We start from the raw sequence: 57,671 nt of genomic DNA, 5'->3' as shown, positions 1-57,671 counted from the left end.
CGCCGATACCGATCTCGCTCATTCCCGAAGCCGTCGTCATCCGTAAGGCGCTGGAAGGCGCCACGGTCGAAAAGGCCGCGCAATGCGCAAACGGCAACGATGTGGGAAAGCTCGACGACATATTGGCGCGGCAGCGGTTCCTTGCCGAACGACAGGACATGAACGGCTTTCACGAGGCCGACGAGGCCTTTCACGAGGCGATTGCCCGAATAGCCAGCTATTCCGGCATCTGGAACTATCTGAAGCCGGTCAAGGTGCAGATCGACCGGGCGCGACGCATGACGCTGCCCGCGCTCGGCCGCATGGACCATGTGATTGGCGAGCATACGGTCATCCGCAACGCTATAGGGGCGCATGACGTGAAGGCTGCCTGCGAGGCCATGCGAATCCACCTGGGCGCTGTCATTCCCGATGTCGAGCAACTGCGCGACGCCTACCCCGACTGGTTTATTTGAGCCGACCAGCCCTGAAATAGTTGGAGAAATGACGAATGCGCGAGGCATGGAGATGGTTTGGGCCGGATGCGGGGGTTCCGCTCGATGCCGTGCGTCAGGCCGGCGCCACCGATATCGTATCGGCGTTGCACGAAGTCCCGATCGGGCGTGCCTGGACGAAGGCGGAGGTGGCGACGCGCAAGGCGATGATCGAGGATACGCCGTCCGACCGCTCGCCGCTTGTCTGGTCGGTCGTTGAAAGCATACCGGTCCCCGACGCTGTCAAGCGTCACGGCGGCGAGGCGAAAGCCGAGATCGAGGCCTGGATCGCCAGCATGGAAGCGGTTGCGGCCAACGGCATCCATATCATCTGTTTCAATTTCATGCCCCTGGTGGACTGGACCCGCACCGATCTCGATTACGAACTGCCAAGCGGCGCGACCGCGATGCGTTTCGACCAGGACCGGTTTGCAGCCTTCGACCTCCACATCCTGCAGCGCAGGGGAGCCGAAGCCGATTATTCGAACGAAGACCGCGAGCGGGCGAAAGCTGTTTTCGAGGCGATGGGCGAAGAGGAGGCCGCGACCCTCGTCGCCAACATCGCCAGTGCGCTGCCGGGCTCGACCACGGAGCCGTTGACGGTCCCGCAGTTTCGCGACCGGCTGGAGCGTTATGCGGGCATTGATGCCGCCCGGCTGCGCCACCATCTCACCGAATTCCTGGCGGCGATCGCGCCCGCCGCAGAGAGCAGCGGCGTCCGGCTTGCGCTGCATCCGGACGATCCGCCCCGCTCGCTCTTTGGTCTGCCGCGGGTGGCCTCGACCGCCGCCGACTACAACGCGCTCTTCGAGGCAGTTCCGTCGCCGGCCGTCGGCATGTGCTTTTGCACCGGAAGCCTTGGCGTGCGCGCCGACAACGATCTTCCGGCGATGGCGAAGCACTTCGCGTCGCGCATCCCCTTCGCACATTTGCGGGCGACCAAGCGCGAAGGCGATGGCCGCACCTTCCATGAAGCGGCGCATCTGGACGGCGACGTGGACATGGTTGCGGTACTGCGCGAATTGTTGGCCGAAGACGGCAAACGGGAACCGCACGACACCATCGTCTTCCGCTCCGACCACGGCCACCGCATGCTGGATGATCTCACAAAAACGGTGAATCCCGGCTATCCGGCGATAGGTCGCCTGCGCGGTCTGGCGGAACTGCGCGGCGTGATCCACGCGCTCCAGTCGAAGGGTTGACCACACGGCAAGGTCTACCCTGATCGGCGCGGCCTTCGGTCCGCCTGCGCCGATCCTGACCTATGTCTGACGTCGATCGGCATTAGGTAGTTCCCCTGTGGAGGACTGTCCTCGCGGGACAGGCCGGCTATCCGACCTGTTCCAGGCCAATCAATCCTTGACACGACTTCGTGCAAGCGCTTTCATGCAAGCGCTTGCACAGGGGCGCGCATGCCTGACCGAAAGCGGAACAATTCATCTTCAACACCGACGCTGAGCGAGGTGGCGGACGCTGCCAACGTCTCTTCGGCTACCGTTTCGCGTGCTTTCAGCCGGCCGGAACTTCTCAGTCGCGAGACGGTCGCGCGGGTTCACTCGGTCGCCGCGCGGCTCGGCTATGTCCCCAATCATGCCGCGCGCGCACTAAGCACCGGCCGGATGGGCAACATCGCGCTGATCGTGCCCGATATCACCAACCCGTTCTTCGCGGCGATGATGCGTGGGGGGCAGGCGACGGCCCGCGAATGTGGCTATGCGACGTTTATCGGCGATTCTGACGAGACGCCGGAAGTGGAAGACATTCTCCTGACCAAGCTGTCAGCGCAGGTAGAAGGTTTCATCATCGCCTCTTCGCGCCTGCACACGAAACAGATCCTTGAACATGCGCGGAGGCGGCCTTGCGTCCTCGTCAACCGCGACATTCCCGGCATGGTACGGCTTCTGGTCGATAGCGGGCCAAGCTATGGGCAGGCGCTGGAGCATCTGGTTTCGCTGGGCCATAGATCGATCGCCTATGTTGCCGGGCCGGCATTCTCCTGGTCGAACAGCCAGCGCTACGGCACCGTGACCAGGAGGGCCGCCGAGCTTGGGGTTGAGATCGTACGGGTTCCGACCTCGCGGCCAAGCTTCGAGGCCGGCCAGGCCTGCGTCGATGAACTCGTCCTGACGGGCGCGACCGCCGTACTCGCATTCGACGATGTCATGGCGCAAGGCATCATGGCCGGGCTTGCCGCGCGCGGCCTGTCGGTGCCGGGCGACTACAGCGTGATCGGCTGCGACGGCATACTGGCGCCGACCCTTTTCCCGCCCCTGACGTCCATCGCAACCCATTGCGCGGAGGCCGGCAGGCAGGCGGTCGAGCTTCTCGTCGCTATGCTGCAAGGCAAGCCGCTCGCTCACAAGCGCATCAATCTCGTCACCGAATTCGTCATCAGGGCGACAACCCAGGCCCCGTGCTCGCAGCGAGCCACGGCGGGGCTCGATCGACTTACAACCACGGAGTGATCATGCGAATTTACGTGAAACCGGACAAAAAGCTGCTGGGCGCCGCTGCCGCTGAACTGGGGGCGCAGTCGATCCGCGCCGCGATCGAGGCGCGCGGCGCGGCCAATATCGTCGTCGCCACCGGAGCCAGCCAGTTCGAGGTACTTGCCGCGCTGGTGGAGCGGGATGACATCGACTGGTCGCGCGTCACCGGCTTTCACCTCGATGAATATGTCGCCATGCCGGATACGCATCCGGCCAGTTTTCGGCGCTATCTCAAGGAGCGCTTCACCGCGTTGCTGCCGTCGTTCGGGGCCTTTCATTTCATCGACGGGGACGTGCCGGATCCAGGTGCCGAGGTGGCGCGCATCAATGCGTTGATTGCGCGTCACCCCATCGATGTGACCTTCGCGGGCATCGGCGAGAACGGCCACCTCGCCTTCAACGATCCGCCCGCGGACTTCGAGACGACCGCACCGTTCCACCTGGTAACGCTGGACGACCGCTGCCGCCGCCAGCAGTTCGGCGAAGGCTGGTTTCCGACGCTGGAAGACGTCCCGCACAGGGCGATCTCCATGACCGTCAACCAGATCATGAAAAGCGGTCTGATCGTGCTGGCGGTGCCGGACCGCCGCAAGGCCGAGGCGGTGCGCGACACGGTCGAAGCGCCGATCTCGCCGATGGTGCCGGCCGGTATCTTGCGCAGGCATGCCGACTGCCACCTGTTTCTCGATCCGCAATCGGCTGCTCTGCTTCGCGAAGTGCCGGACACCGTGGGCGAATAACCGTCCACGCAACCTAGAAAGGGAGGAGACACCAATGACAACCCGACGCAATGCCCTTCTAACGATCCTGGGTGCTGGCGTTGCCGCGGCGGCAAGGCCGGTTTTCGTGCTTGCCAAGGAGTTCCCGAAGCCGAAGGAACCGCTGGTCATCAATGTGGTCGACGTTGCCGGCGACCTGCAACTCAGCCAGCGGGCGCTTGAAAAGTTCGCCGAGACCCATCCGGAACTGATTTCGAAGTTCGTTTACACGCAGGCGCCCGCGCCCGAACTTGCCGCCAAGCTCAAGGCCCAGCAGGCGGCAGGCCGGTTGGACATCGATTTCGTGCTCACCGGTAACGACGCCCTTGCCGCGGGCATCGACCAGGGATTGTGGACCCAGATCCTGCCCGACTACGCCGATATGTTCCCCAAGCTCGACGAGCGCTACCTACCGGGCGCCTATGCCATGCAGCAGATGGCGAAGGGCCAAGCCTTCGTCGATAGCTGGTATCCGTCAGGCCCGCTCCTGGAATATGCGCCGGATCGGGTCAAGGACCTTCCTGGGACCGCTGAAGAGTTGCTTGCCTGGTGCAAGGCGCATCCGGGAAAGTTCATGTATGCGCGCCCGGCGAATTCCGGCCCCGGCCGAACCTTCGTCATGGGCCTTCCCTACCTGCTCGGCGACAAGGATCCGCTGGATCCTATCGACGGCTGGGAGAAGACCTGGGCCTATCTCAAGGAACTGAACGACTGCATCGACTATTATCCCTCCGGCACGACCGTCACCATGAAGGAACTGGGTGACGGCACGCGCGACATCATCGTCACGACCACCGGATGGGACATCAATCCGCGCTATCTCGGCATCGTTCCCGAAGACTACAAGATTGCGACCCTGAAGGGCTTCCACTGGGTCAGCGACGCCAACTATGTGGCTATCCCAAAGGGCGTTTCCGACGAAAAGCTCGGCGTTCTCCTGCAACTGATCGCCTTCATCCTTGAGCCCGAGCAGCAGGCATTCATGTACGATCACGGCTACATGTACCCCGGCCCGTCGATCAGGGACGTGCCGATAGAGATGGCGCCGCAGGACAGCCAGGACACGATCAAGCGTTTCGGCCGGCCCGAATATGCCGCGATGATCGCCGACAACCCGATCGAACCGCCGCTCGACGCCAAACCGCTGGTTGCCATGTTCGAGAAGTGGGACAAGGAGATCGGCGGGGCCAAAAACGGCAAATAGGGTATCTCCGCGCACCGCCATTCGACAGCGGTTTGTCCCCGCCGCCATGATGGCTAGGCCGCCTTAAACAATACCCCTGGTGGTCCGGGGAAGCCGCCGGTCCACCCGAGATCGCGGTCGACTGGCCAGGCCTTGGCCGGTCAAGGAATGGATGACTCGTCTGGCTATATGGCGGCCGCGATGCCATCCACCCTGATGCGAATGCGGCATCCGTTGCGGTACGGTGCCACATTCGACGCTCGCCCGCCTGCGCCGCCGACAGCGAGGATGCCTCCAATTGCGCTTGGTGCCGCCATTGGCCGGCACCTTGGAAATCGTCGAGGACGAGGGAAGCTTTCATCTGTCCCGAACGTTTATGAGAGTGTTTACCACCTCTCAGGGGCTGGTCCCGACCCGGTCGGGTTCGTAGTCACCGTCCGCGGTACACCAGCCTAAAGCTGTAGGCCGAGGAAAAGATGCCCGCTCAAGCTTTCATCAACCGGATTGCGGCAGCCGTTCCGGAGAATGGCGTTCACCGCTTCTTTCTTCAATTTGCCGGTTCCCAGTTGACGGCAGATCCCCGTCGCCGGGCGATCTTTGATCGCATGGCGGACAGATGCGGAATAGAGCATCGTTATTCGTGCTTTGCGCCCGCCGATGATCCTGAAGGCCCAAGTGTCGATTTGGAGGGTGTTTTCAAACGCGGCGCGTTTCCAGGCACGGCAAAGCGCATGGAGATGTTCGCGGCCACAGCGCCCGCTCTGGCTGAACAGGCCGTGGAGAAGCTCCTTCATGGTCAGGACAGGAGCCGTATCACACATTTGATCGTCACCACCTGCACGGGGTTTTCCGCCCCCGGCCTGGATCTGGAAATAATTGCCCGGTGCAACCTGCCGACCTCCATCGAGCGCACAATCCTCGGCTTCATGGGTTGCTATGCAGCGATCAACGCACTCAAGCAGGCACGACACATCATCCGGTCGGAACCCGAGGCCCGGGTTCTGGTGGTCAGCATCGAACTCTGTACGCTTCACCTCAAGGAGACCTCCGATCTTGAAAAGCTGCTCTCGTTCTGCCTGTGGGGCGATGGCTGCTCGGCTGCGTCGGTAAGCGCCAGTCCTTTTGGCATAGGACTGGATAGTTTTCACGCGCTCGTCGATGGCGGCAGCCGCGACCTCATGACCTGGAACATACATGACGACGGTTTCGACATGGTGTTGTCGGGAGAGGTTCCCGCCGCAATCCACCATGCACTCGGCACAGACATAGGCAGCATTCTGGGAAACAGGAGCGTTTCAGACGTCGACCTTTGGGCCGTCCACCCGGGCGGCCGCTCCGTTCTCGACGCAGTGGAGCGAGCGCTGAATCTCCGTTCCGATGCGTTGTCGACCTCCCGCGAGGTCCTTCGTGAAAACGGAAATATGTCCTCTGCTACCGTCATGTTCGTACTCGAGCGAATGTTGCGCGAGGCCACAAAGGAAGACCGTGTGGGTTGTGCCATGGCATTCGGACCTGGCCTGACGACCGAGACGATGATGTTCCACACAGCCGGCGATACCTGAATGGCCAATGATCTCGACCATCGTCGGATCGAGCGGGAACTGCTCGACAATTTGCCTCCCGACGATCCAAGGGCCGTCGGTTCGCGGCGTGATCTCGCCTGGATAAACGCACTGATGTTTCAGAGCGCGATCATGGCCAGCCTGTTGAAGGCAAGCGTGCGCAAAAGCCCGACCAGATTTTTGGAAATTGGTTCCGGCGATGGAGCATTCATGCTTTCCGTCGCAAAGCGCCTCGCCCGGCGCTGGACAGATGTCGACCTGGTCATGCTTGACCAGTTCAACCTCATTTCAGACAGGCGGTTCGCTGATTTCTACGCACTTGGTTGGCGGGTCGAAACCATCATCGATGATGTCTTCGAATGGATCGAAAGCCCCCGAGCAGGCGCCTTCGATGTGGTATCGGCCAACTTGTTTCTGCACCATTTTCCGGACGCAGCCCTGAAACGCCTGTTTTTGGCGATTCGCCCTCTGGCGCCAGTGTTTCTCGCCACCGAGCCGAGCCGAAACGCCATTGCCTTAAGAGCCTGTTCGCTTCTGCATGTCATCGGCGCGAACGAGGTGACTTTGCACGATGCGGCGGCAAGCGTCCGCGCGGGTTTTGCGGGTCATGAGCTTTCCAGCCTATGGCCCCCGGATTTCAGACGCCAGTGTGCAGAACGCAGAATTGGACCGTTTACCCACGCCTTCCTTGCCGTCGACCGCGCTTCGGAAGGTTTGCCATGATGTACGACGCCATCGTCATAGGCGCCGGGCCAAGTGGTTCTTCGGTGGCCTTGGCTTTGAGCGGCCAGGGGCGCGCTGTTGCCATCGTCGAGCGAAGTGAATTCCCGCGCCGCAAAGTTTGCGGGGAATTCATGTCCGCGGTCAATCTGGATCTGTTGGATAGATTGGGCGGAGGCGCCGCGGTTCGCGCCAAAGCCGGTCCGGAGGTCAAGCGGGTTGCACTTTTTGCATCGGGTCCCGGCACGGATGCGGGCATGCCGCGGGCCGCGGGAGATGCATTTGGACGCGCGCTCGGGCGCGACGTTCTGGATGGCATACTTTTGGATGCGGCTCGCGATGCCGGGGCCGACGTGTTCCAGCCTTGGCGGGCGGCGGAGATCAGCACCGATGGTGACAACGCTACGGTTCGGATCGAAAGCAAGCACGATCAGGGAGTTCTCGTTGCGCCGGTCGTGATTGCCGCGCATGGCTCATGGGAACAAGGAAAGCTTTCGACGAACCTGCCGAAAACCAACGCGCCGCACGATCTTTTCGGATTCAAGGCTCATTTCACCGGCGCTGAGCTCGACCGCGACCTCATGCCCCTGCTGGCATTTCCCGGCGGCTATGGCGGCATGGTCTGGGCCGACCGGAACAGGATGTCGCTGTCGTGCTGCATGCGCCGCGACGTCTTGATCAGGCTACGCGAAAAAGGCAACGTCTCGTCGGCAGCCCAAGCTGTTCATGCCCATATCCTTGCTTCGTGTCCCCGTGTCGCCTCCACGATCGTGAATGCCACGCTCGATGGCGAATGGCTCGCCGCAGGGCCCATACGGCCTGGCATTCGTTCACGTTTTGCCGACGACATATTTCGGGTGGGCAACCTCGCCGGTGAGTCCCATCCCATCATCGCTGAAGGCATTTCGATGGCCCTGCAGTCAGGCTGGTTGCTAGCCAACGAACTGGCCAGGTTCGGCCGTTGGGACCGGGCGGCGAGGATTGCTGTTGGCCGCCGCTATTCGAAGGTCTGGAACAGCCAATTTGCAACCCGCATTCGCGTGGCTGCCTTGTTGGCACGCCTTGCCTCCCATCCCATGTCCGCTGCCGCGATGAACACGTTCGTGAGCGGCTTCCCGAACAGCCTGACGCTGGGAGCCAGATTGACCGGCAAAACGAAACCGCTGCCGATCGGGTGCGACTGAGAGGCTCAAGACTTTGTGCTCCAAGACGCTATAGCGGTCATGCACTCCGTCTTTCGATAGCCCCAGCCTTGCGATTCGACATGATGTCTCAGGCCCGTCATCGCCAGGCCTGAGCTGAATTCTGCTGGCGGAACTATTTGTTACAATTTTGGGACGGCGAGGTGGCAGTGCCGCTGGCGGTATTGGTGTCGACGTCATTGCCCGCAGTGTCCTTGCAACGGTCATTCATGCCGTTTGGTGTTGTCGTGGTCGAGTTCGTCGCATTCGGATCAGTTGTGACGGTCCCCGTGGTGCTGCCGGAGCCGTTGACGCTCGTGCCGCTGTTGTTCATGCCGCCGCCTGCGGTACCGCCGGCATTGCCCGAGCCGCTCGTTTGGGCCAGGGCGGATGTGGCAAGCGCTAAGGACAGGGCGGATGCGACCAAGATCGTTTTCATCATAAGTGCCTCCATTGGTTAAATCGCTTGTTGCGATCACTTTCCCAACGGAGCGCCGTCCTTGTTGTTCCTGTAACGGAAAATCGTGATCGATCTTCATTCTTGTCCGGCTTTGATGCTGAGCGAAGCATATCCAGAACTGTATAAAGGACGACTGCCGGTCAGTGGCGACGGGCCACGCTCAGCCTGATCGACGGTTGTGCTTGCTGAGCAGGATCGGCAGGGAAACCGGCCGGAAATTCCACACGTCAACGCCGACATCACGCTGGCGAGTAAGCGGCTTCAGCTTGCCATGCGAATGGCCGTGCAAATTCACCGATCCCTTGCCCATCTGATTCCAGGTCCGAAACGGATAATGGCACAGGACGAGGAGGGTACCGTCCACCACCAGTTCCGCATAGTGCTGGATGCTGGCCCAGCCAGATGCGAGCGTTGCATCGCTTCCGTCATTGTTGCCGATGATCAGGTGCTTGCGCCCATTGAGCTGCGACAGGATGTTTTCGATGCCGGCCTTCGGGCGGGCAAAATCACCCAGATGCCAGATCTCGTCGTCCGAGCCGACGGTCTCGTTCCAGAGGCTCATCAGCGCCGCGTCATGCGTTGCCAGCGAGCCGAACGGCCGCCGGTCAATTCGCAGGATGCGTGGATCGTTGAAATGAGTATCGCTCGTGAAGAAGATCATCCTGTGCGCGACTTCCCTCGCTGATCGACCCAGCCCGATACGCCGGACTAACGATCCGGTATTCGGCTGTACGCGCTCGTCAGCTTCCTTCCTTACGGCCATCACCGGCGGCAGACGCTGAGTGTTCAGGCTCCGCAGCCTCAAGACCTTCGATAATCGGCGTAAGCGAGCCATCTTCCTCCGGAACTGGTTGCCGGCCGTTGGTTGCGTTCGCCTTGTCGAGGGCCTGCTGGATGGCGTCCTCTATGTTGCCGATATCTTCTTCGCGAACCTCGCGCCCGTATCCTGCGGCGTCTGCATCCTGCTCGAATTGCTGGGCCAACACCGCGACGCTGACTTGCGTGTCGGCGGCCAGGTTTCCGACATTCTCCTGCAGCCAGGTTCGAAAGAACTCGATCGTCGCGCTCATATTGCCTCCTGAACCGGACAACTGCTGCTGAGAGCGGTTGTTCCATGTTCCTGGCCACACTTTGCGGACTCTTGTGACGTTGACCTTGGGTGCCGGGGATCCGACGAACGCGCCGGTTGAGCATGGCCATTGCCACTGCCATCGGTGCCGCGGCCCTTGCCGTCGGCAACACACGGTATCCGAACGGAGTAGCCCCAAACTGTCAGCTTACAATTTGCAGTCATAGGTTACAGACTTCCCGTGTTCTATAAAGGGAGGTGGGAAGTACCTGGGCCTAACAATACTCTAGTGCGCGGTTGACGGTTCGCCTTCGAATCGCGAAATGCCCAGGTGGTTCACAACTCCCAAAACAATGGGAGGTGTCAGCCAAACAGGATGAAAATCGGGTTTCGGACCCTAGTCCCCTCGGTCCGATCCACCGGTTCAAGGGCAACGTTAACACAGCTCAAAGCCGACAGGAAAAATGCAGTCCGGCAAGTCTCGGCCTCACATCGGGAAACCAGAGCCAGGCACCGACTTCCGCGCAGCACGACGTGTCCTCTCCGGCGATTGAGGAAAAATTGCGAGGTGATTGTCGCGTCTGTCGCCTGTCTTGACGCAGTCCCCCCGTTCATGGACAGAAGCGCTCCCGCAACTGCACCGAGCACAGTCGGCAGTGCCTGGCACAACGCCGACCACCTCTCCCTAGCTGGCCAGGGCGCGATATCGTGCGGCTCGGCCAGCTAGCTTCCCGCAAACCTTCTTTCAAAATAGATGGATCATTCCGGATCAAGGTCCGGAGATTGAATCGCAAAGCCCGGGAGGATCCAACTCTGGCTCTCTACCCACGCGCAGTGATTCATGTTAGATATCCACATATGCTCATATGATCGCCGAAATTGCAGCAACGCTTCCAGTTCCGGCTTTCCGCGCTCATAGGCGGATTGCGGATCGCCGAGCGTGAGCTTGCTGGCCGCTCGCGAGCACAGCTTCGCATGCTGCAATCCCAGCTCAAGAAACTTCACCCGCATCGAGGCTTCCGGATCTTGGATTGCGGAGGCTGCCGCCCTGTCAAGCAAAGCTTCCGCCGGCGCGAAACTCTCCTCTGGATAGACAGCGTGCGCCGCCTTCGCCCAGCTTCGCCAACGAGATGCTCCAAGAGCCTCGAACCCCTCCCGCAGCTGGGCGCGAGCGTTCGAAGTATACGCCTGCCAATAATCAAAATAGCTTTTGACGTCGTCGGCCGCAGGTCCGAAGGCTGAATAATATTCCGACAACAATGACTCCACGGCAGTCTCAGGATGTGTCTGCAGGCGCATCAACAAATAGAGATTTGGACCTTGCGTCGCCCAATGGCCTGTCAGCGAGTCAAAATCGGTTCCGACCATCCCGTTTCGCGCCGCGTTCTGAAACTCGTCGGCGAACTGGCCGGCGAATATGTGCGGCATGCAGTAGCCATCCAGGAAATAGTTGGTGCGCATGAACACCTGGGCAGTCGTTGCCGCCCATCCGCGCCACTGGTCTTTTATCCAGTCCTGCTCTTCGCCGCTGCGTGGATAGTACCAGGCCGATGGGCAAAACCCGATCAGGATATTCGGGTTCAACTTGATTCCCGATGTCGGTGCCGCGAAGTAATTCATATAGGCGTATCCCACCACGACCGCGTTAGGGTCGTCTTTCGCGGCTATCCGCTGAATGGCTTGCCATGAACGCGCATAGCGGTCCGATACGAAAGGCTTGCTGGCGATCTTCGACTTCGACGGAATGAACTTTCGATAGTCAGGCGGCTCTGGGCCATCCAGCGCTTTGCATATTTCGCACTCGCACTGCCCCGGGATGTCGTTCTCGACCGCATTGACGAAAGTTGGCTGTCCCGCAGAGGCGCTCCGATGCTCACGCCATTGCGAGACGATCTCTTCTCGCAAGCCCGGATTGGAAATGCACATCGAGAAGCGAGCGCCCAGCCTCACCGGGCCCCGTTTGCCTCTGACCAATTGAAACCATTCAGGATGCTCGGTGCCATACCGCTGCCACCAGTCGACGAAAGCGTGACCGTAGTTCGTGGGTACTCTGCGGCCCATTCGGTGGCGACGCAGGAACGTGGCCTGGGCTTTCATATATTCTTTCGCCGCTGCTGCGGTGAAACCCATTTCGGGATGTTCTTCGCTCGTGAAGCCAGCCCCAGCGCGCACGCGACGCTGCATGAACCGGGGCGTAACGACGTAATCAAGCGCGGGGATCACCAAGGACTGTGCCTTTGGGACAAACGTTCCCAGTTCACCTGGCCATAGCCATCGGACACCGAAATAGCGATCAAGGAGCTCGTACACGCCGAAGAGGGTGCCCGCGGACGTGTTTTGGTCGAGTGCACTGCCGGGATGATCGAGGCCGGCGATGCACAGATGGTTGCCGACGGTTCGGATGATACAGGTTTCACGCGCCAATGCGCCGAATGTGATTCCGGCTGCCCGGGCGAACCGGGTGTCGCCCAGAAAAATATGGGCGGCGTTACGCAGGCCAGCCGGCGAGACATGGTTTTCAGTTGTGATGGCAGGTTGGATGCCGGTCGCTTTTTTTATGTGCCAGCCGAGTTCCGTGGCGGCGTAGTGAACAGAGCCACTCGGCTGATCCGAAGTAACGAGCGTTGCCGCAGGTCTGCCGCGGGCGATAAGCGTTACGCCAGCTGAAGATTGAGTGGCCGCTTTGCCAGGGTTGGTAAAGCCAAGCCAGTGTAACAGGCCCAGAACCGTTCCCTGTGCAAACGTCCTTCGCGATAACGGCCCCATGCCAAAGACCTCACCTATGCGCGCGCATCCAAGAATGTAGACCCATTTTAGGAGGACGGGCGTTCACAACAATTTGTATCACGTAAGCTTTGCATGCTTCAGCCGTTACGTTTCCCTTACCCGCATGCCGATCCATTGATGGCCAGTCTGCAGTTCGGGGCCAAGACGAAGATCAGCGTGTGAGGGTTCTCTTTGTATAATAGGTACATACACGCAGAGTCCCATATCATTTAAAGAGTGCAAAGAATTAATCGAGATATACGCGATATTTTTCGGGAAAAACTATCCATCTCCACGGGATAAGCAATGCCCTCTTTTGGAGGCTTATCACGATCAAACACATTCTTTTGACAATCTCACTGAGTGCTTCAGTGGCTTCTTTCATCTCGCCGTTTTGCCGATTCCGGACAAAGACCGGGTCGTCCGAGGTCCTCACGATCTGGGAACTCTCATCCGCCATGTTCGTTACTGCTCCACATTATGGAGAGATGGGGGTCGGATGGATTTTTCGAGACGCAGGGACTGGGAAGCTCTAGCCAGCGCCCTCGACATCAACATCTATCAGCGTTCAAAGACAGTGTGGATTGCGGCTGGAAAGTACCGCGGCAAAGACATTGAAGTGAAAGGCCGCTCGCCAAGCATCGCACTCGCATTGTGGAAGGAAGCTGCGGGCTATACCGGCTCGGAGTGGTAGAAAGAGCGGTTCGTCAAGCCGCGCCGCTCAGGTCCAAGCGCCCATGCACAGTACAAGGCGCAAGCATTGTTCAAGGCTTACGGGCCTGGACATGTCTTGCGCCGGCCGCGTGGACAATCGTGACTTCAAGCGCGCCATGAAGCTCCAGACACGACAGCCTTGAACAAGTCGAGCCGTCGCGAATAAGTCGAGCCGTCGCAGCGAGGCGGCGCTGGATATCGATTTGACGGTCGATACCGGTACGCGACATGTGCGCACCGGCATCGGATCAGTGAGGTCTTGCCGGCTTAGCTGTGCCGCCGGTGTTGCCGGTTTCGCCGCTGCCATCACGGGATCGGGATTGGCAAGCGGTACCACTTTTGGATGGATCGACTGCCGCCAAGGGACAATTGACACAAACGGCACCTGGGGATGGCATTGGGCCATGCAAGGAGCGGGGCATCAGGAGCATTCTCCTGTGACGGTGGGCAATCCTTCAATGAGCGATGCAGAACGTGCTCCGCGCCTCGGCCACGGAAGATAGCCTTCTTCAGGCAATGAGCGGACTCATGGACTCTGACCCCGCCGACCACATTGAGCTAACCGCTGATATTGTTTCGGCCTATGTCAGGAAAAACCGGACGTCGCCTTCCGATCTGGTTGACCTGATCCAGAATGTCGGCCGTGCTTTGCAAAAGCTTGCCGTGGGCGATCACCAGCCCGAACCGAAACCTGTTCCAGCCGTGCCGATCCGCAAGTCGGTGACCCCTGACTTCATCGTCAACCTGGAGGACGGGCGCCGCATGAAATCCTTGAAGCGGTATCTGACATCCATCGGCATGACGCCAGCGCAATATCGCCAGAAATGGGGCTTGCCGCCGGATTATCCGATTGTGGCGCCAAATTTAACTGCGTTGCGCTCGGAGGCAGCCAAGAGGATCAGGCTTGGACAACGGAATGCCAGTGGCCGAACTTCCAGAGGCTAACCGAATGGAGCACAGGGCGAGGCTCCGGCAGTCCTCGCGCCGTTGCTCGTATCGTGACATTTGTTTTCTTCGGATCACAAGTTTGACGTGCCCGCCCGATGCCAGCGGGACCAACAGCCAAATGGGGCTGGGGGCAAGGCGCAAATGGCCACGCTCTCACAGGCGTGCAATTGCTGGTCCCGATCGACACCATGCCCGATCGACGCCATGATTGAAGATTGCAACGCCTTTCCGCAAGGCATGCGCCTGGAGGCGGATGTGTGCATCGTGGGAGCGGGTGCCGCCGGCCTGGCGATAGCATCACAACTAGAAGGCACGCGGCATCGCATATGCGTCATCGAAAGCGGTGGCATGACGTACGAGCACTGGCGCCAACGGCTGTCGCGCGGGCTGTCCGTGGGTCAACCTTACGAAGCTCTTGATCTTTGCCGCCTTCGTCAGTTCGGCGGGAGCACAGGCAAGGCTGGTTGGGGCGGATGGTGCAAGATGTTGGACCATGGCGATTTCGAGCACCGGCCCTGGATACCCCTGAGTGGTTGGCCCGTCGCCCATAAATCATTACTACCCCATTATGAGACCGCAGCCCGCCTGCTCGGAATCGACGACCTGCTGACCGATTGGCCGACTTCCGCGGTCATGCCTGAAAACGGGCCGCTCTTTTCGGAACGCTGCTTTCTCAGTCCCACTCCGGATCTCGGAGCAACGCTTCGCAAGAAGCTTCAGGACGCAAAAAACGTCCAGGTCGTGCTGCATGCCACGGCGCTGCGGCTCGACACCGACGACTGCGGAAGGCGGGTTCGCTCCATCGAGGTAGCGAGAACGCCGAACAAACGATTCCAGATTGCTGCGCGATTTTTCGTGCTGGCCTGCGGCGGTATCGAAAACGCGCGCCTGCTCCTTGTTTCAAACCGACAGGCGCCGAATGGCATAGGAAACCAGTATGACCTGGTTGGCCGCTATTTCATGGAGCATCCCCGGGTAAAATGGGGAAGCTTGCAAGTCAGCCAGCCCGACAACATGATAGACCTCCACGTGCCTTGGACCCGCACGACCGGATTGTCGCCTGAAAACCGCGGCACCAATGATGCATTCGGACTGGCGCTGCGGCCCGAAATACGTGCAAGCGAGCGCCTCCTCGATTCCCGCACATGGATCAAGCCTGGGCCTTGCGTCAATCATATGGATGGTTCCGAAGCTTTGCAGTATCTTACCTTCTGGCTGCGGAGAGGCCGGCTGCATCGCGACCTTATCAAATGCGGCCGAACTATCCTGATGCATCCGGCGGGAGCAATATCGGCAGGTTTCGAACGGATCTGGCACTCACGTCGGCGTGCAAGGCATTTTCATTTTGACACGATACTGGAACAAGAACCGGATCCGGCAAGCCGCGTCACGCTCGATACAAGGCTCGACGAGTTCAGTCTGCCCCGTGTGAAGCTGCAATGGAACGTGGGGCCTCTCGTCCGACGGACGCTTGAGCGTGTCCAGGCGATCATCACTGAAGAGATGAAGCGGCTGGGGCATAGAAGCGCCATTCATCCAGGCCAGGACAAAAACCCGGCGGGGGAGCGAGACATTCCATATCACTGGGTTCGACACCACATGGGCACGACGAGGATGAGCGACGACCCGCGAACCGGCGTGGTTGATAGTTCGTGCCAGGTGCACGGCCTCGCAAATCTGTTCGTCGCCGGCAGCTCGGTCTTCCCGACCGGAGGCAACGACATGCCCACCCTCACCATTGTCGCGCTCGCTATCAGACTGGGCCAGCACTTGCGGCAAAGCCTCGAATAAGCTCGCCTCCACCTTCGCCAAAGCGGTCAATCGACGAGGAAAGGGAGCAGGCTGCGACGTCTCATGCCGCAGGTCCGCCATATGGAATATGCCGGCTCCTGAATGTAATTTTACGCTTTGCCGAGAAAGTGTGCGCGTTTTGAGCGAAGGTCTGACCAACGGCTCACATAGCCACCCCTGTTCAGCTCTTTGTCGTAACGATTCTGGATGACCGCTACTTCCGTAGCTACCCCCTATTGGTAAGCGCATGGACTTCGAAGCCAACTATAATACTGCAATCACGACTTTTTCACTTTGATTGCTTGAGGAAACCGAAATTTTGGCCGCGCTGTGCGTTTTGTCACACCACCACCTCCGGTCCACAAGCTATTACTAAAGTGTTAAGGTATGGGTTTAAAAGCGAAATCTCCGTTGGGGCGAGATTTGCGCGGGGGTGAGTCATGACAAGTTTTTTGCCTGCGAATGATCGGACGGACAAAGCTGATCTTGATCAATATCCATCTATTCTCGACGTCAATCGTCTCTCACCGTCCTCGGGAGAGGGAATCGAGATTGCAATCATCGATGGCCGGCCTTTGATGTGTGACTGCTTCAGCAGAAGCCTCGAAATCATTGAGCCATCATTTCATATCCAGCATTACGCGTCGGTCGAAGCGTTCGACATGGCGGATCCCGAAGAAACGCAGAGAGTTTCGACGGTCCTGATGTGTGTGATGTGGTCGAACTCCCAGGCGGACTATCATCTTTCCCAGATAGGCCATCTGAAAGCGACCAGGCCCGAGGTAGGGGTGGTCATCCTATCGGATATCGAGAACTTTGAGGACATTCTCAAAGTGGTCGAAAACGGCGCGCGTGGCTATATTCCTACCAGCGTCAGGTTGCAGGTGGCCGCCAAGGCCATCCAGCTTGTCGCGGCGGGCGGAACTTTCGTCCCGCCCAGTGTTCTCTTTCATTCAGGACGCGCCGTCACCGACGGTCAGTCCGCGACCAAGCAGCAGCCGCACGGAGACAACACTTTTACCTCGCGTCAGATGTCTGTCATCGAGGCATTGCGTCGAGGAAAGGCGAACAAGGTCATCGCGTACGAGCTCAACATGTGTGAAAGTACGGTCAAGGTACACATTCGGAATGTCATGAAAAAACTTCGTGCGAGAAACCGTACCGAAGTCGCCTACATACTCAACACAACGCCGTATGAAGGGATTGCCATACGGAATTGAAATATGGGTGCCGCCTCACTCAACGAGTAATGGTTCTTGACGGACCGTTTTAGTAGATGTGATTTGCTTGAGTTTGGGGAGCAGCCGCAACGGAAGCGGCTGCGAACCTTTGCAAGGGGGCGCTACCCAGGATGAAACAACCGCCCGTTCGATATCCAGGCCCGCAGACTGACGGGGAGATCACCTCGGTAGCTGATGCCAACCATATGCACGGGCCGGATTTGAAAAATATCGAGCATTTCAGCAATGTTAAGTCGTCCACGCTGATCGAGATAGACCGCCGCTGTCGTTGGTTGCATCTCAATGAAGGGGACGTCCTGGTCCCGGCCGGCGAAAGTGTCGACCGGCTTTTTTTTCTGCTCGAGGGCGAGCTTCGAGCGCTCGTTTATACCCGCAATGGCAAGATTGTGTCGCTCCCCCCTGCGCATCGTGGCTCGCTTGTTAACGGAATTGCCTTGAGCGGCGACATCCAGATGCCATATTCGGTCGAAGCGGCGGGACCATGCACTATCGCTTCGATCGGCAGTCGTGCCTTTCTGGACATAGTCAAGCAGGATCCTGAAGCCCTGCATGCGGTTGTACAATTGTTGGTGGAACGTCAGCAGGTGCTTGTCGAGCACATCGTTGAGCTTTCGACGCTCAACGTTCGGTCCCGGGTGCATAAGGAGTTGCTGCGCTTATGCGCTGAAGACATCGGAGCCGACGGTTCGGCGAGGATTTCTCCTATCCCGACCCATACGGATCTGGCCCACCGCATTGGCACCCACCGCGAGGCGGTGGCACGCGAGTTGAGCTACCTGCAAAACATCGGACTCGTGCTGCGCCACGCCAAAGAGCTTTACGTGCCTGATGTATCCCGTATCGCCGATCTTGTGGCAAAGTCGGACGACTAAATCGTAGGCGATGCGTCGGGGCACCTTTCGAGAGTGGTCGGGACGTCGGTTGTGTTTGGGCTTGATCTACGCTGGCCCTGAGCGGCAGCCGCGGTGCTCCAAGGTGACTGATAGGCAGCTTCGCCTGCTCATTCGGCTATTTCAAGACGACCGTGAACTCGCTCTGCGACCGACTTCAGGAATTGGTCGGACGTCGATGTCCATCCAAAGAGTATCTGAACGAGCGTGATCGAGGCATCATGATTGCTCCTTGGGGCGTCCCAAGCGATGGGCTCGCTGGTGCAATCCGTCAGCAGTATGCAGCGATAGTCCCTGAAGAAGGCATCCCGAATTGTCGATTCCACACACACGCTGGTCGTGCATCCTGTCACGATGAGGTGTTTGACGCCTGCGGATTTCAGAACAGAATCGAGTTCGGTTTCGTAGAAACCGCTGAATCGCGTTTTATAGAGGACGACATCCCCTGCCTGTGGCTTGAGGCCGTTGACGACCTCTGTTCCCCAGGTGTCGCGGATCAGAATCCGGCTCTCGCTGCCATCCGGGGCTGTCATGTTCGCGCCCACCCCGAAGATCTGGAGATGTCGAATACGGTTGGGGGCGTCCGACGTTCCAAGGTCCGAGAGGTCGCGATGATATCCCATCTTCAGGTAGACGATGGGCATGCTCAATTCGCGAGCGGCAGCTATTACGCTGGCAGTAGGGCCTACAGCCCGTTGAATCCCGGAGATATCGATTCCGGCTCTGTCGAACATTCCACCGTTGGAGCCGAAGTCATTCTGCATGTCCACGACGAGTACGGCAGCGTCAGCGGGATCAATTGAAATAGGTTGAGGCTTGGCGTCGATGACAAATGGATGCATTTCGTCCTCATCCCTGCTTGCAGCCTAACAACAGTGGTTACGACCAGTCTGCTATCTATCCGCCTCAAAAGCCGCAGGCCGCCGCGCAACGGCGATCCTACCCCCTTAGCCATGCCGCACGTTTGGCATTTGACGCCAGCCAAAGCCGCATCGCGCTTGGCTGCGAGGCCGAGCGATAGATCTTCTGATGATAGACAAACTCATAGGGCCACAGCTCAAGCGTTCGGTTCGCGAAATGCGTCAGCACCCAGGTGATCGCCGCCGCCGCCAAAATGAAGGCGCTCATCGATAGGACAACATTGCCGGAAAAAAGATGGGCGCGGGAAAACAGCGAGCGTGTCAGAAGATACGTGTAGGGATGCACCAGATACAGGCTGTAGCTCACCGTTCCGAAGTATCGAAGCAGCCGATTGCCAAGGAGTAGTGCCGTCAAGCTGTTCCGCGACACTGCAAGGCAGAAGTAGAGCCCCGTCGCGACCATGAGCAAGGGAAGCTCGGCATTTTGGAAATCGGACCAGTGATAGTCGTAATGGCCGCGGCTGGCGAGAAAGACGCAAGCTGCCAGCGCCCCGCTCTCGGCAAGCCGATGGCGGCCCCGGTTTACCCATTCAAATCGATCGTAGGCAAGGCGGATCAGCCCGCCGGCAAGAAAATACAAGGCGATCGGGTACCGGGCGATAAAGAGCGCCGCGAGAAGACCGAGCGCAATTGTGCCGAGTCTGGTTGGGCGACGAACCGTCAGGAAAACGAACGCTGCCGTAAACACATAGAACCAGACCTCGAAGGTCAGGCTCCACGCGTTCGGCGTCAATTGCTCGGTATGGGTTGCAAGGTTCAGGAATGTCAGTCCTGCCAGAACCGCTGTGAGATTGTTGGTTTCGGGATAAAAGTTGGTGGTTGCGTTCAGCAAGATGAAAAGCAGGCTTAGCGCGAAAAACAGAGGGTAGAGGCGCAGGAACCGTCGGGCAGCAAACTGAGCGGGACTATAGCGTATCGCACTGGGCAGGATGACGAAGCCACTGATTACGAAGAAAAGGCAGACTCCGAAGGTGCCGAAATTCCAGAAGGGCGTAATGCGGTCGACATAGGCCGAATTGGAGGCGTAGACGTGCTCCGCCGTGCCGCCCAGGAGGTGAGCGAAGAAGACCATAAGAGAAGCAATGCCGCGCAACCCATGCGCGGCTACATTGAACGAATTGTCGCCAGCCGGCTTCGCTGACGCTTCGACGGGAAAATGCTGCGGACCCGATGAGTTCTGAGGATGGAGATGTGCAACGGTCATCTGAGCCTTCAAGTTGGATCCCGCAGACCATTTCACCGTACACCATCCCAGGTCTCGCAATGCTCGGGAATTCGAAGGACACCCCCGCCCAAAAGTAGTGGGCTGCCGCAGAAAAACTCCACCGGATGACTAACAGCCGCATTGCGGGACTGATTTAACCCAGGCCCGATGCTGATTGCGGGCGATCGCTGGACCGCAACCGAAGTACGGCTTGACTGACACCGATCGGAATTGGCGAACCCTCGGCCGCAGCCACGAGAGCCGCCCCGTCGAACCGCCCCGCCATGTCGCTTTCTCGAGCCGGAGATCGCCTTGGGCGACATGCATTAGCGGAGATGGCGGCGGCCCTGCGCGTCGACGATGGTGTTGTCTGCGACATTGGCGCTGATGTGCGCGCCGTTGTGGATCAGGCAGTCGGCGCCGATCTGGACGCCCAGGAGCACCGTTGCGCCCATTCCCACGACGGTCAAGGCTCCGATGCCCACTCCGCCGGCTATGATAGCGCCTGGTGTCAGGTGCGCATTGTCCTGAACGACGCTGTCGTGGCAGACTATAGTCCCCTGATTGACGATGACGTTGTTACCGATCGTACAGCGCGGACCGATGCTCGCGCCGGCCAAAATATGGCAGCCATGTCCAATCCTGGTCGCCTTGGAGACGATCGCGGAAGGATGGATCACAGGCGGCAGAACGAAGCCCATTGCGGTGGCGCGTTCATACATTGCCCGCCTCACCTGGCTTGACTGGGCGCCTCCGATGCCGATGAAAGCATAGCGCGTGCCCTCCGCAAGCAAACGCTCCAGGCAGTCTTCCGTGCCGATCACCGAAATACCGGCGCAGACGTGGTGGCCGGCGGGCAACGCTTGATCGGTGCAGCCCAGGATATCGTATCCGGCACCATCGAGAGCATCGATCAAACAGGCGGCGTGGCCGCCGCCGCCGATGATGACGGCCCGCCTGGAGAAAGCGACGGAACTCGGCTCGCCCGGTTCGGCTCTCTTGGCGGCGGATCGGCGACCGGCAGCAGCGCGCACCTCGGCTTCGCCAATGCGGCCATTGGACGGAATGACGTCCGCAAGGTTGACCCCGAGCTCGGATGCGGCCTTGCGGGCTTTAGCCGTTATCGCGACTTCGCTGGCCCCGACATCGGCCGCGCTGGTCTCCCCGACAACGACATTCGAATTTTCGTCGATGATTTTGCAAAGCGTTGCGCCGACAGGAACGAAGTCACCGACCTTGATGTCCAGCAGGCCGACAGTTCCTGCCTCCGGAGCATCTACCTCGACTGCGGCCTTGGTGGTCTCAAGCACGAAAAGAATGGTGCCTTGTTCGACCCTTTCACCTTGTGCGACCCGAATCTCGATGAGCTGGAGATTGTCCTCGTTGGCGTTAACCCGCGGGGCTTCGACAAGCACGGTCATGTACGCTTAGCCTTTCTGGAACAGCTCGATGCAGGCCGCCTGGATGGCGTTCACACCCGGCAGCAGATCGTCCTCCCAGTCGCGGCTTGAGGGAATGGGGTGATCGGGCCCGGTCAATGCGCTGAAGTGCCTGACCCGGCCGATCAGCGCGCGCGCACACTCCGACGCGAAGCCCCAGCCGGGAGAGCCTTCCTCCACCGCGACCACACGCGTGCAGTTGCCGACCTGGCTTCGGACCTCATCGCCAGGGAAGGGCGACAGCTGTTCGACGGCCACCACGGTGGTCGCGATTTCCTCCTCTTGCGCGAGTTTCTTTGCGGCCGCGACAGCGTGCTCGACGCAACCCCCATATGTCAGGATCACGACATCTGCATCCGCCGGGCGTGGAAGCGCGTCGGGTCCGAGCACGGGCCTGGAATACATCACCTTGTTTTCGATGATCAGGTGAGGGGATCGCGACGCGAAGGCCCGATGCAGAAGCGTGCCAGGATCGGCATACTCGTGAGTGGCAAGCACCGTCAGCCCGGGCACGCCGCAAAAATGCTTTTCCAGACTTTGCGAGTGCGTCGGCCCATAGCCGCGCCGTCCGCCCATGGGAGCGCGGATGATGACGGGGACCTCAACCTGATCGTTGTACATCCAGCGGAACTTGGCGACGTGATTGATGATCTGGTCGGCAGCAAGGGCTATGAAGTCTCCGAACATGAGTTCGACGATCACAGGCCGGCCTTTGATGGCCATGCCTGCCGCCATGCCAACAATGCCGCCTTCGCTGATCGGCGTGGTCCAGACACGGTCCTTATAGGCTGACGAAAGACCCTTGGTGACTTTGAAGGCGCCACCGTAGGGGTCAAGAACATCCTCACCCAAAATCACCAGACGGAGATCGGCTCCCATGAGATCGTGTAGCGCGCGATTGATAGATTCGACGACACGCATGGATCAACCCCGCGCCAAGGCGGCCGCGGCGGCGGATTCGACCGCGCGGTCCACGACATTCAGGCAGTAGGCGTCGATCTCATCGGCGTTGGCAACGCGCCGGCGCATCGGGGGTATGGGATCTCTGGCTCGAGCTTGCTCAAGACGCTCCGCCGGCCTCGTATCATCTCCCTTGCTGTGGGGGCCGATCCGCTCGGTTCGCAAGTAGAGCCAGCAAGGGCGGGATTCGGCGCGTACATAGCCTACGGCTTCTTGGGCGAGCTCATATATCGCGATCGGATCGTTGCCGTCATAGGCGAATGTGCGGACGCCGAACGGCTCGGCCCTGGCGACGATCGAACCGGAGACGGTCAGATGCTTGGGCGTCGTCTGCGCGATCTCGTTGTCCTCGATCACAAAGACCACCGGGGCGGCGAAAACAGACGCAAGGTTCAGGCTCTCGTATACGGCTCCCTCGCCCATCGTGCCGTCGCCGAGGAACACCACTGCGACGGCGCCCTCGTCCTTTCGCGCCAGCGCACTACCAACTGCGACGGGTGCGATGCCTCCTTGGATGCCATTGGAGTGGAAGTTGCGGAAGCACAGGTGCTGGCTGCCGCCGCGTCCGCCGCAAATGCCGGTTACACGCCCCATGATCTCGGCTATCAGACCCTCGACTTCGCCCGAATAGGCAATGAAATGACCGTGGCAGCGGTGGTTGCTCCAGACAATGTCGCGGTCCCGGTCAAGAGCGTTTATCACGCCAACCGCATTGGCTTCCTGTCCAATGGACGTGTGCGTCGTGCCGAACAGGAGACCTTGGGAAAAAAGATCGAGCAAGCGCTCCTCCACGAGCCGGATGAGCATCATCTGCTGATAAAATCGAACCGCGGCTGGCAGTTCGAATCCGAGCAAACCACGCTCTGTAGGGGCAAGGGTGAGGTTCCGCGCTGCTGACGACGTCACTATCTGCAGCTCTGCCAGAGAAGACGCTGGAACGGTTTCATCCTTCCTGATCGCGCGTTCCTTTGTCATGCTGCCTCGAGCTGGCGCGAAGCCGTAACAAGGATTGACCGCGCCGTCGACGCGGCAGCCATGGTCTCCTCGGTCGTCCAGGACGGGTCGACCAGAAAAGCCATACTCGTTTCACCGAGCTGCCGTGCGATCGGCAGACGTTCGGGCGGCGCTACCCCGGCGTCCGCGAAGGCATGTTCAAGATAGATCTCAGAGCAGCTTCCAGAGAAGCATGGGACGCCGGCCGCATTGATAGCCGCAATCAACTCGTCGCGCGACCATCCGGGGGACAGCATCTCGGGCTTGATATAGAAATAGCATCGGTACCAGGCATGCTTATGCTCCGAACCGAGCTGGGGCGCGTGCAGCATCGGCAATTCAGCAAGCGTCCTCATCCAGATGCTGGCATTTCGCTCGCGTTGGCGAGTCCAGTCGGGTAGGCGCTCGAGCTGCCGCAAGCCAAGCACTGCCTGGATTGATGTCATGCGCCAGTTGGTGCCGATGCTGTCATGCAGCCAGCGAAACCCTGTCGCCCTATGGGGGGCAAAGACCAGATCGTAGTTCTTGCCGTGGTCCTTGAGGCTCCAGGCAGCGAGCCACAATTTCTTGTCGTCCATTGCGACAAGCCCACCTTCGCCGCCCGTCGTGATGATCTTGTCCTGGCAGAACGAGAACGCCGCTATGTCGCCGAAGGAGCCAATCGGTCGTCCGTTGTATTCGGCTCCATGCGCCTGGGCGCAATCTTCGATGACTTTTATGCCGCTGCGCTTTGCGAGTTCCATGATCGGCGCCATGTCGCACGGCCAGCCGGCAATATGCACGACGATCACTGCCTTTGTTCGAGCCGTTATCTTCGGCGCAATCGTCTCGGCGGAAAGGTTGCCCGAACTCGGGTCGACATCCGCGAAAACGGGCGTGGCGCCGGCAAACATGACGCAGGCGGCGGAGGCGACGAAACTGCGGGGCGTGACGATCACCTCGTCACCGGCGCCGATGTGGAGAATCTTCATCGCAAGATCCAGCGCGAGCGAGCCGTTGGCCAGCGCCACCGCGTGACGTCGGCCGAGGCTGCGCGCATAGGCGCGTTCGAAGGTCTTCACATGGTCGCCGGTCCAGGCGTTCACCTGGCCGGATCGCAAAACCTCTACCACATCGGTTATTTGTTCTTCGTCGTAGATTGGCCAGCGTTTCATCGCAGAATACTCCAGCTAGGATTCAAATGACGTTTCGCAGAAGGACAAAGGCCTCGGCCGCCCTCAGATGGGCGGCGGTGCCCCTGACGATCGCAAGCGCCCGCAAGGTTTCGATCGAACGCTCATGCGGGAAATCTCTGATCTGTGAGGCGAACATCGACGCAGCTTCGAGTTTGCGGTCCAGCGTCGATGCGATGTCTATGAAGACGTTCGGCACGAAGCTCGGCGTCACATAGGGGGCATTCCAGTTCGTTTCGGAGACGGTCTCGTAAGCCATGATCGTCCGCGGATATTGAGATTGGGTCGGGCGAGCCGCTACCAGCGATGACAGGAAGATCAGCTGGTGGTCCATGTGCACATCACCGACGAAAGGGATGAGCAACGTATCCGGCACGACATCCCGCAACAGGGTCAGCAGCGCCCTGTTGAGCGTCGCGTGCGGCGTCTCGGCGATCTGCGCAGCCGGCAGATCAAGCCAATGCGTCTGTTGCACGCCCAAACAGGCATGCGCCGCCTTGGCCTCGCTGCGAACCCGTTCCGTCATCTCCTCTGTGAAGGCGGGCGGGCTGCCTCGCGTAACCACTGCGACATGAACTTCTGCGCCTTGCACAGCCATCCGGGCTATCGTGCCGCCACACCCCAGGACCTCATCATCGGGATGCGGTGCGATCACCAGAAGTCGACCGAGTGCTGGGTTCATGGCCGGACCGTCCCGGCGGGCATAGCCTTCAAAGCATGGTCGACATGGCGGCGGTCGACGCGTTCGCCCAACAGTGCCACTTGGACAGTCAGAACCAGTATGTGCAGATCGAGCCACAGGCTGCGGTTGCGCACATACCAGAGGTCGAGCGCTAGCTTTTCGCTGTTGGTGAGGCGGGTATTGCCGTTCACCTGTGCCCATCCGGACAGGCCGGGGCGGACCGTGCCACGAATACGCCCCAGCTCGCCGAATTCGGCGATGGTGGCCGGGAGCAACGGACGGGGCCCCATGAAGGCCATGTCCCCCCTGGCGATCGAGAGAAGCTGCGGCAGCTCATCGATGCGGACGGAGCGCATCAACCGCGTGGCCGGCGTCTCACGCAAGGCGTCGGGGAGCAGCATGCCATTCCCGTCTCGCCCTTCATGCATCGTACGAAACTTGCAGATCACGAACGGGCGACCTTCCAGCCCGCTGCGAGACTGGCGGAAAAACAATGGACGGCCGACACTGGCCCAGACAATGGCAGCAGCCACGAGCCATAGCGGCAGGCTGAGAACCAACAGGATCACCGCGGCGATACGGCTTGGTATGGCCCGGCCAAGCGGAACGCGCGCAGTCCAGCCGCCGGAACGTGCTGTTGGGGTGCTGAGGCCGATCATTGCGACGGTCCGACCTGGACGGAAGAGGTCGTCGCCAAGGTAGTGGCTGAACGGCTTGTCGTGTCCTGGGCGCTATCCAGGCGGTTTATTGACACAAGGATCGTATCTCCGGCCGCAACCGGATCGTCGAGGGTCGCCACCTTTGTGGCGGTCTGGCCGTTTACCTTGCGGCGGATCTGGTAGGTGAACGTGATGGAGTTGTTGCTGCGTGTCTGCTCCGCGGCCAGCGAGCTCAACAGCAGGATCTGTTCCTCGGTCGATTCTCGAACCGCGATCAGGCGCTCGATTTCAGAGTTGTGGGCCTGGAGATCCGTCAACGCCGTGTGTGTCCAGGTCTGGGTGGCGTCATCCAGGTCGCGCTGCAACTGGCTCAATTCGCGGCGCACCGTTGATGCCTGATTGTAGATTTCAAGCAGATGGGATTGCTGCGTGGTCGCTTCGCGCTCGGCGTTCGAGAGGTCTGTGATTGTGACGAGACCTTTCTTGTTGAGGCCCCTGATGCGATCGAGATCCGCCTGTGCCGAAGCGATCACTGTCTTTTGTATGTCCGAAAGCTGTTGAACATTGGCGAGGGCAACATTTACTTCTTCGATCCCCGCCGAGAGCTGCTTGCGACGTGTCGTCAGCGCATGTTGATCTGCTTCAAGGATGCGCTGCTCGGTAGGAAGCAGCGTCGCGAGCAGGTTGGCGTTCATGAGGCCCTTGATCTTGGCAGGCAGATCCAGTTCCGAGATCTTGTCGCTGTTTGCCAATTGGGCCTTGATGCGCGCAGCGGCGACCGCCTCCTTGGCGATCTCCACCACGCTTTCATCAAGAGCTCCGCGCAACCGGGCGCGTGTTACGACGCGATCCTCCGCCGTGGCTCCCCCGGTCGACTGGCCGCCCGCAAGCGCCACCGCCTGCTCCACATTCAGTGCCGGCTGGTAAGGAAACGAGCCCGGCGCCTTTACATCCCCAAGGACGAAGATCGGGCGGAAGCTCACCACCGCAAGAGCTATATGCGGGTCATTGAAGAGTTCACGCTCGATGAATGCCTTACGGATACGACTCAAGGCGTCGGGCACCGTCAGGCCGCCGACTTCAAAGCTGCCGATCAGCGGAATGTTGATCGCGCCATCGCTGGCGACCGTGAGTTGTTCGGCGGGAAGCGCGTCGTCGATGAAGTCAAACGACACCACATCGCCGACCGAAACCTTGTAGTCATCGTCCGCCGCAGCCCAGGCATCAAGCTGGGAAATCAGAATCGCCGCAACCGCAAGGATCGCAATACTGCAGAATCCCAGTGCTTTCGCAAGGAATGTACTGGTCCACGCGCCTGTCGATCGCCTGCTCCGCGCCGCATTGCAATAAGATGCCATGGAAGCCCACCATAGAATTTTCCTGCAAAGACCCTAGCGACACCTGCGCGACGACAATGAGTCATACCTTTGGTGGAGCGGTGACAACCTTCGGTCTGGTTCCCACCTAATTTGGCTAACTGGATGTCGACTGCAACCAACGTATGGTGCGGCTGGATACTGTCGGACGATTGAATGCTTCCTCAGGGCGGAGCGTCGCAGACAGCTGGGAAGCTTGCGTGCACACAAGTGTTCTTCACACCATTACCAGTCTCGACGTCGGCGGCGCTCAGGTCATGCTTGCCCGTTTTCTTGGCCAGGTCGACCAAAATCGCTTCTCGACTTCAGTTCTGTCCCTGCTTTCACCCGGTCCGGTGGCTGCAAACGTAGAATATACAAGATCGGGGCTCGTTTCGCTCGACATGACGGAACGGCCGCGACCGCGCGATGTCGTTCGGCTGACGCGGTCGATAAGACGGGCGGCCCCCGATCTTCTTCACGGATGGATGTATCACGGCAACGTCGCGGCAACGCTCGGCTCGATGCTAGGGCTCAATTTCTCGCCGGTCATCTGGAGCATCCATCACACGGTTCGAGATCTCGCCGACGAGAAACCATTGACGCGCCAATTGATACGGCTCTCGGCCCGCCTGTCGAGGCGCACCAGCGCGATCTCATATTGCTCGCGCGTCGCCGCCGATGATCACGAGCGCCTGGGCTTTGATCCGCGCCGGAGGGTGGTTATCCCGAACGGGACGGATTGCGATCAATTTTCCCCCTCGGCCGACGCCGGTGCGAAGCTGCGCCGCCTGTTCGGCTTGCCGCCCGGACGGCTGATGATCGGCCATGTGGCACGCTTCCATCCCATGAAGGACCAGGTTAGCCTGGTCCGCGCCATCAGCCGGCTCCTGGAACAGGGATACGACGTTCAGGGCATATTTATCGGGGAGGGACATGCCGACGGCCCGGTGCGGCGCACCGCCCGTGAGCTCGGCATAGACGACCGCATTACCACGCCGGGCATCCGCGCTGACATCGCCGACCTCATGCCGGGCTTCGACGTCTACGCGCTTTGCTCGGCTTGGGGCGAGGCATTTTCCCTTGCCGTAGGCGAGGCGATGGCCAGCGGCGTGCCGGCGGTGGTTACCGCGGTCGGCGACTCCGGCTGGCTGGTCGGCGACAGCGGCGTGGTCGTTCCACCGGGAGATAGTGAAGCTCTGGCCGCCGGATTGATCAGGCTTGTCAGCCTTGAACCGGCCGAGCGCCGCGCCTTGGGTCAACAAGCGCGTCGTCGCGTCATGGAGAACTTCTCGCTTTCCCTTTACGTCGGCCGGCACCTGGAACTCTACGAAGCAGCTCTAGGGCGTCGTCGCCATATCCGATAGGAGCGGCTGGTGGTTGCTGTGCACATGAATGGTCGAGATTCTCCTCGCGCCCCTGTGGACTATGCGATGCGCCGCAAGCGCATCGTCGTCATTGCGAGCCTGACGCGTTCGCTTGTCAACTTTCGTCTCGAATTGTTGAAGGCCATGGTCGCTGCGGGGCATGATGTCATTGCGCTCGCCCCCGATGAAGATGAGCGGGCGATCGCCGGTCTCAAGGCAATTGGCGTGACCTTCCGACGGATTCCGATGGCCAGGACGGGTACCAGTCCGCTGGCCGATTTGCGAACGCTCAAGGCGCTTTACAAGCTCATTCGCGGCTTGGCGCCCGAAATCGTCCTGGCGTATACGATGAAGCCGATCATCTATGGTGGATTGGCTGCCCGCCTTGCCCGTGTACCGCGCCGGTTTGCGCTCTTTACAGGCTTCGGCTTCATATTCAGCGGCAGCATGACGGGACTGCGCGCAACCATTTTGCGCCGGTTGAGTATTGGTCTCTACCGCTCGGCTCTGGTCGGCTGCGAAGCAGTTTTCGCTTACAATGACGCCGACGCTTCCGACATCCGGCGCCATGGGATGGTTTCTGCGACGACGCCGGTGATCATGATCCCAGGTTCAGGAGTGGACCTGACACTGTTTGCCGCAAGCCCCCCACCTTCAGGGCCTCCCGTCTTCCTTCTGATCGCTCGCTTGCTTCGCGAAAAGGGAATTGCCGAGTTTGCTGCCGCCGCGCGTATCCTGAAGACCAAGTACCGCGCTGCACGCTTTCAGATTCTCGGGCCCTTCGATCCCAGTCCCCTCTCCATCTCGAAAGCCGAAATGGACCAGTGGACCAAGGAAGGCGCCGTTGAATATCTCGGCGAAACACACGACGTCGGTCCCTATTTGACCGCGTCCACCGTGTTCGTGTTGCCGTCCTATTACAGGGAGGGCATTCCCCGCAGCGCGCTGGAAGCCTTGTCGACCGGTCGGCCGATAATCACGACCAACGCCCCTGGCTGTCAAGAAACGGTGATCGAGGGCGAGAACGGTTTCCGGGTCGAGCCGCGAGACGTGGAAGCTCTCGCCTCGGCGCAGCGGGCTTTTCTCGAGGATGAGGAACTCGCCGCAAAAATGGGCGCCAACTCAAGAAAGCTCGCGGAAGACCGGTTCGATGTTCACAAGGTGAACCAAACCCTGCTCGAGGCGATGGGGATATAGTCTGCCGCGCCTGATCGGCCGCGCGGCCGATGGCGGTCAAGCGGGAAAATAACGACGAATCTGCTGCCGTTTCAAATAGGCTTTCCGCAGGGCACCACGGGCCTGTCGGAAGGGGTCGACGCGGTTGAACACCCAGCCGATCGATGGACCGCCGGCGAACCGCAGGCGCTCGACAACCTGGGAGAGAGCCTCTTGCGTGGTGTTGTCGCACGCGGCCACGACCACGACGGTATCCACCGAGGCGGCAATCCTGATTGCGTCTTCGACGACGAGCACAGGCGGCGCGTCGATGATCACCACGTCGTATTCGAGCCGGAACGCCTCCAGCAATTTCGCGAATTGGCTGGAATTGAGGAATTCAGGCAAGGTCTGGTCGTCGGCAGATGGCGCCAGCACATCCAGTCGCGGAACTTCAGGAAGCGTCTGAACGATCTCTGCCAGGGTGCAACCACCATGTAGGTAGTCGTTGAGTGTCTTGTCGGCGGGCCCAAACTGCATGGCGCTATGGATGCTGCGGGTTCGCAAATCCAGATCAATCAGCGCTGTCAGGGCGCCGTCCATTCCAGCTGCCACGGCGAGGCCCATGGCCGTCGTTGTCTTGCCTTCCTGTGGTAGTCCTGAGCTGACCAGGATCACCTGTTTGCTCCGGCCACCGTTCATCCGGGTGCAGGCCATGTACAGCGACCGGAAGGCATCGGAGAAGGCCGACCGTGGTTGCGACAACAAGGTTTCAAGAGGGGGCGTGGCGCGTTGCAGGAATTTCTTGGGCAGTTGCGGAATCGACGCCAGCAGTGGCGCACGGATAAGCTTCGATACCCGTTGTGACTCGCGTATTCTCACATCCATGCTTTCAAGCGTCAGCACAAGGATCAGGGCTAGGATCAGCGACGCGGCGAAACCGCCTGCCGTCATCAAACGAAGTTTGGGAAAGGAAGGGCTCGTCGGAATCTCGGCGGCGGAAACCGTCCGCACGCCGGGCTCGACCGCCTCGGAAAACGGATCGAGGCTGCCAAGCCTGCCTGATACGAGGTCGTAGAGCTTCTGCTCGGTCGACAATTGGTTGTTCAGTTCCCGAAGCTTCGCTTCCGCCAGGCTCCTTTGCCGCAGTTGCTCGTTGGACTCCTCCAAAGTCTTCGCGAGTTGGTTGACCCTGCCTTCGTTGACGCGGACGTCGTTTTCCAAGATTGCGATCGTACGCAGCATCTCCTGAGAGATCATCGCGCGGACGGCCGCTACTTTTGCATCCGCCTCCTGGACCAAGGGATGATTGCGCCCGTAGTTGCTGGCCAGTTGCGCGCGATCCCTCATCGCCGTCGCTTCGTCGTTGCGCAGGGACGTCAGGAAGTCCGATGAGAGCAGGGGATCGACGTTGGCGCCCGCGTCGCCGGTCTTGGCCGCCAGCCTGACCTGGGCGAGGCGCGCCTGCGCTTGCGTGTATTCACCTCTGGCGGTGCTGAGCTGCTCGTTGCTTTGCTGGATCGAGGCGCGCAGCAGATCATCGCGTGGATCGCTGGATACGCCGTGTTCTCGCGCATATTGGGCGATCTGGCCTTCTATGGCGGCTATCCGTGACGCAAGCTCCGTCGATTGCTGCCTCAGAAAGCTAACGGCGTCCTTGATGTCCTGCCGCTTGTTGTCCCGGGACCATTCCACGAACAGTTTGGCCGTCGCATTGGCTATCAGGGCCGCCCTCGACGCGTCGTCATTGAAAAAGGAGATCGTCATCGCCGAGCTCTCTCCGGACCGGTCAACCGAAACGCTCGACAGATACGATGAAATCGCCCGATCTTGCTGAACCCCCTTCGATGGCAGCGACGCGGGATCCTGCGGGTCGGCGCCGGCGACAAGGCTCCATAGCGCTCGCGGTATCGAGACGATCAAGCCGACGGCCTGTGACAGCAGTCCAGGGCCCGAATCCGAAGGGGAAGCTCGGCTCGCGGCTGGTTTCAGATAGGTGTTGAAGTCCGGGTCCTTGATGAGGTCCAGTCTGTCGACGACCAGGCTGGCAAAGACACGAGAGGTGATCAGATCCGCCTCGGTGTCCATTCGCGACTTGTCGGGCTGTTGATTAGGCTGCGCTTGTGCGGTGTCGAGAGGATTGGGATCGTCGGATTCGACAACGATCATCGAGCGAGCGGTGTACGTCTTGGGAAGTTCCACGGCCGTGATGAGCGCGAGAGCGGTGCCGGTAGTCACGACCGCAAGGATCAAGGGGAGGCGCCTTCGGAAAAGCGTGTAGAGCTCGCGCGGGCCGAAAGTGCGTTCCTTCGACGGCTCGATCGGCTCTTGAAGAAATGGTTCCAGACGGCTCCACACGCTGTTGTCGTCTATCAAGCTCACAGATCCCGCCCCTTTTTTTTGTCTTCGACTGGTCCAAGCCGGCCCTGCCACATCGGACCTGGAGGCTACCCAACATCGAATTCGCGACTTACCGCGACGACAGTTTTAACATGGTTGCGCGGCCGCAATCGCGCTCAAGAGGCTTAGCCGCAAAGGCGACATCATCCAAAAGGATAGCGTAACCGGCCCGGGCCCTATCTTGGCAGATAGGCTGAACTGCAGGCCCAATGAGGGCTGGCGAAAAGGACTCTCAAGCAGATTCAGGAGTGAGGATGAACTACGCCAGGGCTCCTCGCCATTATTGGACAAGGCCCGGCCCCAAACCGGCCGTCACATCGTTGCCAGAGGTAGCCGGGAGACTCGGGCTCTGGTTCGCCGTGGCGTCCGTCTTTCTCACGCCCTTCAATATTCTTCGGTTTGATGCATTCTATTTTACCATCAGCGACGGCTTCGCTCTCGCGGCCGTATTCGCAGCCATACTCGGGAAATCCTTTTCGATCTCTCCCTTGGGCGCGGGGACGTTTCTATGGAATATCGGCATCGCCCTACTATGCGGGATGCTGCTGCTAAGCAGTCTGATCCACGGAGATCCGCAGCGAGGCTTCATCATCTCGGCGCAATATCTGTACGCTTACTTTCTCCTGGCCTTCATGATCGTGTCGAGGCCCTGGGCGGAAATCGTTCTCTTGATGAAATCATTTCTTTGCTCGATCGCCGTGATGTGTCTGCAGGGGATAGTGATAATCGACATCCTCAAGCAACGCGGCACCGTCTTTGTCAGCGGCAATGGTCGTTTCCAGGGTTGGGTGGAACGCGAGAATGAGTGCGCAACGCTGATAGCGCTCTCTGTCCCGCTAATGTTGTGGCTGGTGGCGTCAGGTTGCATAAGGCCTCGCTGGCTTTGGGTCGGACTGCCGCTTTTTGGTTATGGCATTATTTTGACAGGATCCAATACCGGCCTGATCGGCCTTGTCTTTGCGGTCACCATCTTCGTAGTCGCGACGGGCTCGTGGCGCCGCATCATTTCTTTAGCGGTGACCTCGCTCGCCGCATTCTTCATTGCCGTTACCTGGGGCCGCGACTTCTTGCCCGAGGTCTTCCAACACCGCGTGCTGAATGCGCTGCAGAATGGTGACCTCGATGAGGCTGGCACGTTTGCAGACCGTATGCGGCTCATCCATGAGGCCATTGGCAAAGCGGACAATAATTCACTGCTTGGTATCGGTGCCGACCAGTATCGGCAGGTCAGCGAATTGCACGCCCCGGTCCACAACACCTACCTCCTCATATGGGTCGAGGCAGGGCTGCCCGGATTCATCGGTTTTCTGCTCCTGCTCGTGGCAGGCATCACCATCGCCATCCTTGCCGCTCGGAGTCGTGAAGGCAAGGTATCCGCCATTTGCACGGCGACGACAGTTCTCCTCTTCGCGGCGCTGGCAAATGCGCTACCACATCTTTACAGTCGTTTCTTTCTCGTGCCTCTGCTGCTTGGAATGGCGCCCAGTGTTGCGATTTTGCGCGACGGCCCAGCTTCAAGAACGGTCACGCGCTTTCTTCGCGGTACTCGCTCCAAGTACGGTCGTTCGCGGCCTTTCCTACGCAGGCCGATCTAAGGGGCCCACCAGCCGAGCTTTCCAGCTCCTACAAAGGCTAAAATCGGCGCACCCGGAAGATCTGGTCAGGGTCTCCCCATGGCAAGAGCGAGCGATATATAGAAGCTATTTCGCCGGCTCTGATGCTTGCGCGGAGATGAAACGAGCGAGGGCGAACACGCCCTCGACGAAGTCTTCTCCCTCGATAAACCGGCCCTCAACCCAGCGTCCCTGGGTATCCTGACTGTCGACGAGCTGACGCACCTTTAAATTCAGTTCGCCAGCACTCAACTCATCCGCGGCACTGATCCACAGTCGTTGACGTGAAACTCTCTGCCCCCGCGTTGCACTCTCGAGCCGAGCGAACACCGGCTCGATCTCTGCACCGGTTTTCATGCCGTAGTGTTTCAGGAGGTCCATGTCGTCGAACGTCACTTGGCCGCCCTCATCGATGTAAAGCGGCCGGTTGGTGTTGAGTTCGTAGAAACGTGCCCAACTGCCGTCGGACAGGCGCGCCGCCTGTAGCCAGGTGGCTGCAGTCGTCGCCGCGTGCAGCAACCGCGCATCCCTGTTTTGCTCGTTCAACTCGATCAGGTAATCGATGTTGCCGGCGGTTTCGCGCGAGACGACCGCTGGCGGCTCAAACCTGCGTCCCCAAACCGGCTGCATGGAACGATCGTAACCCTGAGCCCAGCCCTGTTGTGGCGCGGGCAACTGGGCTGCAAGGAGAAAATCACCGATCTTCTCCGCCGTCTTGAGATATGCGGGATCGTGATATGTGCGGTAGGCGTTGAGAAAGAGACGACCCATATCGCGGGGAAGATTGTCATTGATGATGAAATAGGGCGGACGATCAGGCTTCTGCCACTCGTGAGACCAACTGGCCGGAATACTCGCCTTGGCTGCAGCCTTTACATCCGCCCCAGGCGCGGCTCCCTTGAAGAATACCGGGAAGGCCCCATTCGGGTATTGCACCCGCATCAATCGATGAAGCGCCCTGTCGATGCAGGAACGGACGTCCGGATCCGAACCGCCGCTCGCCAGGTCGAACCACATCAGAAAATTCAGCACGCTCTGTGTGTTGTTGTCATCGAGGACAGTCTCGTTGCGTTGCGGATTGTCCTTGATATCGCGACAGGTATTCCCGCCCAACTTCAGTGCGCGGTAGCACCATGTCGCCGCCTTTTGCGGGTCGGTCTCGATCTTGTAAAACCATCCGCCGGACTCCAGCTGAGTCTTGACCAGAGCGGTTGCCACGACCTGGGCAGACTGAAGCCATTGCTTGTCGCCGGTAACCTCGAAAATGCGCAGGAACGCAGCGCCGACAGCCGGCGTACCAGGCGGCTGCACCCAGCCAACGCTCGCGGGCACGGTACCGCCCTCGCCCACCCTCTTTTGGCCGTCGAGGGAATATTTCCATACATAAGTTCCCGCTACACCGAGATGATCGCGGAAATAGGCCCCGGCAGCCTCGACCGCCTTCCGTGCCTCGGCCACTGTCGGCTGAGGTTGAGGCGCCCCGGCCAGTGCAGTGCCGCACGACAGCGCAACAAACAGAGCCGAGGCAATATGCCTTAGCACGGCAGCGCTCCCGCTGGGCCTCAAGCGGCCGCCTCGTGTGGACGCGTGGTTGCCTTGGCTGAACCGAGGATCACATGAGGCACGAATGGCGCCGTCACCGCCGCCGCAGGCTTGGCTTCCTCTCTGCGGTAACTGGGAAGCATATCCGCAACAAGATTTAACACTCCCTCAGTGTCGCCGGCCCTCGCCAAGCGACGCAATTGCGAAAATCCCTTGCGAAGCGTGTCAAGCGGCATCGCGTTGGGCACGGCGCCCAAGACTCCGGAAATCGGAACGTCGACACGTCTTTCGCTTTCGTCGAAGAGTTCCTCGAACAGCTTTTCTCCCGGCCGGCAGCCGACAATCTTGATCTTGATGTCCTCATCCGGCCGAAATCCCGCGAGCTTGATCATGCGGCGCGCCATGTCGATGATCTTGATTGGCGCACCCATGTCGAGAACGAAGATTTCGCCCTGTCCGAGTTTTTTCTCCAGACCATGGGCCGATGCCTGCAAGGTCAGTTCAACCGCCTCGCGTATTGTCATGAAGAAGCGCTTCATCTCCATGTCGGTCACGGTCAGCGGACCGCCGTGGGCGAGTTGGCGCTTGAACAGCGGGATCAGCGACCCGCTTGAACCCAGAACATTGCCGAAACGAACGGTCATGAAGCGGACGGGGGTATCGCCGGCGGTGAAGGCGAGGTCCAGGGACTGGCAGTAGAGTTCCGCAAGGCGCTTGGTAGCGCCCATGACACTGGTCGTGTTCACAACCTTGTCGGTGGATATCTGGACCATTGCCTTGGCGCCGCAAAGGCGGGTCGCTTCTGCCACGTTCATAGTACCGATGACGTTGGTAAGAATGCCCTCACAGGGATTCAACTCGACCATCGGCACATGTTTGAGCGCCGCCGCGTGGAAGACCAGGTCAACGCGATGGCGTCGGAAAATCTCGCCCAGGCGAACAGGGTCGCGTACGTCGCAGATATATGGCTTCCGGCGCACATTAGGGAATTTCTCCGCCAATTCCAGATCGATGGCGTACAGATTGTACTCGCTGTTATCGATCAGGACCACTTCGGTGGGGCCGAGCGCGGCAATCTGCTGCGTGAGCTCTCCGCCGATCGAGCCTCCGGCGCCGGTGACGACGATGCGCCTGTTTTCGATCATTCGGGACAACGCATCTTTATCAAGAACCGCCTGCGGCCTCTCCAGAAGGTCGGTAAGTTCGATGGGGCGCAAGTCGAAGCGACTCTGATATTTAGGATTGCGCAGTTCCAGGACCGGGGCGGGGCGAGAGACAGCGATGCCCAGACGGTCGGCCCGGTCGATCAGCGCTTCAAGCATCGGGTCGACGAGGCCAGGCACCCTTTCGGTGAAAATCACGTGGCGGGGCTTGATGCCGCGACCTTCCAGATCGCCGATGACCATGTCGAAGTCTTCGATGCTGCCCAGAACCGGCACGCCGCGCAGGAAATAGCCCTCTGTCGTTGCGCCATTATCGAGCACGCCGACCGGCCAATGGCGTGCATTCGGATCCCGCTGCAGCGCGCGAATATAAAGATCGGCCGCATCGCCTGCACCGATCAGCAGCACAGGGACCACGTCGCGTCCGTTTTTCGCTCTGTTCGCAGTCGGACCAAAGCGGCTTAGCTCAACGAGCTTGGAGCGGATGCGAACTGAAATAAGCAGCGGCACGAGCAACAGAAACTGGATCACTATCACCGAGCGCGGGATCGAATCGAGCCGTGTAGCCACAAACATCAGGAACACGAAGGCCAGCGATGTGACGAATGCCGCGCGAACGATACCGAGCATGTCGCCGACAGAAGCATATCGCCAGTTGCGGGTGTAGAGGCAAGTCACCGGGAAGACCACGGCGCATGTAAGCAGGAAGCAAGGGAGTGCGAAGAGCAACGAAGCGTGGCTTTCCGGACCGGTGAATTCTCCATCAAGGCCCAATCGCATGAATGAAGCAAACGACAGTGCCGCCAGCGCCAGGGCCAGATCGATGATGTAGAGATGAAGGTTCTTGCCAACGGCCTTGGCGCGCCCGGTCACCCGCCGGCGCAAGTAAGACAGCACATGAACAATCGTCCGCGGTTTGCTGACGAGACGGCCGAGAGCGATCGCAGTGGCCAGCAAAAGGGATTGGCCTCCCAGTGGACTGATTGCCTCAAACGGCTGATCTGACTGGCTCATTCTAGACCTCGACAAAGCTTAGCCGCCGCGCCCCAAGAGAGCGCGTCAAGAGATGCGGCTGTTTGAACTCGCAGGCACAAATCCGTGCCTGCCAGTCCCTTGCTCAATCAAGAACAGGTTGGCCTGCAATCGTTCGGATTCGAGGCTACGATCTTATCGCTGCTATGGGGCGCTTTACCCGCTTTCTAAGCAACACATGCTTTTGTGCATGGGGGGCTATCGGAACTGCAAGCGGACTTTGCCGCGTTAATCCAAAGAGGTACTCCCATCAGTCCGGGCCAGCCAGCTAGCTAGGTCTCGCTGCACCGACGCAATGGCTTACAATGGCGGAGATTAAAATGGTCGCTTGAGTTTCGGTCCGGCGGTCCCGTCTTCGGGCACTTCATTGTTGACGCCGCCAATGCGCCAAACTCACGCTAGCAGAGGAAGCTTTCTATGCTCGGACAGTTGAAGAACAATCTTCGCGACGCTACCTTTTTCCTTGGCGAAGCCGTCGTTCCAAAGAAAATACGCTACTCGGGTCCCCTGGGAGCGTTGCGCCGCCAGATGATCTTTTGGTCGCGTGACTCCTTTGTGCTTTCATACCCGAAATGCGGTAGAACGTGGCTGCGCACCATGGTTGGCCGCGTCATCGACAAACACTACGGCCTTAACCTGCAGAATCCGATGGAAATCCAGCATTTCTGGAAGATCTCGTCGAACATCCCCTGCATTGGCTTTTCTCACGACGACAGCCCAAACCTTAAGCGTCCCAGCGAAATCCAGGCCGATAAGTCAAAATATTCAGGAAAAAAGATCCTATTTCTGGTTCGGGATCCGAGAGACGTGCTTGTTTCATATTATTTCGACGCAACGCACCGAATGAAGGTGTTTGACGGAACGATCAGTGAGTTTCTTGCCCAGGATGTCGGCAGCATTGATTCCATCATAGCGTTCTACAACGCTTGGGCGCACAACCGCGATAAGGTGAAGGCATTTCAAATGCTGTCCTACGAACATATGCGCCAAGCTCCAAAATCGGCGCTTCGCACGGCGCTAGATTTTCTGGGCATTCAGGGCGTGCCGGAGATGATCCTCGATGAGGCGACAACCTTTGGCTCTTTCGAGAATTTGCGAAAGATCGAAATGGCAGACGCTTTCGGTCACGAAAGAATGCGCCCGACGGACCAGTCGAATCCCGACAGTTTTAAGGTGCGCCGGGGCAAAATTGGCGGTTATGTCGACTATTTCAACAGAGACGAGATCGCTTACATGGATGAGAGAATTGCCAGCTCTTTGGACCCGTATTTCGAAATATACCACCGCAAGGCATAGCGTCGAGCTCTACTGCAAGGCGCAGCCTTGTCGCTTCTGTGCTGGGACGTCGCATAAGACTTCCCGGTCGAAAAAGTCCACGGCTCTTCCTTCGCCTGTCATCGGTCATTTCCCCACCGTGCTTTGATGGCGTCCATGATCAAAACGTTGAGCTTGGACGCGCCGGTCTCGCTGAGATGGTTATCGTCCCGATAAAAAATCTGAGAGCCTCGATTGGCGAAACAGCGCTGTTGATCGCAGAAGGCCTTCTCCGGATACACACGCACGAGATTTGGATCGGATCCGACATTATCGTATAATGCGTATGTCCGTTGCGTTCGCCGGCGGAAATCCCCGTAGGAAACCGAAATCGGGTCCGCCTGCATATAAGCTGCAGGATCGTTCTGGCGTCTGGCCCGCATGAGAAGCACCTGCGGGACGTTCCAACCCATCTCCGGGACAGGATAGACTAAGACAACTTTCACCCCGCGCTCCAGAAGTGTGTTTATGGTGCGGGAAATGGCCGTGGCGACTGCAGCCGGATCGGCGGGCCCGGTTTCACCCAGCTTGGCCAAATGCGGGTGATCGTCGCCCGGCTCGATTCCCCCCTCGCCATTGTTGTAACGGCTCTGCTCCACGAGAATGGGGAGACGCCACAAGAGCACGGCTATCGGTCGCTTCAGCCTGCCTATGTAGTCGAGCCTCTTGTCATTGTAGTCGCCTGGACAACCCGGTTGGTCCACGTCGACCCTTTGCAGACCGAGAAGAAATACGCAGCCGCCTCGATTGAGCGGTGTGAACGAGGCGATATCTCGGTAGTCATCGAGGCTGTCTCGCATCGGACCAAGCAGAGTGCGAGCGTGAGAGTCACCCAAACTAACAAGAGCATAGCCCTCGGGATTCGAGCCATGAAAGGTACAAGGACCCTGTTCAGGCGCAAAGTTGAGACAGCTCTTCCCGTTCTGAAAGATCTGAGCCTCGCGAATATCGGATGCAGCGGCAATCGGGGCCAGGCCGTCTGCAAAACGACTTGGCAGGCCATTTTGGACATACCAGTAGTATCCGCCCCCGCTGAGTAGTACGGCCCCTAGTGAGGCAATCAGCCATATAACGTGCCTGCTGGTTCGCTTTCTGCTACGGGTCGGAATCTCGACGAAGCGGTAAGTCGCAATGGCAAGTATAACTGACATCAAAATCCAACAAAGTACCATCACACCACCGACAGAATCGGTTGCGCTCATTCTGCCGAAAGCAAATATCGGCTGATGCCAAAGATAAAGGGAATATGATATCAGGCCGACAAATACAAACGGTTGGGAGGAAAGCGCTCGTGTAATGGGATCGCCGTGCCCTGTATACCAGATAAGCAATGCCGTTCCTGCAACCGGGATCAGCGTCACAAGTCCCGGGTGGTGCCACTGCGGCCGCATCAGCGGCACCGAGCAGATCAGGAGCGCCAAACCGACCGCAGGCGCGACTCGCGAAGAGCGCATCGACACAAGCCGGCCGCCAGTCAATTCACGTCTTGCCAGAAACACCCCCAACCCTAGTTCCCAGATTCGGGTTGGCAGTAGAAAAAAAGATGCGTCCGGAAAATGCCGCGTCATCCACTCCGCAAGAATGAACGAAACGACGAGCCCAATGCACAGGATGGCTGTTAAAAATTTCCGAGAAAATTTCCACACCAGTAGAAGAAAGCAAGGGAAGATCACGTAGAACTGTTCTTCGACTCCCAAGCTCCAGGTGTGAATTAATGGACGAAAAAGATTGTCGGCTGCGTCATAGCTCGCAACATGCCAGAAATATAGATTGGAGGCTGAAAACACGGTTGCCAAAAGGCTCGCAGAATAGTCTCTAAAGGCACTCGGCAGCATATATAGCCAAGCGAAGGGGATCGTTACTGCTAAGACGGTATACAGCGCAGGTAGGATCCGTCTCGCGCGACGCTCGTAAAAATTGGCGAACGAGAAAGTCCCATCCATGACTTCCCGCTGTACAATCGAGCCAATCAGATAGCCGCTAATAACAAAAAAGACATCAACGCCAATAAAACCGCCCGCAAAGGGGTCAAGGCCCGCGACGCGAAGCCCTGAATGGTAGAGGATCACCAGAACGACTGCGATCGCCCTCAGGCCGTCAATTTCGCGGCGATATCCAACTTGGCCGGCCGGGGTCGTGGCCACGATCCCACTCTGGGCGGCTCCCGTGTCTTGGTTCGCATTGCGAGCAGGATGATGGGCTTCGTACGGCAGACCTCGATCAATGCCGGGGGAACCATATGTCAATGGCGCAGCTGACTTTTCGTGAAACTCACTCATGTCAAAGGAGGCCCTTCCCTTGGATGCGTCTATCAGGATGCCGGCGTGCTGACGCTCGGATCGGCCTGAAGCTGCTGCTGCAGCCAGGTCGTTGTGCTTTTTGCGGCTCCGATGACAAGGAAATCGATGTGCTGTACCCGCATTGCGAAAATCCTTTAACCGCCGATTTCGCTGGTTAGGTCGGTCGCCAAGCCGGCTTTGCGGGAGCAAAGCGCCCTGTCATAGATCTTCATGACATTTTCGACATGGCGGTGCGTGCTGTAAGAGAAGAAGGCGTGGTCGCGGGCTGCATCGCTGATCCGGGCCCAGAGCGGCGGATTGGACAGCAACCGCGATAGCGGCTCCATGAAGGCCCCGGCGTCTTCCGGTGTGACCAGAAATCCGGTCCGCCCGTTCTCGATAGCTTCCGGATTGCCGCCATGATCGGTTGCAACCACCGGCGTCCCAAGAAACATCGCCTCGATAAGGGTTCGGCCGAAGGGCTCTCCCATGGCGGGAACCACCAGAACATCCGTTGCCGCGAGGAAAGGTTCGATCGGGTTGCGAAAACCCATGAAGCGCACCGTTTGGCCGAGCCCGCGCTCGGCGCAGCGCACGCGGGCGGCCGCTTCAAGATCTTGCGAGCCCGCGGGTGAATTCCCGAACACGCAGCCGACGACCGGGATTTGCGGATGCTCCCGCACGAAACGATCAAGGATATCGATGAAGAGGAGCGGCCGCTTTCGTTCGATCAGCCCGCCGATGAAGCTCAGGACGCGTGTTCCTGGTGCAAGGCCTAGCTCGTCCAGAAGTGCGGCCTTGGCCGCGATCCTGTCAGGCACAGTCGACGGATGGTCGAAGGGACTATGGATGACGCTGAGCCGTCCCTTGAGGGATCTGATCGGATGCCGCGGTCGCGAAAATCGCGACACCGTCACCATGCGATGCGCGATGAGCGGCGCAAGCACGTTAGCGCCCTTGGCGTCGGGGTCGCCGCGATGATGCCAAACCAGCCGAGCACCTGCCAGTCTCGCCGCAATGCCCCAATTCACATGCGTCCTGCCGTCATTGGTGTGAACGATATCGAACTTCTGCTCCTTGATGAAACGCCGCATGCGCGGAAGCGTACTGGTCAGATAGGTCATGACATCGCCGGGGATTATTCCCTTTCCAGGCGAAGTCGTCGGCAGCGGAAAACCCGTGAAGGGCTGGCCCTCCATTTGCAGAAAGGCCGCCAGAGGCCCGGCCGTTTCCTGAAGCACCAGAATCGGAACGACCTTCGATGTATCGAGGTTCTGGATGAGCTTGAGCGCCGAGATGTGGCTTCCACCGACATCATCACCGATAAATGGAAAGCAAACCCGTATCGGCCCTTGGCTAGCTCCTCCAACCATCGCCTGTTACCCGGTCGCGGTTCCGAGGTAGCTGCCTCGTTCGAGGTAGCTGACGATCACTTCCGCGGCCTCCTCGGCGCTCAGATCCGGCGTAACCGTGATCTGTGGCGCTTCCGGGCGCTCATAGGGACTGCCGATGCCCGTGAAATTCTGGATCAACCCATTTCGGGCGCGTCGATAAAGGCCCTTCGGGTCGCGGCTTTCAGCGACCTCCAGTGGTGTGTCGATGAAGATCTCGATAAACTGCCCTGGGCCGAAGAGGTCGCGCGCCATCCGCCGCTCCGCCTGGAATGGCGAAATGAATGAAGTGAGCGCTATCAGCCCCGCGTCGACCATCAGCTTGGCGGCCTCGGCGACGCGACGAATGTTCTCCACGCGATCCGCGTCGGTAAAGCCGAGATCTCGATTCAAGCCATGGCGAACATTGTCGCCGTCCAGAAGGTAGGTGTGCCTCCCCATCGCATGGAGGCGCTTCTCCACGAGATTCGCGATCGTCGACTTTCCGGAGCCCGACAGGCCTGTGAACCACAGCACCACGGGCTTTTGACCTTTGGCGATCGCCCGCGCATTCATGTCGACATCCAGTGCTTGCCAATGGACGTTGTTCGCCCTGCGCAGACTGAAGTCGATCATTCCGGCACCGACCGTGTGGTTGTTGATCCGGTCGATGACGATGAACGCGCCGGTTTCGTGCACGTTAGAGAACGGGTCGAAGGCGAGCGGTGCCTGTGTCGTCAAGTTGACGAAGCCGACGTCGTTCTTCTCGAGGGTTTTTGCTGCCAGTTTTGCAAAATTATTGATGTCAACCCGGTGTTTTATCTGCGTAACGCTCGCACCCACCACGCTGGTGGCGAGCTTGATCAGATACGGGCGGCCGGGGATCAATGGATCCTCGTGCATCCAGAGCAGATGGGCCGCAAACTGGTCTGACACTTCCGGGCGCTCCGCCGCCCCCGCCAGGACGTCGCCGCGAGAAACGTCGATCTCGTCTTCGAGCGTCAGCGTGACAGCCTCGCCGGCCGCTGCCTCCGACAGGTCTCCGTCCTGGGTGACGATGCGCTTGACCAGGCTCGTCACGCCGGATCGTGCCACGACCACACGGTCTCCCGGCCGGATCACGCCGGCGGCGATGGTGCCGGCAAACCCGCGAAAGTCGAGGTTCGGGCGATTGACCCATTGCACCGGCATCCGGAAAGGCGCGCTACGGCGGTCTCGTTCCACCTCGACGGTTTCCAGATGCTCGATGAGCGTCGGGCCCCGATACCAGGGCAGGTTCTCGCCTTTCGAAAGAACATTGTCGCCATAACGCGCCGACAGCGGGATGGCATCCAGAGACGCGAAGCCAAGCGGTTCCGCGAAGCTTCGATAGGTCGCCTCGATCTCGTCGAATACCGTTTGCGAATAATCGACCAGGTCGATTTTGTTGACCGCAAGGACGACATGCCGGATTCCGAGCAGCGAAACGATGAAGGAATGTCGGCGTGTCTGGGTCAGAATGCCCTGCCGCGCATCGACAAGAATGATCGCCAGGTCGGCATTGGATGCGCCAGTAGCCATGTTGCGGGTGTATTGCTCATGGCCGGGCGTGTCGGCGACTATGAATTTGCGCCGTTCCGTGGCGAAGAAACGATAGGCCACGTCGATCGTAATGCCCTGTTCGCGCTCGCTGGCCAGACCGTCGACCAGAAGGGCGAAGTCGAGATCGCCGCCGGTTGTGCCGTGGCGTTGGGAATCGCGGGTAAGTGTGGCAAGCTGGTCTTCCATCAGCAGCTTCGTGTCGTAGAGCAGCCTGCCGATCAGCGTCGACTTGCCGTCGTCCACGCTGCCGCATGTCAAAAATCGCAGCAGGCTCTTCTTCTCGTGGACAGCAAGATATTGCGAAGTGATCTCGTCTATCGAAGAAGATTCGAGTTCCGCGGTTTGAGCAAAACCCAGCATCAGAAGTACCCCTCGCGCTTTTTCTTTTCCATCGAGGTTGCCTCGTCATGGTCGATCAGCCGACCTGATCGCTCGGAGGTCCTCACGACAAGCATTTCCTGGAGCACTTCGGGAACAGACGCGGCAGTGCTTTCAGTGGCCGCGGTGAGGGGATAGCAGCCAAGCGTGCGGAAGCGTACCGAGCGCATTTCGGGGGATTCGCCTGGGCGGAGCGGCAGACGATCGTCGTCCACCATGATCAACTGTCCGTCGCGCTCCACCACAGGGCGTTTGGCCGCGAAATACAGCGAGACGATGGGGATGTTCTCCCTCATGATGTACTGCCATATGTCGGTTTCGGTCCAGTTCGAGAGAGGAAAGACCCGGACGGACTCCCCTGGTTTCAGCCGGCCGTTGTAGAGGTTCCATAGTTCCGGGCGCTGGTTCTTTGGATCCCAGCCATGGCTATCGCTGCGCAGCGAAAACACCCGTTCTTTCGCGCGGCTCTTTTCCTCGTCGCGCCGCGCGCCGCCGAAAGCGGCGTCGAAGCCGAGCGAGGTCAGTGCCGATTTCAGCGCCTCCGTCTTCATGATCTGCGTGTAGGTCGACGAGCCATGTGTAAATGGCGTGATCCCTTCGGCCAGGCCGGCCTCGTTGCGACGCACCAGCAGCTTCAGGCCAAGCCGCGCGACAGTCTCGTCGCGGAAACGGATCATTTCTTTGAATTTCCACGTCGTGTCGATGTGGAGAAGGGGGAACGGCAGTTGCGACGGATAGAAGGCCTTCATCGCGAGATGGAGCATTACGGCCGAGTCCTTGCCCACCGAATACAACATCACCGGGTTGCGCAGTTCGGCGACGACCTCGCGAATGATATGGATTGATTCAGCCTCGAGTCGTTGCAGATGTGTGAGCCACGAAGGAGAGGAAGGCGAGCGCCGCTGCGCTGCAGGCAAAGTGACCAGGGCTTGAGGTGCCTGGGCTTGAGGCGCAAGAGCTTGAGGTGCAAGAGACATCTAGATCGCCTTTGAAGGGGCAAGACTTGCTTGGTTGAGAGCGTCCGCCGGCGGGGTTTGCCGGTCGGGATGATGGGCGGTCTTGAGCGCCTGTCGCAACGAAAGCGCCAGGCCGAAGGCCCACAGAATGCCCAGGACGATATGGGCAATATTGCCCCCCATCGCGCCGATCCGCGGGATGAGCAGGAGGGCCGTCACGTGGAAGGCGGCTGTGGCAACGACAACAATGCGCAACACCTCACGTTGCCGGCCCATGGCAAGCAGCGCCGAGCGGGCGGCTGAGCCCGAAAGCACGAACGTGACCGCCACCATCTGCACGATGACGAGGCTGGCTGCGCCTATGAACTCCGGTCCCGCGGTCCAGGCGAGCAGCGGCCGGATGAGCACCGCCACGACCAGGACGCAAATGACGCCAAAGCAGAGCAGCATGGCTTCGGTCTGAAAAATCACCCGCTTGAATTCCTCGATGCTGCCTTTTGCCCAAAGGCGGGCGACATCGGGATAGAGAACGTTTTGCACCTGCGGGCCTACTTGCTGGCCGACGCGGCCTATACGCTTGGCGATCTGGTACAAGCCAGCCGAGGCCGGGTCGGCTAGCCATCCCACCAGCAGCGTATCGAGTTCTTGCGCGCTCGCGCGCAAAGTGAGTGAGATGTTCGACGACCACGCGAAATTCCAGATGCCAGGGAAGCGGCGTGTGATGCCGGCCAAAGGCGCGCCCAGGACATTGTGGACACCCTGCCTGTGTAGCGCGCGCATGGTCAGCGTCAGGAGCGCCAGGGAGCCGAGGATCTGCGTTCCGGCCCAAACCGCCGTGAAGTAAGCGAGATCGCCGTTGAGCAGCACGCCGAGCAGACACAGCAATACGCGCAGAACGGCGTTGAGCAGCTGCCCATAGGCGAGGAGGCGAAAGTTGCCGGCCATGCGTTGGACAGCCACGGGGACGCCGGAAATCTGAAATAGCAGAACGCTGGAGTAGAGAACAAGAAGATGCACAATTTGCGTCGACCAACCGAAAACCGGCGCAATGAGAAGGGCCGCGCCAATGGCGACGACCCAGGCGCTGACAGCGGCGCCGACATCGATAAGCAGGCCGAACTTCATGAGGACGCGCAAATTCTCGTGGCCCTCGGATGCGTTCATGCCGGCTGCGTATTTGATAATTGGCTGCCACGACTGGAAGCTGACAACGCGCTCGACGACCCTTGTGAACGCGATGATCAATGCAAGCTCACCATAGTTCGTCACGCCAAGCGCTCGTGCTGAAAGCGTAAAGGCTACAAGCGCCAGCAATGAGCCAAGAAAATTGCCGGTCAGAAGGTGTGCGATATTGGCCAGGCGCGTGCGGCCCGCACTCTTGCGCCTGGCAGCTTGCAGCACCCGTCGAGTCAGTCTTCCGATCATCGCAACCGTAGCCAAAGTCGCCCCGCTCATTCTTGATCGGCAGTACGCGTCCCTTGGTCGTTCTCCGGGATTGTTTCTGCCGATGCATCCATCATCGGCAGAAACCAGAAAGCCGCCACGACCAAGTTTGGTCCTGTCGCAACCCCAATAAGCTAGGACCTGATCGCCGCTACGACCGATGGCCTACCCCATTAGCGGTAGCAGCTTCATGGCCGTTTTATCGCTAAATATATGCGGAACAAAAAAGTAGAACTATAAGACATACCGAACTAATAAAGAGAAAATTGCCTAGATATTTGGCTTTGTAAATTTAAATAAAAGCAAACGGCTCCATATCCTATTAATCTCCTCGGGATGAAGCACGACATATATGGTGCGCCTCTTTCGCTGTTGGTCGAGGATTGATCTAAGGTTGGATCCGGTAAGAGATATGCCGAAATCCGACGGGCCCGAATAGGCTTGGCCGAGCATGCGATCCAGCATCAACTCTCCCAAGGCCGGAGTGTAACGCGCAGAGCTCCAGTACCACCGCATCGTCTGATGACGATCGCCCGGATCCGGAATGTCTTCCATTGTAACGGAGTTATAGCCGCTAAAATCCCACAGTTTCACTTCAGACGTGGCTGTCTTGGATGCGTTGACCTGACTTACGGTATACGTCAGATCCACACGCCAGCGGTCGTAAACCGGGAGTAGCCCCATGGCCCTGAGTGCTTCCATCTGACGAGCATGTATCGGCGAAATGAAGAGCGTGACGTCTACTCCAGCGGCGGTGAGACGATCCAGCAGGTCATGCAACAGGCCGATTCTAGTGATGTCATAATCGAAGCTGCCGGGAGACGAAAACTCCGCCATCAACCGATTCAGCCTCTGGTCGGACACCTGTCTGTAGCTGTAATTATGTGCCAACATGATCTGGTGAAAACCGTCTTCCTTGTCGGTCTCCCGAAATCCAATGCTGTTGGCGTGCACCGTCCGCAAAGCGTCGATAAAGCTTTCGGGGGAGAACAGGGACCGCGCATAAACGATAGGCATTGGAACTCCGGCAAAGCCGGACTCCGGAAAATCTTGGGTTTCCGTTCGGTCCGCCTCAAACATGGAGAAATCGAGATTGACGATCATCCGGCGGGGTGCGCCGTGAGCCAGGGCGAACATGCCAATGTCATAGAGTTCGACCATGCTCGCATGCGGAACCGCGGCATTGTAGGCCTTCAGCCTAGCTAGGCTCGGTCCGGCGGGATCAAGCCCGACGCGCGCCCGCGAGCCGCCGAGGATCAAAGTGTCGTAGTCGGTGAGCCATAGACGTAGTGAGCGCTCGGCTGTCGTACCGATCGAAAGGCGATGTGTCTTTTCGGCATTGAAATCAGGAATCTCCAGATGATGGTTGATCCCATATGGATCGACAACAAAAACGAAAGCGGCAGTCCCAAGTTCTAGCAGAATACCGATGGCTGCAACCCTTGCGGCCAACCGTGGCAGGCGCGATCCAGACGTCCTCAACGGCCCGCCCGACTGCAAAACCTGCGAGCCCATGAACTCGGGCATGGTGGCGTGTCCCGCGGCGCTTATCCCCTCTCGGGTGAAGATCTTGTAAAAGGTCAGGCAGAGAATTTTCAGGTCAAGTGCGAAGGTCCGGTGATCGACATACCAGACGTCCAGGACGAAGCGGTTCTCCCAATCAAGTGCGTTGCGGCCGTTCACCTGCGCCAAACCTGTGATGCCGGGAATGACTTGGTGACGACGCGCCTGCTCAGGGCTATAGCGGGGGAGATACTCCATCAAGAGGGGACGAGGCCCGACGAGGCTCATCTCACCCCGCAATACATTGATCAATTCGGGCAGCTCATCAAGGCTGCTTGCGCGCAGAAAGCTGCCAAAGCCAGTCAGCCTGTCAGCATCGGGAAGCAGCCGGCCATGACGATCCCGACGATCGGTCATCGTTCTGAACTTGATTATCTTGAATGGTTTCCCGTGCAGGCCGGGACGTTCCTGGCGGAAAAAAACAGGCCGCCCAAGAAGCAGCGCGACTGCTATTGAAAGCACCGCGATGAAGGGCGACATCAGCAGCAGAAGGCAGGCGGCACCGAGCAGGTCGAACGTGCGTTTCATGAGCGATGCTCCTTTCATCAGCATGCCTGCCGCGGCTCGCTGATACGTCCTCTGGCCAACCGCAAGGCTTCGTAGTGGTCAAAAGCCAAGCCACGCCACGGGACACAATCTCGAAAGTCTACATGTAGCCTTGTGTCTTGAGACCGATCCCAATCAGGGACGATGTGCGGGCATTGCCTTCCACGCGCGACAGGTCGCCGCTTTTAGTTACATTGGCTGTAAAGTGCGCCTATCAAAGATCATTCTCCGGATGAACATCAGGATATGTGCGCCAGATTTGAAAACGCTCGAGGTGTTCTTGTCCGGGATCGGATATTTTTCATTCGTAGATCGCGAACCTGAATAACTGAGTTCGTGATCGATTGCCTTCATTTTCAGAATTTCGTCAAAGCGGAGTCCCATTTTTCCGCAATCTGCTGCATTGAGAACCGATCGATCGTTTTCCGGGCCGATCTACCCATTTTGTGGCGAAGAGCATTGTTTCGCATCAGGCATGCCATCGCGGATGCCAACTCGGCAACATCGTCGACTGGTACCAGCAGACCCGAAACGCCTGGTTCGATGATTTCGGATGGACCGAAATCGCAGTCTGTTGCGACGACGGGCAGGCCTGCCGCCATCGCCTCGATCAGCACGTTGGGAAAGCCTTCGTAGCGTGACGGCAGGACAAAGAGGGAGGCGTCGCGCGCCCATTCGCCCGGACGCTCGGTAATGCCGGCAAGCTTTACCCTGTCCTCCAAATCCAACGCATCGATCTGACGTTGAAGAAGAACCCGATCAGGTCCCTCGCCGAAGATTGTCAACGCCCATGCCGGAAATTCGCTGGCGACTTTAGCAAATGCCTTTATCAGCGTGTCGAAGCCTTTCTGTTCCACCAGGCGTCCGACGGCGACCAGGCGAAACATCTCATTGCCATGGTCTTTGTAGGCATCGGTCGCCTCGCACGGATTTCCGATGACCTCGCAAGGATTTCCGATAACGTGGGCTTTTTTTCTGAGCGTATCCGGAAGCGTCTTGACAATCGCATCAGTCTGCATGACGAGCCGATCCGCCTGCCGAAGTATGATGCCAGAAACGAGCCGCCAAGCGGCGTGTTTTTTCTGCGCTTTGGGATTGTTTCTTTCCGAGATAATAACCCGGATGCCAAGATTTTTCGCCGCCAGCAGGCAAAGAATATTAATCTTTGTTAGAAATGAAACGATCAGAGTGGGCTGAAGCTGCTTGAATTCCGCGCGCAACACGACCACGCGCCGCAAGCTGCGGACAAATCCGAGTTTCGAAAGCCGCGAAGCTCCATCCTCTACAAGTCTGTGGACGGTGACCTTCGGGTGCAGGGCAAAATAGCTCTTGTCTTGCTCTCCCACGAAAGCAAATAGATGGACTTCATCTCCGCGCCTGCATCGATCTGCGGCAAGCAGACTGACGACGCGCTCCGTCCCTCCTGCACCCAGGCCCGCCTGCACAATCGCAAGTCGCATTTACTCCCCTCTTAACGTCAGGACGTCGATGGATTATTTCCATACTTCTCGGCGATCTCCGCCAAGTTGCTGCATGGATTGGTGGAAAGGGATTCGACGACAGGAAGATCTCTCTTGATCGTCTCGCCTTGGCCGTGTTCATCCATGAATTGGCGGCGAAGTTCATACCAGCCGCATGCGAGCCGCGTTCCGCCACGGGCAAGCAGTTCGATCGCGGCTGGAGTTAGCCAGTCGATGCAGGTCTGCTCAATGAGTTCGGCTTGCGCATCACTAAGATGATCGGAAAAGCCGCCGACCTTGCCGGGACGCGCATGCTGGCTTTCGCCATCGTGGGCCGCTAGGCCGCCCGCCATCTCATGCTCACGCATTACATCGAAACGCGAGGCGTCGATAGAATCCTGAAGCGCGCGCACGGACGGTGTGTGGCCGAGAAATCTCAGGATACGCGTGCAGGCACCCATAGGGTCTTCCGTCAGTTCCCCATAGCCCAATACTGCACTTACGTGATGCTTTAGACCTCTACCCCAATCATTCAGATATACTATCAGAGCCGGCAGGCCTTGTTCGCGATCGGCAATGAACGCGTCCATGGTGCCTTCGAAGCAGCGTTTGTGACGTGTGGCATCGAAATAAGCTGACACGATTACGTCGCGCGGATCTCGAGTCATGAAGATGATGGGTCGGTTGAGAAAAAGCGAGCGTCTATAGGTGAGGTGCGAAACCAGGACGAGCGGCACACGATGGCGCTCATCTGTGTAACGAAAAGCCGGGATGCCCCTCGTCGGATCGAGATCGAAATCCGGAAGAACCTCGAACATTGGCGAAAGATGGACATTTTCGCCGTTGGCGTGGCGACGAAAGTATTCCGAAAGGATATGTCTAAGCTGGGTTGCTCCGGATTCGGGATAGGAGACAAGAAACGCGTCTGCGCCCGACGCAGCCCAGGTCATCCTGATCCGGGCGTCGATCTTATGCAATGTCAGACGGGTGGTCGTCAGCATGGTGACAGGTCTTCAGTCCTTGGGGATCGTAGCGCAGCATGTATGACGTCGCAGTCGAAGGACGCGATGGGCGGGCTGCCGGCCATGGCCTTGAGTGGTACCGCGCAATCTTCGTAGCGGGACGAAAGCACAAATGCGTCGGCGTCCAGAAAGCAGGATCGCCATGCGTAGCAGATCAGATCCGCCCTTCCCGACTGTAATGGCGCTGCGATCCAGAAATGCCAAGCCGGCGAAGCTGTCCATCGCGTATTCCAATCCCGCTGTCGCAACCCCTAAATACCCAGCTTTCTTTGAAGGGACGAGTTGCACATAGGGATGCATCGCCGGCTGCCGTTTACCTCTAAAGGAGGACTTGGGCGCAGAAACGAAGCAGACAATAGAAGAGATCTGTGTCCATCTATCGCTCACGCCGGTGAGTTGGAGCCTTGAATTCATGCGCATAGCCTTTGTCGGTGCGGTGGAGGGATCTCGGGTCGCATTCGATGCCCTTGTCGAAGCTGGCATGACGCCTTCGCTGCTTGTCACCCTTGCGGGCGAAGCTTCCAAACGCCATTCCGATTTCGTCGATCTGGCGGGGCCGGCACGTCTGGCCGGGGCCGCGGTCCACCTGACCAAGGACATCAATGCGCCCGACACGATCGACAGGCTCGAAGCCGAGCGGCCCGATTTGACGATGGTGGTCGGCTGGTCGCAAATCTGCCGCGGCGAATTTCGCTCGGTCGCCCGATATGGCTCGATCGGCTTTCACCCGGCGCCGTTACCGCGTTTTCGGGGCAGGGCGGTGATCCCCTGGACGATCATTGCGAATGAAAAGGAGACGGGCTCGACTTTCTTCCGGCTCGACGAGGGTGTCGACAGTGGCCCTATCGTCCTCCAGAAGCTTTTTGCCGTGGCACCGGACGAGACCGCGCGCTCGCTTTACGACAAGCACAAGCAGGCACTGTTCGAGATGACGCCGCTTGTCGTTTCGGCGATAAGTCGTGACAAGGCCGTGGGCGTCGCGCAGGACGAATCCCTTGCCAGCTATTGCGCAAAGCGCACGGCCGATGACGGAATAATCGACTGGAGCGATGCTGCCGAGAATGTCCTTCGTTTCGTCCGCGCCATCGGCGATCCCTATCCGGGCGCCTTCACTTTCACTGCCGGTGCCAAGATCGTGATCGACAAGGCGCGCATGTTTGCCCCGCCTGGGCGCCATATCGGGCTGACCGGCCAGGTCCAAACTCATACCGACAGCGGCTTTACAGTGCTTTGTGGAGACGGAGCCGCCATTGAGGTGACATCCTGGCATGGCGAAAGGCCCAGGATACATGCCAAGCTGGCCTCGGCATGACCAACCTGTGTCGCGCCAAGGACCTAGGCGCGTGCACGGAGCACAGGTCTGCGCGCTTCAGGCGGCGATTGTCGGCCGCGACGGCCGTTCTTCCAGATACCAGCGTACGAAGGCGGTCACCCCGTCCTCGACGCTGGTGCAAGGGCGAAAGCCCGTAAGGGTCTCCAGCAGGCGGGGGTCGGCATAGGTTGCCCGCATGTCGCCAGCCTGCATCGGCAACATCTTGCGGATGGCGCGTTTGCCCAGGCAGTTCTCGATCGTCTTGATGAAAGGCAGCAGCCCGACAGGCTCGCCGCCGCCTATGTTGACGACACGCCACGGCGCGACGGGTGACAGCGTGTCGACGACGCCGGGAGCGGACGCCGCGCGACCTGTCGCAGGCGTGCATTCGACGAGTCGGACGATGGCTTCGACGAGATCATCGATATAAGTGAAATCGCGCTTCATCAGGCCTTCGCCATACACTTCGATCGGACGGCCGTTCTCGATCGCGTCGACAAATTTGAAGAGCGCCATGTCGGGCCGGCCCCAGGGGCCGTATACGGTGAAGAAGCGGAAACATGTGGTCGGCGTTCCGAAGATATGTGAATAGGAGTGCGCCATCGCCTCCATCGCCTTCTTCGTGGCCGCATAGAAGGTTAACGGCCAATCAGCCTTGTCGGTTTCGACGAATGGCATCTTGTCGTTCGCTCCATAGGCCGAGCTCGTGGACGCAAGGAGCAAATGCCGGGGCTTGAGATCACGCGCAAGCTCAAGGACGTTGAACGAGCCGACGAGATTGCTGTCCGTGTAACTTCGCGGATTGTCGATTGAGTAGCGGACACCGGCCTGCGCGGCCAGATGCACGATCACATCGGGCCGGGCGGAGTCCGCGGCGCGGCGAAGGGCATCCAGGTCTTCCAGTTGGCCGATATGGGCGCGAAAGGCGTCGTATCTTTCAAGCAGGGCGTGTCGGGACTGCTTCAGGACGATGTCATAGTATGGCGTCATGCCGTCGAAGCCGGTGACGCGATGACCGTCGTCGAGCAGCCGGCGCGCCAGGTGAAAACCGATGAATCCTGCGGTGCCGGTGACCAGATACCTCATTCCGCGGCCGCGGCGAAAACTGCCTTGTCTCCGACCGCTCCCTCACCGATATTCACGTACTCGAAGCCGTGCTTGGAGATGTCTTCCCGCCGGTAAATGTTGCGCAGGTCGACCACCACCCGTTTCGACATCGTGCGGGACAGTCGTTCAAAATCCAGGGCGCGGAACTGATTCCACTCGGTCACGATGACCAGCGCGTCGGCGCCCTCGGCGCATTCATAGGCGCCTTCGGCATAGCTTACGCTTGTGCCGAGCACGATTTTCGCCTGTTCCATGCCTTCGGGGTCATACACTCGGACATGTGCTCCAAAATCGATCAAGGCCTGGATGATCGAGAGGGAAGGCGCTTCACGGATGTCATCGGTGTTGGGTTTGAAGGTAAGACCCAGCAAGGCCACTGTCTTTGCGCGGACATCTCCGCCGCAGGCAAATACGATCTTGCGCGCCATGGTGCGTTTTCGCTGGTCGTTCACGGCAACCGTCGTTTCGATCAGGCGCAATGGCGCGCCGCTGTCCTGCGCCGTCTTGACCAAAGCCAGCGTGTCTTTTGGAAAACAGGATCCTCCATAGCCCGGGCCGGCGTGCAGGAACTTTGAGCCGATGCGATTGTCGAGCCCGATGCCCCGCGCTACCTCGCGCACGTTCGCGCCCACGCTCTCGCAGAGATCCGCGATCTCGTTGATGAACGTGATCTTGAGCGCCAGGAAGGCGTTGGCCGCATATTTGATCAGCTCGGACGTGCGGCGGCCGGTAAACAGGATGGGTGCCTGGTTGAGATAGAGCGGCCGATACACCTCCGCCATCACCTCCCGGCCACGCTCGTCCGACGGGAGGCCGATAACGATCCGGTCTGGTCGTTTGAAGTCGTCGATCGCGGCTCCTTCGCGCAGGAATTCCGGGTTGGAGACGACGGCCACATCGGCCAGGGGATTGCATTGGCGAATGATCCGTTCGACCTCATCCCCCGTGCCCACCGGCACCGTGGATTTGATTGCCACCACGGTGAACCCGTGAACAGCGGCCGCGATTTCCCGGGCCGCTTCGTAGACATAGGACAGATCGGCATGGCCGTCGCCTCGCCTCGAAGGCGTCCCGACGGCAATGAACACCACGTCCGCATCGGCGACTGCCGCTGTAAGCATGCTGGTGAAGGTGAGCTGGCCGCTCGCGGAATTCTTGTCGACGAGGTCGTCGAGACCTGGCTCATAGATCGGCATTCTTCCGGCCTGGAGATCGGCAATCTTGGCCTCCGCCTTATCGACGCAGACGACTTGATGGCCGAAATCAGCCAGGCAAGCGCCCGATACAAGACCCACGTAACCCGAACCAACAATCGCGATGCGCATGTAACCGCCACTCTGATGATGACAACTGACGCGATTAAGCCAGCAGCGGCCAAGAAAATGGAGTGCGCAATCGGATAAGACATTACCACTTCCGAGACCTGGTATGGGCCCGGACGGTCGTCTGGCGCGGTTTGACAACGCTAAGTGCTGATGGCCATTGCAAATGGACGAGACGAGATGATCCGGCGCGCAGCCACGCTCGGCTGCAAGCCGGCTGACGGCGCTTCATTGGCGCGTCGATTGCTTGAGTTCATTTTCCGTCAAAATTCCGGTCGGCGGCCGTTTGGTCTTTTTGCCATGCTCTTAGAGGTAGTTCGGTTCTCGCTTCAACTTGCCGTCCGGGAGCCGAGTCAGGAAATTGCCCTCGAACAGCCTCGCCTGAGCATGATAGATCTTCGTCCGGGTGAGACTGCGCGCTGGAGTGTTCTGCCGTGACGAACAACGCTAGGCAGAGCACGCCGAGGCCGGCAGGGCGATTTTCCGGTCCATGCAATGGAATTGTTGCGGGGCTGCGCGGTCGCGTTTGCCGGCGAACATTCAAAGAATGTAGCTGTGGGCCTCGCTTTCCGTCGCACTGTCAGCCGCGGAGACAGGCTTGGCGAAGAGGAAGGCACCATCTCGCGAGAACAGATCCGCCGGCATCATCTGGAACTCGCGCTGCGAATGCGGGACATCCAATTCACGATCGACAATATGCCAGAGGCTGTTGAAGAACGACCCGTCGGCTTGCCTCATGCTTTCCCCCCGAAGCGGCTTTCTCGATGAGAAAACCGTTGCTGGATTGGCCCACATGTCGGCAATGGCGATATCGTAATAGCCGGGATGCGCGGCATTGGGTTTGATAATCGCGAAGGGCGTGTTCTTTTCCGGCCAGCCTACGCGGCCCACGGTCAGGCACTCTTCCGGCTCGGGCAATCTTGCCTCCACAAGATAGGCCAGTGCCGCATCGATGCCGCCGATTTCCGAAACGACGCACGATGTCAGTCCCGCGCGGGCAAGCTGCATCAGCTTTCGAGCCTCTTGTTCATCCATATCGGCCCATCTCAGGAAAGCCATCCATTGCTGGTGCAGGCAGTCGTCCTTGGCCTGGCAAAGAAGTCGTCCTGCCTCCAAAGCGGATTCGACCCTCCTCCTGTCCGCCTCCGCGAAGGCTTCCCGCGCAGGGCGAATTCGGCCGGCAATTTCCATCAGGTCATTTGAGATGTTTTTCATATCCTCCTCCCCAGGCGGATTTCTAATCTGATTCATGCGCTCCATGATGCGTTGGTTTTGTATTGCGTAGAAGGCCATCACGGGAACGCGTGAGATATCTTAGTGGCGTGGCCAACCTATTCTTTTGAGCAAGGGTCCCACTTCCGACTGTCGGCTGATCCGCGCGCGATTGTGTTCGCTACTACTTGCTGCCATAGCTTCGCTTTCGTCATTGTCGGCGTCGCCTGGTCCACACGACGACGTCTGCAAATTCTGCCGTCCGATCCGCCGAACGCCGTCTGCCGGGCGGTATGCGCGCGGTGGATGCTCGGGACCCAACGCTGGTCGCGACATGCAAGCTTCTGGCTTAATTTTTCGACGATTGAAGAATGCGCGTACCCTATCATTTCGGTGATGGTGCTCATCCAACCAGACCTGGAGACCTGCGCAGTAAGGAGTAGTCAGAAGAGCTGGAGAAAGCCCGAATGACGGCGAAGGAAGAAAATCCACACGCCTTTGGGCGAATGGAAGTAGGCGCCGTATCTTTCAACGAACTTGCACGCCCAAGGCTCTTGAAGTCATAGCGAAGGGCAATCTGGCTTGAAGAGTGGGGCGATCCGGAACTCCATGACAGCAGTGGCCATCACAGCACCCGCTCGGGCGGGTTGGCGATTTCGACAGCCGAGCGTCATTCCGGGTTTCGGATTGACGCTCGGCTTCTCGCTTGCCTACCTTACCCTCATCATCCTCATTCCGCTGTCGGGGCTGGTCTGGCGCTCCGCGGCGCTCGGCTGGACCGATTTCTGGGCGATCGCCACCGACCGGCGCACCATCAACGCGCTGGAGATCAGCTTCGGCACCGCCTTTGTCGCGGCCGCCGTCAATGTCGTGTTCGGCACGCTGGTCGCCTGGGTGCTGGTGCG

Annotated in this window: 45 protein-coding genes and 1 pseudogene (1 of these 46 running past the window's edge); 19 read left to right on the top strand and 27 right to left on the bottom strand. The window is 59.2% G+C overall.

Features of this window, described 5'->3' with window-relative positions; translation table 11 throughout:
• From LB547_RS27140 to LB547_RS27105, 8 genes are all read left to right on the top strand, one after another.
• Nucleotides 1-455 carry the 3' portion of a GntR family transcriptional regulator gene (locus tag LB547_RS27140; RefSeq protein WP_140525328.1) on the top strand. 220 nt of this gene lie to the left of the window's left edge, so only the last 455 of its 675 coding nucleotides appear in the window; its start codon lies beyond the left edge, outside the window; it ends in the stop codon at nt 453-455.
• 35 nt (nt 456-490) lie between these two features.
• A complete protein-coding gene (uxuA, locus tag LB547_RS27135) occupies nt 491-1,675 on the top strand; it encodes a mannonate dehydratase (protein WP_140763109.1) in 1,185 nt (394 codons plus the stop codon).
• A 210-nt stretch (nt 1,676-1,885) separates the two neighbouring features.
• Nucleotides 1,886-2,938 carry a LacI family DNA-binding transcriptional regulator gene (locus tag LB547_RS27130; RefSeq protein ID WP_140558017.1) on the top strand — a complete coding sequence of 351 codons (1,053 nt, stop codon included), beginning with the start codon at nt 1,886-1,888 and terminating at the stop codon, nt 2,936-2,938.
• Nucleotides 2,887-3,702 (top strand): glucosamine-6-phosphate deaminase, encoded by an 816-nt coding sequence (locus LB547_RS27125; RefSeq protein ID WP_224656253.1) that lies wholly within the window; start codon nt 2,887-2,889, stop codon nt 3,700-3,702. The genes LB547_RS27130 and LB547_RS27125 overlap by 52 nt, the downstream gene beginning before the upstream one ends.
• A gap of 34 nt (nt 3,703-3,736) precedes the next feature.
• Nucleotides 3,737-4,924 (top strand): extracellular solute-binding protein, encoded by a 1,188-nt coding sequence (locus LB547_RS27120; RefSeq protein ID WP_140672076.1) that lies wholly within the window; start codon nt 3,737-3,739, stop codon nt 4,922-4,924.
• A 455-nt stretch (nt 4,925-5,379) separates the two neighbouring features.
• The gene (locus LB547_RS27115) at nt 5,380-6,465 is read left to right on the top strand and encodes a type III polyketide synthase (protein ID WP_140581305.1); all 1,086 of its coding nucleotides are present in this window, start codon (nt 5,380-5,382) and stop codon (nt 6,463-6,465) included.
• Entirely contained in the window at nt 6,466-7,188 is a 723-nt protein-coding gene (locus tag LB547_RS27110; RefSeq protein ID WP_140581303.1) for a class I SAM-dependent methyltransferase, read from the top strand.
• Nucleotides 7,185-8,369, top strand: a complete 1,185-nt coding sequence (locus LB547_RS27105) for an NAD(P)/FAD-dependent oxidoreductase (RefSeq protein ID WP_140581301.1) — start codon at nt 7,185-7,187, stop codon at nt 8,367-8,369. Before LB547_RS27110 ends, LB547_RS27105 begins: the two co-directional genes overlap by 4 nt.
• 133 nt (nt 8,370-8,502) lie before the next feature.
• Here the strand turns inward: LB547_RS27105 and LB547_RS27100 are convergent, their stop codons facing one another.
• From LB547_RS27100 to LB547_RS27085, 4 genes are all read right to left on the bottom strand, one after another.
• Nucleotides 8,503-8,808 carry a hypothetical protein gene (locus tag LB547_RS27100; RefSeq protein WP_140498458.1) on the bottom strand — a complete coding sequence of 102 codons (306 nt, stop codon included), beginning with the start codon at nt 8,806-8,808 and terminating at the stop codon, nt 8,503-8,505.
• 178 nt (nt 8,809-8,986) lie between these two features.
• A complete protein-coding gene (locus LB547_RS27095; protein ID WP_140498549.1) occupies nt 8,987-9,487 on the bottom strand; it encodes a metallophosphoesterase family protein in 501 nt (166 codons plus the stop codon).
• A gap of 79 nt (nt 9,488-9,566) precedes the next feature.
• Complete coding sequence (locus LB547_RS27090; RefSeq protein ID WP_140763106.1) at nt 9,567-9,896, bottom strand: DUF768 domain-containing protein; 330 nt, start codon at nt 9,894-9,896, stop codon at nt 9,567-9,569.
• 758 nt (nt 9,897-10,654) lie between these two features.
• Nucleotides 10,655-12,661: a DUF4838 domain-containing protein gene (locus tag LB547_RS27085; RefSeq protein WP_140625471.1), complete on the bottom strand. Its 2,007-nt coding sequence runs from the start codon at nt 12,659-12,661 to the stop codon at nt 10,655-10,657.
• 499 nt (nt 12,662-13,160) lie between these two features.
• Here LB547_RS27085 and LB547_RS27080 point away from each other — a divergent pair, with 499 nt between their 5' ends.
• The 5 genes from LB547_RS27080 (at nt 13,161) to LB547_RS27060 (ending at nt 18,227) form a co-directional block, all read left to right on the top strand.
• Complete coding sequence (locus tag LB547_RS27080) at nt 13,161-13,355, top strand: hypothetical protein (protein ID WP_140498455.1); 195 nt, start codon at nt 13,161-13,163, stop codon at nt 13,353-13,355.
• 485 nt (nt 13,356-13,840) lie between these two features.
• Nucleotides 13,841-14,320 carry a MucR family transcriptional regulator gene (locus LB547_RS27075; RefSeq protein ID WP_318012505.1) on the top strand — a complete coding sequence of 160 codons (480 nt, stop codon included), beginning with the start codon at nt 13,841-13,843 and terminating at the stop codon, nt 14,318-14,320.
• Between the two features lie 207 nt (nt 14,321-14,527).
• Complete coding sequence (locus tag LB547_RS27070; protein WP_181169652.1) at nt 14,528-16,114, top strand: FAD-dependent oxidoreductase; 1,587 nt, start codon at nt 14,528-14,530, stop codon at nt 16,112-16,114.
• A gap of 440 nt (nt 16,115-16,554) precedes the next feature.
• Nucleotides 16,555-17,334, top strand: a complete 780-nt coding sequence (locus tag LB547_RS27065; protein WP_140672071.1) for a response regulator transcription factor — start codon at nt 16,555-16,557, stop codon at nt 17,332-17,334.
• 131 nt (nt 17,335-17,465) lie between these two features.
• The gene (locus LB547_RS27060; RefSeq protein WP_140498452.1) at nt 17,466-18,227 is read left to right on the top strand and encodes a Crp/Fnr family transcriptional regulator; all 762 of its coding nucleotides are present in this window, start codon (nt 17,466-17,468) and stop codon (nt 18,225-18,227) included.
• A 128-nt stretch (nt 18,228-18,355) separates the two neighbouring features.
• Here LB547_RS27060 and LB547_RS27055 read toward each other — a convergent pair whose 3' ends face one another.
• From LB547_RS27055 to LB547_RS27015, 9 genes are all read right to left on the bottom strand, one after another.
• Nucleotides 18,356-19,087: a cysteine hydrolase family protein gene (locus tag LB547_RS27055; RefSeq protein WP_140763103.1), complete on the bottom strand. Its 732-nt coding sequence runs from the start codon at nt 19,085-19,087 to the stop codon at nt 18,356-18,358.
• A gap of 97 nt (nt 19,088-19,184) precedes the next feature.
• Nucleotides 19,185-20,369 carry an acyltransferase family protein gene (locus tag LB547_RS27050; RefSeq protein WP_140498450.1) on the bottom strand — a complete coding sequence of 395 codons (1,185 nt, stop codon included), beginning with the start codon at nt 20,367-20,369 and terminating at the stop codon, nt 19,185-19,187.
• Nucleotides 20,370-20,695: 326 nt separating this feature from the next.
• On the bottom strand, nt 20,696-21,790 hold the full coding sequence (locus LB547_RS27045; protein WP_140763100.1) for a NeuD/PglB/VioB family sugar acetyltransferase: 1,095 nt from the start codon (nt 21,788-21,790) through the stop codon (nt 20,696-20,698).
• Nucleotides 21,791-21,796: 6 nt separating this feature from the next.
• Nucleotides 21,797-22,729: an alpha-ketoacid dehydrogenase subunit beta gene (locus tag LB547_RS27040; RefSeq protein ID WP_140498448.1), complete on the bottom strand. Its 933-nt coding sequence runs from the start codon at nt 22,727-22,729 to the stop codon at nt 21,797-21,799.
• A 3-nt stretch (nt 22,730-22,732) separates the two neighbouring features.
• Nucleotides 22,733-23,743: a thiamine pyrophosphate-dependent dehydrogenase E1 component subunit alpha gene (locus tag LB547_RS27035; RefSeq protein ID WP_140728636.1), complete on the bottom strand. Its 1,011-nt coding sequence runs from the start codon at nt 23,741-23,743 to the stop codon at nt 22,733-22,735.
• Nucleotides 23,740-24,915, bottom strand: a complete 1,176-nt coding sequence (locus LB547_RS27030) for a DegT/DnrJ/EryC1/StrS family aminotransferase (protein WP_140513507.1) — start codon at nt 24,913-24,915, stop codon at nt 23,740-23,742. The genes LB547_RS27035 and LB547_RS27030 overlap by 4 nt, the downstream gene beginning before the upstream one ends.
• A 22-nt stretch (nt 24,916-24,937) precedes the next feature.
• Nucleotides 24,938-25,615 (bottom strand): PIG-L deacetylase family protein, encoded by a 678-nt coding sequence (locus LB547_RS27025; RefSeq protein ID WP_140763097.1) that lies wholly within the window; start codon nt 25,613-25,615, stop codon nt 24,938-24,940.
• Nucleotides 25,612-26,274 (bottom strand): sugar transferase, encoded by a 663-nt coding sequence (locus LB547_RS27020; RefSeq protein WP_140498444.1) that lies wholly within the window; start codon nt 26,272-26,274, stop codon nt 25,612-25,614. The genes LB547_RS27025 and LB547_RS27020 overlap by 4 nt, the downstream gene beginning before the upstream one ends.
• Nucleotides 26,271-27,632: a polysaccharide biosynthesis/export family protein gene (locus LB547_RS27015; RefSeq protein WP_140763094.1), complete on the bottom strand. Its 1,362-nt coding sequence runs from the start codon at nt 27,630-27,632 to the stop codon at nt 26,271-26,273. The genes LB547_RS27020 and LB547_RS27015 overlap by 4 nt, the downstream gene beginning before the upstream one ends.
• A gap of 143 nt (nt 27,633-27,775) precedes the next feature.
• Here LB547_RS27015 and LB547_RS27010 point away from each other — a divergent pair, with 143 nt between their 5' ends.
• Nucleotides 27,776-28,996: a glycosyltransferase gene (locus LB547_RS27010; RefSeq protein ID WP_140498442.1), complete on the top strand. Its 1,221-nt coding sequence runs from the start codon at nt 27,776-27,778 to the stop codon at nt 28,994-28,996.
• A 66-nt stretch (nt 28,997-29,062) separates the two neighbouring features.
• Nucleotides 29,063-30,193, top strand: coding sequence for a glycosyltransferase family 4 protein (locus LB547_RS27005; protein ID WP_140633019.1), 1,131 nt, complete (start codon nt 29,063-29,065; stop codon nt 30,191-30,193).
• A 36-nt stretch (nt 30,194-30,229) separates the two neighbouring features.
• Here the strand turns inward: LB547_RS27005 and LB547_RS27000 are convergent, their stop codons facing one another.
• Nucleotides 30,230-32,527, bottom strand: a complete 2,298-nt coding sequence (locus tag LB547_RS27000; RefSeq protein WP_140581298.1) for a GumC family protein — start codon at nt 32,525-32,527, stop codon at nt 30,230-30,232.
• Between the two features lie 278 nt (nt 32,528-32,805).
• On the opposite strand from LB547_RS27000, the gene LB547_RS26995 reads away from it, so the two are divergent.
• Complete coding sequence (locus LB547_RS26995; protein ID WP_181165376.1) at nt 32,806-34,146, top strand: O-antigen ligase family protein; 1,341 nt, start codon at nt 32,806-32,808, stop codon at nt 34,144-34,146.
• 105 nt (nt 34,147-34,251) lie between these two features.
• On the opposite strand, the gene LB547_RS26990 is transcribed toward LB547_RS26995, so the two are convergent.
• Both LB547_RS26990 and LB547_RS26985 read right to left on the bottom strand, forming a co-directional pair.
• Nucleotides 34,252-35,706 carry a hypothetical protein gene (locus tag LB547_RS26990; RefSeq protein ID WP_140763091.1) on the bottom strand — a complete coding sequence of 485 codons (1,455 nt, stop codon included), beginning with the start codon at nt 35,704-35,706 and terminating at the stop codon, nt 34,252-34,254.
• A gap of 20 nt (nt 35,707-35,726) precedes the next feature.
• Nucleotides 35,727-37,883: a nucleoside-diphosphate sugar epimerase/dehydratase gene (locus tag LB547_RS26985; RefSeq protein ID WP_140633013.1), complete on the bottom strand. Its 2,157-nt coding sequence runs from the start codon at nt 37,881-37,883 to the stop codon at nt 35,727-35,729.
• A 435-nt stretch (nt 37,884-38,318) separates the two neighbouring features.
• On the opposite strand from LB547_RS26985, the gene LB547_RS26980 reads away from it, so the two are divergent.
• Nucleotides 38,319-39,197, top strand: a complete 879-nt coding sequence (locus tag LB547_RS26980) for a sulfotransferase domain-containing protein (protein WP_140498436.1) — start codon at nt 38,319-38,321, stop codon at nt 39,195-39,197.
• A 98-nt stretch (nt 39,198-39,295) separates the two neighbouring features.
• On the opposite strand, the gene LB547_RS26975 is transcribed toward LB547_RS26980, so the two are convergent.
• The 8 genes from LB547_RS26975 to LB547_RS26935 all read right to left on the bottom strand — a co-directional run bounded on the left by LB547_RS26975 (nt 39,296) and on the right by LB547_RS26935 (nt 51,792).
• Nucleotides 39,296-41,494 carry an acyltransferase family protein gene (locus LB547_RS26975; protein WP_140498435.1) on the bottom strand — a complete coding sequence of 733 codons (2,199 nt, stop codon included), beginning with the start codon at nt 41,492-41,494 and terminating at the stop codon, nt 39,296-39,298.
• 155 nt (nt 41,495-41,649) lie between these two features.
• Nucleotides 41,650-42,867, bottom strand: a complete 1,218-nt coding sequence (locus LB547_RS26965) for a glycosyltransferase family 4 protein (protein ID WP_140498434.1) — start codon at nt 42,865-42,867, stop codon at nt 41,650-41,652.
• A 6-nt stretch (nt 42,868-42,873) separates the two neighbouring features.
• Nucleotides 42,874-44,805 carry a sulfate adenylyltransferase subunit CysN gene (cysN, locus tag LB547_RS26960; RefSeq protein ID WP_140498433.1) on the bottom strand — a complete coding sequence of 644 codons (1,932 nt, stop codon included), beginning with the start codon at nt 44,803-44,805 and terminating at the stop codon, nt 42,874-42,876.
• On the bottom strand, nt 44,805-45,800 hold the full coding sequence (gene cysD / locus LB547_RS26955) for a sulfate adenylyltransferase subunit CysD (RefSeq protein WP_224619688.1): 996 nt from the start codon (nt 45,798-45,800) through the stop codon (nt 44,805-44,807). Before cysD ends, cysN begins: the two co-directional genes overlap by 1 nt.
• Nucleotides 45,801-47,204, bottom strand: coding sequence for a lipopolysaccharide biosynthesis protein (locus tag LB547_RS26950; protein WP_224655977.1), 1,404 nt, complete (start codon nt 47,202-47,204; stop codon nt 45,801-45,803). It lies immediately after the preceding gene.
• A gap of 288 nt (nt 47,205-47,492) precedes the next feature.
• Nucleotides 47,493-49,313 carry a sugar transferase gene (locus LB547_RS32570; RefSeq protein WP_140513525.1) on the bottom strand — a complete coding sequence of 607 codons (1,821 nt, stop codon included), beginning with the start codon at nt 49,311-49,313 and terminating at the stop codon, nt 47,493-47,495.
• Between the two features lie 374 nt (nt 49,314-49,687).
• Nucleotides 49,688-50,791, bottom strand: coding sequence for a glycosyltransferase family 4 protein (locus LB547_RS26940; protein WP_140525323.1), 1,104 nt, complete (start codon nt 50,789-50,791; stop codon nt 49,688-49,690).
• A 17-nt stretch (nt 50,792-50,808) separates the two neighbouring features.
• A complete protein-coding gene (locus LB547_RS26935) occupies nt 50,809-51,792 on the bottom strand; it encodes a sulfotransferase domain-containing protein (RefSeq protein WP_140513529.1) in 984 nt (327 codons plus the stop codon).
• Between the two features lie 433 nt (nt 51,793-52,225).
• Here LB547_RS26935 and LB547_RS26930 point away from each other — a divergent pair, with 433 nt between their 5' ends.
• Complete coding sequence (locus tag LB547_RS26930) at nt 52,226-53,125, top strand: formyltransferase family protein (RefSeq protein WP_140498428.1); 900 nt, start codon at nt 52,226-52,228, stop codon at nt 53,123-53,125.
• A 57-nt stretch (nt 53,126-53,182) separates the two neighbouring features.
• Here LB547_RS26930 and LB547_RS26925 read toward each other — a convergent pair whose 3' ends face one another.
• From LB547_RS26925 to LB547_RS26915, 3 genes are all read right to left on the bottom strand, one after another.
• Nucleotides 53,183-54,211 (bottom strand): NAD-dependent epimerase/dehydratase family protein, encoded by a 1,029-nt coding sequence (locus LB547_RS26925; RefSeq protein WP_140581285.1) that lies wholly within the window; start codon nt 54,209-54,211, stop codon nt 53,183-53,185.
• Nucleotides 54,208-55,557 (bottom strand): UDP-glucose dehydrogenase family protein, encoded by a 1,350-nt coding sequence (locus LB547_RS26920; protein ID WP_140513535.1) that lies wholly within the window; start codon nt 55,555-55,557, stop codon nt 54,208-54,210. The genes LB547_RS26925 and LB547_RS26920 overlap by 4 nt, the downstream gene beginning before the upstream one ends.
• Before the next feature lie 537 nt (nt 55,558-56,094).
• Nucleotides 56,095-56,769, bottom strand: coding sequence for a hypothetical protein (locus tag LB547_RS26915; RefSeq protein WP_140498426.1), 675 nt, complete (start codon nt 56,767-56,769; stop codon nt 56,095-56,097).
• A 606-nt stretch (nt 56,770-57,375) separates the two neighbouring features.
• Between LB547_RS26915 and LB547_RS26910 the strand changes: the two are divergent.
• Nucleotides 57,376-57,671, top strand: a pseudogene (locus LB547_RS26910) (molybdate ABC transporter permease subunit); the annotation flags it as partial.

It is taken from the genome of Mesorhizobium sp. B264B1B, from assembly GCF_020165765.1.
GTDB lineage: Bacteria > Pseudomonadota > Alphaproteobacteria > Rhizobiales > Rhizobiaceae > Mesorhizobium.
Note: the sequence above shows the minus strand (reverse complement) of the source record. Positions and strands in the feature narration are given on the sequence as shown.

Excerpts from the sequence above, each read along its gene's own strand:
- uxuA (WP_140763109.1), top strand. The coding sequence starts at position 491 with ATGCGCGAGGCATGGAGATGGTTTGGGCCGGATGCGGGGGTTCCGCTC.
- LB547_RS27055 (WP_140763103.1), bottom strand. The coding sequence starts at position 19,087 with ATGCATCCATTTGTCATCGACGCCAAGCCTCAACCTATTTCAATTGAT.
- LB547_RS27035 (WP_140728636.1), bottom strand. The coding sequence starts at position 23,743 with ATGACAAAGGAACGCGCGATCAGGAAGGATGAAACCGTTCCAGCGTCT.
- LB547_RS27100 (WP_140498458.1), bottom strand. The coding sequence starts at position 8,808 with ATGATGAAAACGATCTTGGTCGCATCCGCCCTGTCCTTAGCGCTTGCC.
- LB547_RS27085 (WP_140625471.1), bottom strand. The coding sequence starts at position 12,661 with ATGGGGCCGTTATCGCGAAGGACGTTTGCACAGGGAACGGTTCTGGGC.
- LB547_RS26940 (WP_140525323.1), bottom strand. The coding sequence starts at position 50,791 with ATGCGACTTGCGATTGTGCAGGCGGGCCTGGGTGCAGGAGGGACGGAG.
- LB547_RS27095 (WP_140498549.1), bottom strand. The coding sequence starts at position 9,487 with ATGATCTTCTTCACGAGCGATACTCATTTCAACGATCCACGCATCCTG.
- LB547_RS26950 (WP_224655977.1), bottom strand. The coding sequence starts at position 47,204 with ATGATCGGAAGACTGACTCGACGGGTGCTGCAAGCTGCCAGGCGCAAG.
- LB547_RS27115 (WP_140581305.1), top strand. The coding sequence starts at position 5,380 with ATGCCCGCTCAAGCTTTCATCAACCGGATTGCGGCAGCCGTTCCGGAG.
- LB547_RS27040 (WP_140498448.1), bottom strand. The coding sequence starts at position 22,729 with ATGCGTGTCGTCGAATCTATCAATCGCGCGCTACACGATCTCATGGGA.
- LB547_RS32570 (WP_140513525.1), bottom strand. The coding sequence starts at position 49,313 with ATGAAACGCACGTTCGACCTGCTCGGTGCCGCCTGCCTTCTGCTGCTG.
- LB547_RS27080 (WP_140498455.1), top strand. The coding sequence starts at position 13,161 with ATGGATTTTTCGAGACGCAGGGACTGGGAAGCTCTAGCCAGCGCCCTC.
- LB547_RS27060 (WP_140498452.1), top strand. The coding sequence starts at position 17,466 with ATGAAACAACCGCCCGTTCGATATCCAGGCCCGCAGACTGACGGGGAG.
- LB547_RS27070 (WP_181169652.1), top strand. The coding sequence starts at position 14,528 with ATGATTGAAGATTGCAACGCCTTTCCGCAAGGCATGCGCCTGGAGGCG.
- LB547_RS26980 (WP_140498436.1), top strand. The coding sequence starts at position 38,319 with ATGCTCGGACAGTTGAAGAACAATCTTCGCGACGCTACCTTTTTCCTT.
- LB547_RS27030 (WP_140513507.1), bottom strand. The coding sequence starts at position 24,915 with ATGAAACGCTGGCCAATCTACGACGAAGAACAAATAACCGATGTGGTA.
- cysN (WP_140498433.1), bottom strand. The coding sequence starts at position 44,805 with ATGCTGGGTTTTGCTCAAACCGCGGAACTCGAATCTTCTTCGATAGAC.
- LB547_RS26985 (WP_140633013.1), bottom strand. The coding sequence starts at position 37,883 with ATGAGCCAGTCAGATCAGCCGTTTGAGGCAATCAGTCCACTGGGAGGC.
- LB547_RS26925 (WP_140581285.1), bottom strand. The coding sequence starts at position 54,211 with ATGAGGTATCTGGTCACCGGCACCGCAGGATTCATCGGTTTTCACCTG.
- LB547_RS27050 (WP_140498450.1), bottom strand. The coding sequence starts at position 20,369 with ATGACCGTTGCACATCTCCATCCTCAGAACTCATCGGGTCCGCAGCAT.
- LB547_RS27110 (WP_140581303.1), top strand. The coding sequence starts at position 6,466 with ATGGCCAATGATCTCGACCATCGTCGGATCGAGCGGGAACTGCTCGAC.
- LB547_RS26915 (WP_140498426.1), bottom strand. The coding sequence starts at position 56,769 with ATGAAAAACATCTCAAATGACCTGATGGAAATTGCCGGCCGAATTCGC.
- LB547_RS27010 (WP_140498442.1), top strand. The coding sequence starts at position 27,776 with ATGGTGCGGCTGGATACTGTCGGACGATTGAATGCTTCCTCAGGGCGG.
- LB547_RS27005 (WP_140633019.1), top strand. The coding sequence starts at position 29,063 with ATGCGCCGCAAGCGCATCGTCGTCATTGCGAGCCTGACGCGTTCGCTT.
- LB547_RS27065 (WP_140672071.1), top strand. The coding sequence starts at position 16,555 with ATGACAAGTTTTTTGCCTGCGAATGATCGGACGGACAAAGCTGATCTT.
- LB547_RS27105 (WP_140581301.1), top strand. The coding sequence starts at position 7,185 with ATGATGTACGACGCCATCGTCATAGGCGCCGGGCCAAGTGGTTCTTCG.
- LB547_RS26935 (WP_140513529.1), bottom strand. The coding sequence starts at position 51,792 with ATGCTGACGACCACCCGTCTGACATTGCATAAGATCGACGCCCGGATC.
- LB547_RS27045 (WP_140763100.1), bottom strand. The coding sequence starts at position 21,790 with ATGACCGTGCTTGTCGAAGCCCCGCGGGTTAACGCCAACGAGGACAAT.
- LB547_RS26930 (WP_140498428.1), top strand. The coding sequence starts at position 52,226 with ATGCGCATAGCCTTTGTCGGTGCGGTGGAGGGATCTCGGGTCGCATTC.
- LB547_RS27025 (WP_140763097.1), bottom strand. The coding sequence starts at position 25,615 with ATGAACCCAGCACTCGGTCGACTTCTGGTGATCGCACCGCATCCCGAT.
- LB547_RS26995 (WP_181165376.1), top strand. The coding sequence starts at position 32,806 with ATGAACTACGCCAGGGCTCCTCGCCATTATTGGACAAGGCCCGGCCCC.
- cysD (WP_224619688.1), bottom strand. The coding sequence starts at position 45,800 with ATGTCTCTTGCACCTCAAGCTCTTGCGCCTCAAGCCCAGGCACCTCAA.
- LB547_RS26975 (WP_140498435.1), bottom strand. The coding sequence starts at position 41,494 with ATGAGTGAGTTTCACGAAAAGTCAGCTGCGCCATTGACATATGGTTCC.
- LB547_RS27120 (WP_140672076.1), top strand. The coding sequence starts at position 3,737 with ATGACAACCCGACGCAATGCCCTTCTAACGATCCTGGGTGCTGGCGTT.
- LB547_RS27075 (WP_318012505.1), top strand. The coding sequence starts at position 13,841 with ATGCAGAACGTGCTCCGCGCCTCGGCCACGGAAGATAGCCTTCTTCAG.
- LB547_RS26920 (WP_140513535.1), bottom strand. The coding sequence starts at position 55,557 with ATGCGCATCGCGATTGTTGGTTCGGGTTACGTGGGTCTTGTATCGGGC.
- LB547_RS27130 (WP_140558017.1), top strand. The coding sequence starts at position 1,886 with ATGCCTGACCGAAAGCGGAACAATTCATCTTCAACACCGACGCTGAGC.
- LB547_RS26965 (WP_140498434.1), bottom strand. The coding sequence starts at position 42,867 with ATGGTTGGAGGAGCTAGCCAAGGGCCGATACGGGTTTGCTTTCCATTT.
- LB547_RS27015 (WP_140763094.1), bottom strand. The coding sequence starts at position 27,632 with ATGGCATCTTATTGCAATGCGGCGCGGAGCAGGCGATCGACAGGCGCG.
- LB547_RS27090 (WP_140763106.1), bottom strand. The coding sequence starts at position 9,896 with ATGAGCGCGACGATCGAGTTCTTTCGAACCTGGCTGCAGGAGAATGTC.
- LB547_RS27020 (WP_140498444.1), bottom strand. The coding sequence starts at position 26,274 with ATGATCGGCCTCAGCACCCCAACAGCACGTTCCGGCGGCTGGACTGCG.